This window comes from Streptomyces sp. NPDC006544 (assembly GCF_040611715.1).
Classification (GTDB): domain Bacteria; phylum Actinomycetota; class Actinomycetes; order Streptomycetales; family Streptomycetaceae; genus Streptomyces.
The window spans coordinates 1-55,735 of record NZ_JBEXOV010000020.1 but is presented as its reverse complement, the minus strand read 5'-3'; the positions used below and the strand labels follow the sequence as shown (position 1 = coordinate 55,735).

Sequence of the window (55,735 nt, the reverse complement as noted above, 5' to 3'; positions counted from 1 at the left end):
GACGGACGCCTCGCTCCTCAAGCTGTCCGACCTGATCCACGAGCGCAGCCAGAGCAATCTGGAGCTCGAGAAGTCCACCGGAACGGTCCGTGACCGGGTCGACGCCCTCGCCGAGCGCGACAACGGCAGCAGCAAGGCCGAGGACGCCAAGCTGGCGGCCCTGCGCGCCGCCTCGGGCACCGAGGACCTCACCGGCAAGGCGGTGAGCGTCACCCTGAACGACGCGCCGCCAAACGCCACGGCCCGCATCCCCAACGTGCCCGAGCCGCAGCCCAACGACCTCGTGATCCACCAGCAGGACCTCCAGGCCGTCGTGAACGCCCTCTGGCAGGGCGGAGCCCAGGGCATCCAGGTCATGGACCAGCGGCTGATCTCCACCAGCGCCGTGCGCTGCGTGGGCAACACCCTCATCCTCCAGGGCCGGGTCTACTCGCCCCCGTACAAGGTGACGGCCGTCGGCGACCCGGCCGCGCTCAAGAGGTCCCTCGCGGCCTCCCCGTCGCTGCAGAACTACCAGATGTACGTCAACGCCTACGGGCTCGGCTGGAAAGTGGACGAGCACAAGGCGCTGACACTGCCCGGCTACTCCGGCACAGTGGACCTCCACTATGCGAAGCCGCTGGAGTCCGCCACCCCGTGACGTCGTACTGCGCCTGCTGGTACGGACGTTCAGCGAGGTGTGCCTGACCGCCGGGTCGCTGATCCTGCTCTTCGTGGCCTACGCGCTGCTGTGGACCGGGGTCAAGGCCGATCTGGCCATGGACGGCGAGATGGACCGGATGCGCGACCGCTGGGCGGCGGTGCCCGCGCCCGCCCCGCAGCCTCCGGCGCCTTCCGCGGCCGGGGCGGATCCCGCGGCGCCGACGGCCCCCGCGCCACCCCCGCAGACCGCCGGCTACCCCCCGGACCAGGCCTTCGCCGAGATGTACGTCCCGCGCTTCGGACCGGACTGGAACAAGCCCGTCCTGGAGGGCACCGGACCGGAGCTGCTGAAGAAGGGCCTGGGCCACTACGCCGGCACGGCCCGGCTCGGCGGCAGCGGCAACTTCGCGGTCGCCGGCCACCGCCGTACGTACGGAGACCCCTTCAAGGACGTCCCGCAGCTGCGCGTCGGGGACGCCGTCATCCTCAAGGACGCGAGCACCTGGTACACGTACACGGTCCGCGCCGAGCCGCTGCGCACGCTTCCGACGGAGGTCGGCGTGGTCGACCCGGTGCCGCGCCGCTCGCCCTTCACCGCACCCGGCAGCTATCTCACGCTGACCACCTGCGACCCGGAATGGGGCCACAGCCACCGCCTCGTGGTCTGGGCCGAGCTGACCCAGACGCGGACCGTCGCCCAGGGCAGGCCGGAGGGTTTGGCAAGGTGACCCTCCGCGCCGGGCGGGTGGCTTTAGGCTGTGGACGTACCGCCCCCGCGGTGCGTTGAACGATCGTGGACGAAAAGGACGCAGGCGGCATGTACGGCTGGATCTGGCGGCATTTGCCGGGCAACGCGTGGGTGCGCGTGGTGATCTCCCTCGTGCTGGTGCTCGCGGTGGTGTTCGTGCTGTTCCAGTACGTCTTCCCGTGGGCCGAGCCGCTGCTCCCGTTCAACGATGTGACGGTGGACGAAGGATCGGGAGCCACTCCGTGAGCGCGCGCATTCTGGTTGTCGACAACTACGACAGCTTTGTCTTCAACCTGGTCCAGTACCTCTACCAGCTCGGTGCCGAGTGCGAGGTGCTGCGCAACGACGAGGTCGCGCTCGCCCACGCCCAGGACGGCTTCGACGGCGTCCTGCTGTCGCCGGGACCGGGCACCCCGGAGGAGGCCGGCATCTGCGTGGACATGGTCCGCCACTGCGCGGACACCGGCGTCCCCGTCTTCGGCGTCTGCCTCGGCATGCAGTCGATGGCCGTCGCCTACGGGGGCGTCGTGGACCGGGCTCCGGAACTGCTGCACGGCAAGACCTCGCCGGTGGTCCACGAGGGCCTCGGCGTCTTCGAAGGACTGCCGTCGCCCTTCACCGCGACGCGCTACCACTCCCTCGCCGCCGAGCCGCGGACCCTCCCGGACAGCCTGGAGGTCACGGCGCGGACCGAGGACGGGATCATCATGGGACTGCGCCACCGGGAGCACGACGTCGAGGGCGTGCAGTTCCACCCCGAGTCGGTGCTGACCGAGTGGGGCCACCGGATGCTCGCGAACTGGCTGGTGCGCTGCGGTGACGCGGACGCCGTGGAGCGGTCGGTGGGGCTGGCCCCGGTGGTGGGCAAGGCCGTCGCGTGACGACGTTCGCGCCGCCCGCGCCCACGGAGGGCCGGGCCGCGCGGCGCAGGGCGGCTCAGGCGGCCGCGAAACAAGCGCGGGGCCGGGGCCGGCGGCGCAAACGGCCGGCCTCGGGCGGCCCCGTCGTGGTGCTCAGCCGGCTCGCCGGGGAGCTGTTCATCACGCTGGGGACCGTGATGCTGCTCTTCGTCGGCTACCAGCTCTGGTACACGAACCTCCTGGCGGACCGGACGGTCAAGGACACCGCCGGTTCGCTGCTGCAGAACTGGGACCGGAGTCCGGCCGCGGCCGACGCCCCGAAGGTGGCCGCCTTCGAGCCGGGACAGGGCTTCGCGATCCTGTACATCCCGAAGCTGGACGTGAAGGTGCCCGTCGCCGAGGGGACCAACAAGGCGAAGGTGCTGGACAAGGGCCTGGTCGGCCACTACGGCGAGGAGCCGTTCAAGACCGGCATGCCGGCCGACCAGCAGGGGAACTTCGCGCTGGCGGGCCACCGCAACACCCACGGCGAGCCGTTCCGCTACATCAACCGGCTGGTGCCGGGGGACAAGATCGTGGTCGAGACGAGGGACGCGTACTACACGTACGAGATGACCTCGCAGCTGGCGCAGACCCCGCCGGCGAACGTCTCGGTGATCCGGCCGGTACCGGTGGGATCGGGCTTCACATCCCCGGGCCGGTACATCACCCTGACCACCTGCACCCCCGAGTTCACCAGCACCTACCGGATGATCGTATGGGGCAGGATGACCGGTGAACGCCCCCGCAGCCAGGGTGCTCCGCCCGAGCTGAACAGCCCGTAGAGGAATCCGCAGTGTCACGTGCCGCACCGCCCCCGCGCCGCAGTGCCCTCGCGGGGTTCCTGAGCCTGCTCGGCGAGCTCCTGATCACGGTGGGCCTGGTGCTCGGCCTGTTCGTGGCGTACTCGCTGTGGTGGACGAACGTCCTCGCGGACCGGGACGCCGCGGCGCGCGGCGACGCGGTCCGCCAGCAGTGGGAGCAGCCGGGTCCCGCGCCCTCGGCGCCCGCCGGGCCGGGAGCGCTGGACACCCGGGGCGGCATCGGCTTCCTGCACGTGCCGGCGATGAAGAACGGCGAGGTGCTGGTCAAGAAGGGCACCGCTGCGGACGTCCTGAACGACGGGGTGGCGGGGTACTACACGGAGCCGGTCGCCTCGGCCCTGCCGTGGGACCCGTCGGGCAACTTCGCGCTGGCGGCGCACCGGGACGGGCACGGAGCCAAGTTCCACAACATCGACAAGCTGAAGAACGGCGACGCGGTCGTCTTCGAGACGCGGGACACCTGGTACGTGTACAAGGTCTTCGCCGAGCTGACCCAGACGACGAAGTACGACGTGGACGCGATCAGCCCCGTTCCGAAGGAGTCGGGCCGGACGGCGCCGGGGCGGTACATCACGCTGACGACCTGCACGCCCGTGTACACCTCGAAGTACCGCTACATCGTGTGGGGCGAGCTGGTCCGCACGGAGAAGGTGGACGACAAGCGCACCCTCCCGGTCGAGCTGAGGTAGCGGCCCCTCGCGGCGACGGGCCCACGGGGTCCCGCGAGGACCCCTCGAGGGTCCCGCAAGCCCTCTGGCGGGGCCTGTGGCGGCGCCGGACGCCGAGGACGGCACAAGGGTCCGGCCCCTCTCGACGAGAGGGGCCGGACCCTTGTGTGCCGGTGGGCCGGAGCGGCCCGGCGGCTAACCGCCGAGGCCTCCGAAGAAGCCGCCGCCGCCGTTGCCGTTGCCGCCGTTCTGCTGGCCGCCGAAGGTGGTCACGTTGATCCTCGTGCCCGGCGGGACCGGTGTGTTGGCTGCCGGGTCCGAGGTCAGGACGAGCGACTTGCCCTCGTTCGGTCCCGAGAGGACGTCACCGAAGGTCAGTCCCTTGGAGGCCAGTTCGGCCTTGGCCTGGTTGACGGTCTTGCCGGCCAGGTTCGGCACCGGGACCGTCGTGGCGGCGGCCTTGGCGATGGACACGTTGACGGTGGTGCCGAGGTCGACGGAGTCGCCCGCGGCGCGGTCCTGCTGGACCACCGTCTTCGGGGCCGTGCCCGGGGGCGCGTCCACCTCCGTGACGCTGCCGAGCTTCAGCTTGGCGTCCTGGAGCGCCTTGGAGGCCTGCTCCTTGGTCTTGCCCATCAGGTCCGGCACGGGCGCCTTGGACTTCTCCTTGGCCACGTCGAGCGTGACGGACGAGCCCTTCTCGGCCTCGCCGCCGCTCTTCGGGTTCTGGTCGAGGACGGTGCCGGGGGACCGCTCGGACTCGACGAGCTTCTTCTCGACCTGGAAGCCCTTGTCCTTGAGGGCCTTCTCCGCGTTGTCGAACGTCATGTTGATGACGTCCGGCACGGCGACCTTGGCCGCGCCCGTGGAGATCTTCACCTTGACGATGAACTTCTTGTCGACCTTGGTGCCCTCGGCCGGGTTCTGCTCGCAGACGCTGCCCTTCGGCTGGGCGTCGCAGGCGATGTCCCCGTCCTTCTGGACCACGAGGCCGACGTTGTCGCCGTTCTTCACGGCCTGCTCGAAGGTCTCGCCGACGAGCTTGGGCACGATGGGCCGGTTGTCGGCGCCGCCGCTGAAGAGGGAGCGGCCGATGAGGATCGCGCCGACCAGCACGAGGACGCCGGCCGCCACCAGCAGGATCGTGGAGGCCTTGCTCTTCTTCTGCGGGCGCCGGCCGTGGCCGCCCTGGTCGTAGCCGCCCTGGTCCCCGTACCCGTAGCCGCCGTCGCCCGGGGGCATCGGCGGGAGCATGGAGGTCTGGCCCGGCTCCGTGGTGCGCAGCGCGGTGGTGGGCTGGTCGTAGCCCTGGTGTCCGTAGCCGTGCCCCTGGTCGGGGTAGCCGTAACCGGCCGCGCCCATGGCGGCGGTGGCGGCGACGGGCTGGCCGTCGAGGCAGGCCTCGATGTCGGCGCGCATCTCGTCGGCGGACTGGTAGCGGTAGTCGGCGTCCTTGACCAGCGCCTTCAACACGATCGCGTCCATCTCGGGCGTGATCTCGGAGTCGAAGTTCGACGGGGGCTGGGGCTCTTCCCGTACGTGCTGGTAGGCGACCGCGACGGGAGAGTCGCCGATGAACGGCGGCCGGACGGCGAGGAGCTCGTAGAGCAGGCAGCCGGCCGAGTAGAGGTCGGACCGCGCGTCGACCTGCTCGCCCCTGGCCTGCTCCGGGGAGAGGTACTGTGCGGTGCCGATGACGGCGGCGGTCTGCGTCATCGTCATGCCGGAGTCGCCCATGGCACGGGCGATGCCGAAGTCCATGACCTTGACCTGGCCGGTGCGGGTGAGCATGACGTTGGCGGGCTTGATGTCGCGGTGCACGATGCCGGCGCGGTGCGAGTACTCGAGGGCCTGGAGGATGCCGATGCACATCTCCAGGGTGCGCTCGGGCAGCAGCTTGCGGCCGGAGTGCAGGAGCTCGCGCAGGGTCGAGCCGTCGACGTACTCCATCACGATGTACGGGATGGAGATGTTGTCGACGTAGTCCTCGCCGGTGTCGTACACGGCGACGATCGCCGGGTGGTTGAGCGATGCGGCCGACTGGGCCTCGCGCCGGAACCGGGCCTGGAAGGACGGGTCGCGGGCGAGGTCGGCGCGCAGGGTCTTGACGGCGACGGTACGGCCGAGCCGGGTGTCGTGGGCGAGGTAGACCTCGGCCATGCCACCGCGGCCGAGCACGTGGCTCAGCTCGTACCGGCCGCCGAGGCGACGCGGCTCTTCCATAACGTTGCAGCCCTCTCCGTCAGTCCCGACCGCACCGGTGTGTGGTCCGGCGGTGTGCTGTTCGCGCAAAGGCTACCGGCCGATCGTCGGTGATCGGTTCGTGACCACAGGCTGATACCGGACCGGTACCGTACGCTCGGATCCGGACGGTTCTGAGTGATCCGGATCACGCCTGTATGCCCCTTGCGGCTCTCGCGTGGTGCAGGGTCCCGCCCGTCACCCCTTGTTGCTCTGCAGGACGGCTTCCATGACGGCCTTGGCGACGGGGGCGGCGAGACCGCCGCCGGTGATGTCGTCGCGGCTCGCTTCGCTGTCCTCGATGACGACGGCGACGGCGACGGGCGAGGTGCCGTCGGGGTTCTCGGCGTAGGAGATGAACCAGGCGTACGGGCGCTTCTTGTTGCCCTCACCGTGCTGGGCGGTGCCGGTCTTGCCGCCGACGACGGAGCCCTTGATCCGGGCGTTGCCGCCGGTGCCCTTCTCGACGACGTCGACCATCATTTCCTGGATCTTCTTCGCGTTCTCCCCGGAGACCGGCCGGCTCATCTCCGTCGGCTCGTGCTTCTCGATGACGTCGAGGTTCGGCGCGGTCAGCTGGTCGACCATGTACGGCTTCATCAGCTTGCCGTCGTTGGCGATGGCGGCCGTGACCATGGCCATCTGCAGCGGGGTGGCCGCGGTGTTGAACTGGCCGATGGCGCTCTGGGCGTTGCCGTCCTTGCTCATCTTCTTGTCGTAGACGCTGGCGAAGGCGCGGACCGGGATGTCGATCTTGTCGTTGTTGAAGCCGAACTTCTCGGCGGTCTTCACCATGTTGTCCCGCCCCACCTTGTCGCCCACGTTGGCGAAGACGGAGTTGCAGGAGACCTCGAGGGCCCGCATGAGGCTGGCCTTCTCGCACCCGGAGGCGTGATTGACCATCGGGGTCTTGGTGCCCGGCAGGATGTAGGGCTCGGGGGTGTCCGTCGGGGCGTTGATGTCCTGGACGACCCCGTTCTCCAGGGCCGCGGCGGCGGTGACGACCTTGAAGGTGGAGCCGGGCGGATAGGTCTCGCGCAGGGCGCGGTTGACCAGCTTCTTGTCCTCGCTGTCCTTGAGCTCCACCCAGTTCTTCTCGTCGGCCTTCGAGTTGCCGGCGAACGAGGAGGGGTCGTACGAGGGGGTGCTGACGAGGGCGAGGATCGCGCCGGTGCGCGGGTCGATCGCCGCGACGGCGCCCTTCTTGTCACCGAGCTTCTCGAACGCGGCCTTCTGCGCGGCGGCGTTGAGCGTCGTGACGACGTTGCCGCCCTGCTTCTTCTCGCCGGTGAACATCCCGATGGTGCGGTCGAAGAACAGCCGGTCGTCGTTGCCGGTCAGGATCTGGTCCTCGAGGGACTCGAGCTGCGTGGAGCCGTAGGCCTGCGAGGCGTAGCCGGTCACCGGGGACCAGAGGGGGCCGTCGAGGTAGGTGCGCTTGTACTTGTAGTCGCTGCCGTCGGTGACGGCGGAGCCGGTGATCGGGTTGCCCTCGACGATGATGTTGCCGCGCTCGGTGGCGTACTGGGCGATCTGGACCCGGCGGTTCTCCTTGCGGGTGCTCAGCTCCCCGGCCTGGACGTACTGCAGCCAGTTGGTCCGCACGAGCAGTGCCAGGACGAGCAGCCCGCAGAAGATCGAGATGCGGCGCAGGGGCTTGTTCATGACGGGCGGACCACCTGGGTCATCTCGGAGTCGGGGGACGGTGCCGGGGCCGGGGCGGGGCGTCGTGCGGTGTCGCTGATCCGGATGAGGATGGCGATGAGGATCCAGTTCGCGAGGACGGACGAGCCGCCGGAGGCGAGGAAGGGCATCGTCATACCGGTGAGGGGGATGAGTCCCATGACTCCGCCGGCGACGACGAAGACCTGGAGTGCGAAGGCGCCGGAGAGGCCGATGGCGAAGAGCTTGCCGAAGGGGTCGCGGGCGGCGAGGGCGGTACGCACGCCCCGCTCGATGATCAGGCCGTAGAGCAGGAGGAAGGCCATGACCCCGGCGAGCCCGAGCTCCTCGCCGACGGTGGAGAAGATGAAGTCGGAGTTGGCGGCGAATCCGATGAGGTCGGAGTTGCCCTGTCCCCAGCCGGTGCCCAGGACCCCGCCCGAACCGAAGCTCATGATCGACTGGCCGACCTGCTCGCAGGCTCCGGACTTCTGGTAGCAGGCGAACGGGTCGAGCCAGGCGGTCACGCGGACCTTGACGTGGCTGGCGGTGGCGCCGACCACGGCCGCGCCGCCCACGCTCATGAGCAGGCCGATCACGATCCAGCTGGTGCGCTCGGTGGCCACGTACAGCATGATCACGAACATGCCGAAGAAGAGCAGCGAGGTGCCGAGGTCGTTCTCGAAGACCAGGACCAGCAGGCTCACGGCCCAGATCATCAGGATCGGCCCGAGGTCGCGGCCGCGCGGCAGGTAGAGCCCCATGAAGCGACGGCTGGCCAGGGCCAGGGCGTCGCGCTTCACCATGAGGTATCCGGCGAAGAAGACCGCGATGACGATCTTCGCGAACTCGCCGGGCTGGATGGAGAACCCGCCCACGCTGATCCAGATCTTGGCGCCGAAGACATCGGCGCCCAGGCCCGGGATGACCGGCAGGATCAGCAGGACGAGCGCGGCGGCCATCGAGATGTACGTGAACCGCTGGAGCACGCGGTGGTCCTTGAGGACCAGCAGCACGCCGGCGAACAGGGCGATCGCGAGCGCCGTGTACATCATCTGCCGGGGCGCGGACTCGGAGAACGTCCCGTAGATGCGCTTGGCCGTGTTCTGCAGTCGCGTGGACTGGTCGAGACGCCAGATCAGCACCAGGCCGAGCCCGTTGAGGAGCGTGGCGATCGGCAGCAGCAGCGGGTCGGCGTACTTCGCGTAGCGGCGTACGACGAAGTGCGCGATGCCGGCGAGCACGCCGAGGCCGAGCCCGTAGGTGAGCATGCCCGGGGGCAGCTTCCCGTGGATCGACAGCCCCGCGTTGGCGTAGGCGAAGATCGGGATGACCACGGCGAAGGCGAGCAGCAGGAGCTCGGTGTTCCGCCGGCTCGGCAGCTCGATGGCGCCGATGGTGGTCGTGTTGGTGACAACGCTCATGGTGTGACGGGCCCCCTGTGCCCGCGTATGTCTACTGCTTCTCGCACACGCTGACCAACTGCTGCTCGGCGGCGGTCAGGGCGGGGCCCGGTGTCTGGTTTCCCTGTCCCTCGGCGGTGCGGCGCTCCTCGTCCTTCTTGCAGGCGGAGGCCTGGGTGCCGAGCTGGTCGATCTTCTCGCGGGCGCCGTCCAGGCTGCTCTCGCTGATGGTGGCCTGGACCTGCTTGCGCTTGTAGGTCGGCAGGTACTTCAGTTCGATGTCGGGGCGGTCGGTCTCCACCTTGGAGAGCTCCAGCGGGCCGAGCTTCTGGCTGATGCCGCGGAAGAGCGCCACGTGCTCGCCCTTGACACCGACGTAGAACTGGGTCTGCGTCCAGCGGTAGCCCGCGTAGAGACCTCCGCCGAGCAGACCGAGGACGACGAGCAGCGTCAGCGTGCGCGTGGTCCACTTGCGGCCCTTGCCGCGCCGCCTGCGGGGGTGGTCGTACGTGTCCTCGTAGCCGGAATCCCCGGCGTACGGGTCCGCTTCGCCGAAGCTGCCGTACCCGCCGGCTCCGCCGCCCTGTCCCTGGGCGCCGTAGCCGCCGTGTCCGGGGGCCTCCCCGCTGCCGGGGGGGCCGAAGGATCCGGCGGGCGGGGGGTTCTGGCGGCCGAGGCCGGAGGCCCGGCCGGCCGGGGTCTGCATGGCGTTGCCGCCGTCGAAGAGCTGGTGGTGCTGGTTCTCGGCGACCGCGCCGACGACGACGGGGGTGTCGTTGACCTGCGCGGCCAGGGTGTCGCCGCTGTCGGTGTCGAGGACGTCGGCCACGATGCAGGTGATGTTGTCGGGGCCGCCGCCGCGCAGGGCGAGCTGGATCAGCGACTGCACGGTCTCGCGGGGACCGTGGTAGTCGGCGAGGGTCTCTTCCAGGGTCTGGTGGGAGACGACGCCGGAGAGCCCGTCGGAGCAGATGAGGTAGCGGTCGCCGGCCCTGACCTCGCGGATGGAGAGGTCGGGTTCGACGATGTCGCCGCTGCCGAGCGCTCGCATGAGGAGGGAGCGCTGCGGGTGGGTGGTGGCTTCCTCCTCGGTGATCCGGCCCTCGTCCACGAGGCGCTGCACCCAGGTGTGGTCCTGGGTGATCTGCGTGAGGATGCCGTCGCGGAGCAGGTAGGCGCGGGAGTCCCCGACGTGGACCAGGCCGAGGCGCTGGCCCGTCCACAGGAGGGCGGTGAGCGTGGTGCCCATGCCCTCGAGCTGGGGGTCCTCCTCGACCATGGCGCGCAGCTGGTCGTTTGCGCGCTGCACGGCCGTGCTGAGCGCGGTCAGCATGTCGGAGCCCGGGACGTCGTCGTCGAGCTGGACGAGGGCGGAGATCACCTCGGAGCTGGCGACTTCACCGGCGGCCTGGCCGCCCATGCCGTCGGCGATCGCGAGGAGACGCGGCCCGGCGTAGCCGGAGTCCTCGTTCCCCTCCCGGATCATGCCCTTGTGCGATCCGGCGGCGAACCGCAGGGACAGACTCATGCGCACCTGCCCTGTCGACGACGCTGCCTCCGGGTACAACCGGTCTCGAGCCACACTGCCCACCCTCCGGTCGGGAGCGCGCTCAGGTCCGTGTCCCCGGTGGGACGGACCGCTGCGGCTCGCTCGCTCCGCTCGCTCATTCTCGTACTACTTCCGCAGCTCGATGACGGTCTTGCCGATGCGGATCGGTGCGCCCGGCGGAATGGGCGTCGGGGTGGTCAGCCGGGTCCGGTCGAGATACGTGCCGTTGGTGGACCCGAGATCCTCGACGATCCACTGGCCGTCACGGTCGGGATAGATCCTGGCATGCCTGCTGGAGGCGTAGTCGTCGTCCAGCACGATCGTGGAGTCGTGGGCGCGGCCCAAGGTGATCGTCTGGCCCGCGAGGGCCACCGTGGTACCCGTGAGGGTGCCCTCGGACACGACGAGCTTGGTGGGCGCACCGCGGCGCTGGCGCTGCTGCGGTGGCGCGGCCGCGGCCTGGCGGCCCTGCTGCTGCGGTGCGCCGGTGGCGCCTCCGCCGCGCCGGGAACCGCGCTGCGTGACTCTCGTACCGAAGAGGTCGCTGCGAATGACCTGGACGGCCACGATGACGAACAGCCACAGAACGGCCAGGAAACCCAACCGCATGACCGTCAGGGTCAGCTCTGACATTGCCCCCGCTTCACCCTTCGGCTTGCCGGTAAATGATGGTGGTGCTGCCCACGACGATCCGTGAACCGTCGCGGAGCGTAGCGCGGGTGGTGTGCTGCCCGTCCACCACGATGCCGTTGGTGGACCCCAGATCCTGGATCGTCGAGGGCATTCCGGTCCGGATCTCACAGTGCCGGCGCGATACGCCGGGGTCGTCGATCCGCACATCGGCTTCGGTGCTCCGGCCGAGTACGAGCGTCGGGCGCGAGATCTGGTGGCGGGTGCCGTTGATCTCGATCCAGTGGCGCCGGACGGCGCCGCCGGGGGACACGGGCGGTGCGGGAGCCCCTGCCGGTGCGGTCTGGCCCGCGGGTCCGCCGGGACCCGGCCTGCGCGCTCCGGGGCCGCCGGGGGGCGGTCCGGCGGGCATGGGCGGTGCGGAGACCGGGGGGTAGCCGTATCCGCCGGGCCGGCCCGGGGCGGCCTGCTGGCCCTGCCCCTGGCCCTGCGCCGGCTGGCCCGGGGCCTGGGAGGTGCTGGAGGCGAGCGTGCGGCTGCGGACCCGGTAGAGCCCGGTGTCCAGGTCGTCCGCCTTCTCCAGGTGCACCTTGATGGTGCCCATGAAGCTGTAGCGCTGCTGCTTGGCGTAGTCGCGGACGAGGCCCGCGAGTTCGTCGCCGAGCTGGCCCGAGTAAGGGCTCAGGCGCTCGAAGTCGCCCGTGCTGAGCTCCACGATGAAGTCGTTGGGGACGACGGTCCGCTCCCGGTTCCAGATCGTGGCGTTGTTGTCGCACTCGCGCTGGAGGGCGCCGGCGATCTCCACGGGCTGGACCTCGGACTTGAACACCTTGGCGAAGGTGCCGTTCACCAGACCTTCGAGTCGCTGCTCGAACCGCTTCAGGACTCCCATGGGGCACCTCCTCCGTCGTTGTCGCCCTGTACTGCTTACTGATCGTATCCACGCATGGCGGATTCGGGTGGTTCCCCATCGGTCGCGAGGTGAGGAGTGTTGGTCCTCACAAGCGATCGTAGGGGCGCCCCAGGGACAGTGTCCCGCACCGGGAGCCGAGTACGGGAGTGACCGTCCTCGCAGGGGCCGGGCAGAGCACGGAAAGCGATGTGAATCCACCCCGTCCCACGTGCTAATGTTCCGATGTCGCCAGGGGAACGGCCCGCAAGGGAAGAACCGCTGGTAGCTACTTGCGCGAGTGGCGGAACGGCAGACGCGCTGGCTTCAGGTGCCAGTGCCCTTCGGGGCGTGGGGGTTCAAATCCCCCCTCGCGCACTTAACGACACGGTCGTCATCGTTGAAACGATGGCGGCCGTTTCGCGTTGTCCGTCTATGACAGATGACACTGCCGGGCGCCGGGCGCCGGGCGCCCGGACGCCGGGCGAGGACGTGGCCGAGGACGTGGCCGTGGCCGTGGCCTGCTCGGGCTCGCCGCCCGCGAAGCGGCGTAGGGATGCGCCGGGAGACTTTCGTCGGGCGGGGCGCGACGAAAGAGAACAGCACGGGGCGGGCGGCGGTGTCTAGGGTCGGCCGGGTGGATGTGACGGCGAGGACGCGCGCGGGATGGGACTGGCTCAGGGGACCCGAGCCCTGGACCCGCCGCACGCTGGCCGGGGACCTGGCGCTGGCCGCGGTGCTCGCGCTGCTGGGGCTCGGTGTCGAGGAGCTCGACAACGGCTCCGGCCTGCGGATGGCGGCCAGTGCCGGGGCGGTGGTGGTACTGGTCCTGCTGCGGCGGAGGCTGCCCGTGCTCACGCTGGTGGTGGGCTCGGCGGTGGGCGTCTACCTGCCCGGCGCGTTCCTCGTGGCGATCCCGCTCGGCTGGTCGGCGGGGCGGCGCATCGTCGGCGTCGGACGGGCGCTGGGCGCCTTCACCGCGGCCTTCGCGGCGGCCGTCGTGCTCAGCGTGGTCAAGGAGTGGTCGCAGGGCCGGCCGCTGCTGATCATCGTCTTCAGCACGCTGATGTTCCTGGCCACGGTGGTCATGCCGGGCCTGGCCAGTCGTTACTGGTCCCAGCGCAACACGCTGCTGCGCGCCCTCCAGGAGCGCAACGGCCAGCTGCTGCGCGAGCGGGCGATGATCGCGGGGCAGGCGCGGCTGCGCGAACGCCAGCGCATCGCCCAGGACATGCACGACAGCCTCGGCCACCAACTCGCACTGATCTCGGTGCACACCGGTGCGCTGGAGGTCGACCCCGTGCTGACCGACCGGCAGCGCGATGCGGTGGGCGTGCTGCGCCAGGCGTCGGTCGCCGCCATGCACGAGCTGCGGGAGGTCGTCGGCATCCTGCGGGACGGGGTGGAGGCGCCGGAACCGGTGGAGGAGGCACAGCCGGCCGCGCGCGGGGTGGCGGGCATCGCCGGGCTCGTGGAGGCGGCACGGAGCGCGGGCACCGACGTACGGCTCACGACGGCGGGGCGGCCCCGGGCGCTGGTCGCCGCCTGCGACCACGCGGCGTACCGGATCGCCCAGGAAGCGCTGACCAACGCCTACAAGCACGCTCCGGGCGCACCGATCACGGTGGAACTGCGCTACGAGGACGACTCGCTGGTGGTGGAGATCGCCAACGGTCCGGCGGCCGGTCCCGGCGCCGGCGAGGTGGTGTCCGGGGGCCAGGGGCTGACGGGGCTGCGCGAGCGGGCCCGGCTGGTCGGCGGCATGGTCTACGCGGGGGCCGCCGAGGGCGGCGGCTTCCGGGTGGCGGGGGTGCTTCCGTACGGGACCGAGCCGGCCGTGGCGCAGGCGAGCGGGACGGAGGCGGGCGGACTGGGCGGGTTCGCCGACGACTTCGGGCAGCAGGTGCCGGGCACGGGCACGGCGCCGGTGGACTGGGCCGCGGTCGACCGGAAGCTGCTGGGCGGGAGCGGCCGGTCCGGGGGCGTGGCGCTGGGCTGCGGGATCGCGGTCGCGGCCGTGGTGGTGCTGCTGATCGTGATCGGGGCGGCGGTGGCGCTGCTCGTGGGCTCGTTGAGCGACGCGACGATCAGCCGGGCCGACTACGACGGCATCCGGATCGGTGAGCCGGAGGACGCGGTGCGTTCACGGCTGCCCAGCGGGGACAGCGTCCTGACCGAGGGGCTCGACCGGAAGGGGCCTCCGCGCCCGCAGGGCGCCACGTGCGTGGCGCTGCTGGCGGAGGATGATTCCGACATCGGCACCAGCAGTGCTTTCCGGTTCTGCTTCAAGGACGGCAAGCTCGTCGACAAGCAGGCGTACCAGGCCGAGTGACAGGCGTACCAGGCCGAGCAAGGGGAGCACGGGTGACAGCCAAGGTGATCCGCGTGGTGATCGCTGACGACGAGCCGCTGATCCGGGCCGGAATCAGGATGATCCTGACCTCGGCGGCGGACATCGAGGTCGTCGCGGAGGCGGCGAACGGCCGGGAGGCGGTCGAACTCGCCCGCGCGCACGGGCCGGACGTGGTGCTCCTGGACCTCCAGATGCCCGTCATGGACGGCCTGACGGCGCTGGGGGAACTCGGGCGTTCGGCGCCGGAGGTGCGGACGCTGATCCTGACGACCTTCGGGGAGAGGGAGAACGTGCTGCGCGCGCTGAGCGGGGGCGGCGCGGGGTTCCTGCTGAAGGACTCGGCGCCCGGCGAACTGATCGGCGCCGTCCGGGCGGCCGCGGCCGGGGACGCGTACCTGTCCCCGGCGGCGACCCGGCACGTGGTGGACCTGCTGGCGTCCGGGCAGTCCGCGGGACGGGCCGAGGCGGCCCGGAGCCGGGTGGCGGAGCTGAGCGAACGCGAGCGCGGGGTACTGGCGCTGCTGGGCGAGGGGCTGTCGAACGCGGACGCGGGCCGGCGGCTGCACATGAGCGAGGCGACGGTGAAGACGTACGTGAGCCGGATCCTGGCGAAGCTGGAGTGCGAGAACCGGGTCCAGGCGGCCCTGCTGGCCAGGGACGCAGGGCTCTAGGTACGGTCGGGCCCGAACCGACGGTGATCAGGGGGCGGGACGCATGACGGTGGTACCGGAGCAGCGCGTGGTGGAACCGGATGCGAAGGAACGGATCCCGGAGGTCGCCGGGTTCGCGAGGCGGTTCACCGAGGGGCGTGCGGGGAGCCCGGAGGATTCGCCGAGGGCGGCCGGCAAGGCGCTGCGCGTCCGCGTCCCACGGGCGGCCCAGGCGCACTTCCGGGCCCCGGCCGACCGCCCGGACGCGGTGCGGGCGGTGGAGGAGTCCAACGTCGGCCGGGTCGACGAGCTGACGCCGATACGGGTCGGCCGGATGGCCGCCAACCCCTTCGCCTTCCTGCGCGGTTCGGCCGGGCTGATGGCTCACGACCTCTCCGGCGGTCCGGTGACCGGGATCGGCGCGCAGATCTGCGGAGACGCCCACGCGGCCAACTTCGGCCTGTACGGGGACGCGCGCGGCCGGCTCGTCATCGACCTCAACGACTTCGACGAGACGGTCTTCGGTCCGTGGGAGTGGGACCTCAAGCGGCTGGCCACGTCGCTGGTCCTGGCCGGCCGGGTGGCCGGCGCCGACAAGGACACCTGCCGGGCGGCGGCGCTCGATTCCGTGGGCGCCTACCGCCGCACGATGCGGCTCCTCGCCAAACTGCCGTCGCTGGACGCGTGGAACGCCATCGCGGACGAGGAGCTGGTCTCGCACACCGATGCCCGGGACCTGCTGGGCACGCTGGAGCGGGTCTCCGAGAAGGCCCGCAACAACACCTCGGCCCGGTTCGCCGCGAAGTCCACCGAGGCCGCGCCCGACGGTGGCCGGGCCTTCGTGGACGCGCTGCCGGTGCTGCGCCGGGTCGGGGACGGGGAGGCGGCGGCCGTGGCGGCCGCGCTGGGCCCGTACCTCGAGACGCTGCCGGGCGACCGGCAGCCGCTGCTGGCCCGGTACGCGATCCACGACGTGGCCTTCCGGGTGGTGGGGACCGGCAGCGTGGGGACCCGCTCCTACGTGGTGCTGCTGCTCGACCACCGGGGCGAGGCACTGGTCCTCCAGGTGAAGGAGGCCCGGCCGTCCGTGCTGCTGCCCTACCTGCCCGCCCTCGGCTTCGTCTCGCCGCCGGAGGAGCACGAGGGCCGCCGGGTGGTGGCCGGGCAGAAGCAGATGCAGGTGGTCTCCGACATCCTGCTGGGCTGGACGACGGTGGAGGGGCGGCCCTTCCAGGTCCGTCAGTTCCGCAACCGCAAGGGCAGCGTGGACCCGGCGGCGCTGGCCGTGGAGCAGATCGACGACTACGGGCGGATGACCGGCGCCCTGCTGGCGCGGGCGCACGCGCACAGTGCGGATCCGCGGCTGCTGGCGGGGTACTGCGGGAAGAACGAGGAGCTGGACGAGGCGATGGCCACGTTCGCGGTGGCGTACGCCGACCGGAGCGAGGCCGACCACGCGGTCCTGGTGGCGGCGGTGCGGTCCGGGCGGATCGCGGCGGAGTCGGGGGTCTAGGAAGACGCCGGAGCCGCTGGGCGGCGATGTTTCACGTGAAACACGCGCAGGGGCCGCCGGGCCGGGAACCTGGTGATGTTTCACGTGAAACACCCGGCCGGTCGGGCCGTAGGCTGGCCGGGTGAGCGAGCAGACAGTTCCCGAAGCGCCCGAGCCCGGCTCCGCCCCCTCCGCCGACGAGCGGCCCGAGGCGCGCCTGGAGCGCGCCGTACGGGCCGCCGAGCAGGCGTTGATCGAGTTCGAGATCGCCGTGGAGACCTTCCGGGTGGAAGTGGAGAACTTCTCCCGCCTCCACCACCAGAAACTCGGCCCGATGTACTCCCGGCTCGACGAGCTGGACGCGCTCATCGCCGAGGCGAAGGCGGCCAGCAGTGGGGACCCGGAGGACCTGCGCCGTGCGCGCGAGGCCCGTTCCCTGGTGATGCCCATGCCCGGGGTGGACGAGCTGTTCCACGACTGGCTGGACTCGGACGGGATGTCCGACGACGCGTCCGCGATGCTCACCGACCGCGCGGTGCGGCCTCCGCAGCGGGTGCGCCCGACGGAGGAGGTACGCCGCCTGTACCGCGAGCTGGTCCGCCGGGCGCACCCGGACCTGGCCCAGGACGAGGCCGAGCGGGAGCGGCGCGAGGAGTTCATCGTGCGGGTCAACGCCGCGTACGGGCGGGGCGAGGAGCAGCTGCTCCGCGAGCTGGCGCAGGAGTGGGCGGCGGGTCCGGCACCCGCCGCCGCGCGGCTGAGCGAGAGCGAGGAGCTCTACGAGCGGCTGGAGTGGCTCTCGCGGCGCAAGGAGCTCCTGTCGGTCGTGGCCCGGGAGCTGGAGGACAGCGCGATCGGATCGATGCTGCGGATGGCCCCCGAGGACCCGGACCGCCTGCTGGAGGAGATCGCCGAGCAGCTGCTCGGCGATGTCGCGAAGCGCGAGGCGGAACTGGCAGAGCTGCGCACCGCCTGAGGACGGCCGGGGAACGACGCCCGGGGAAAGCCCGTCGGATAGGTTGGCTCATCTATCCGTGACGAGAGAAGGCGACAGCTAATGAACTCCGGACCGCTTCCCTCGGTGGCCGCCTCCGCGCTTCCCTCCGAGGCCTTCGTCCTCGACGTTCGCGAGAACGACGAATGGGCGGCCGGCCACGCCGAGGGTGCGCTGCACATCCCGATGAGCGAGTTCGTGGCGCGCATCGGCGAGCTGACCGAGAAGATCGAGGACGACCGTCCGGTCTACGTGATGTGCCGGGTCGGCGGCCGCTCGGCCCAGGTCGCCCAGTACCTGCGGGGCCAGGACATCGACGCCGTGAACGTGGACGGCGGCATGCAGGACTGGGAGGCCGCCGGGCGCCCGGTCGTCACCGACGCGGGCGCCCCGGGCTTCGTGGTCTGACGGGCGGCGTCCGGGCCGTTCCGACGGCCTCCCGGCTAGGTGAGGGGGTGGGCGGCCAGCAGGTCGCCCAGGGCCTCCTCGTGCAGGGCGGCCGGGCCGAGCTGGAGCTCCAGCTGCTTGGCCCAGGCGTGATAGCGGTGCAGCGGGTAGTCGGTGTCGGCGCCGAAGCCGCCGTGCAGGTGCTGTGCGGTCTGCACGACGCGCCGTACGCCCTCGGAGGCCCAGATCTTGGCCACGGCCACGTCGCCCGCGCTGGGCAGCGGCCCCCCGGCTCCGCCCGTCGAGGCGTCGAGCCGCCAGGCTGCCTGCCAGAGGGTGACCTCCATGGCGCGCAGGTCGATGTAGCGGTCGGCGGCCTGGACGGCGACGGCCTGGAAGCTGGCCACGGGGAAGCCGAACTGCTCCCGCTTGCTCGTGTACCGGCTGGTCATGGTGAGCACGTTCTCGCCGAGGCCGAGTGCGAGCGCGCAGGTCCCGGTGGCGAGGAGCCGGCGCAAGTGGTCCCAGGCTCCGGGTGCCTCGATGAGGTGCGCGGCCGGGATCCGCACGCCGTCCAGGGTGACCTCGCCGAGCCGCTCCCCGGTGGTGGAGTACTGCGCCGCGAGGGACAGACCCTCGGCTCCGCGCGGGACGAGGGCCAGGACCGCCTCGCCCTCGCCGGTGTGGGCCGGGACGGCGATCCAGTCGGCGTTGTGCGCCCATGCGACGGCCGTCTGGAGACCCTCCAGGACCCAGGCGTCGCCGTCGCGGCGGGCGGTGACGGCCAGCTCTGCCGGGTCGTGGCCGCTGCGGCCGTGCGCGGCGACGGTGAGGACGAGGCTGCCACGTCCGGCGTCGCGCAGCAGGGCCCCGGCCAGCTCGGGGCTGCCGTGGGCCTGGACGGTCATGGCGGTGGCGCAGTGCTCGAGCAGCGGCACCCGGGCCAGGACCTTCGCGGCTTCCCGCAGGACGAGGCACAGGGCGATGGCGTCGAGTCCGGCGCCGTCGTGCTCCTCGGCGAGGACGAGGCTCAGCAGGTCGGAGTCGGCGAGCTTGGCCCACAGCCCGCGGTCGAACTCCTCGGCCACGGCCCGCGGGGTGAGCGCAGGGCTGGGCACGCTGTCGGGGGCCACGCCCGCGAACACGGCCTTGGCCGCCTCGACGGCGGCCTGCTGCTCCTCGGTGAAGGTGAAGTCCACTGCCTGTCCTCCCGCGTGCCCGGATCGCGCTCTGCCTGACGGTGCGTCAAGATAGAACACGTTCTGGAAATTTGACAGGGGGCCGTGGCCACGGCCGCTCAGCGGTCGAAGTCGATCTCCACTTCCTCCGACACCGGGTGCGACTGGCAGGCCAGCACGAAGCCGGCGTCCGTCTCCGCCTCCTCCAGCGCGAAGTTCCGCTCCATCCGCACCTCGCCGGTCACCAGGAACGCCCGGCAGGTGCCGCACACCCCGCCCTTGCAGGCATACGGGGCGTCTGCGCGGGCCCGCAGCACCGCGTCGAGCAGGGACTCGCCCTCCCGCACGGGCCAGGTGCCCGAGCGGCCGTCGAGCCGCGCCGTGACCCGGGCGTGGGTGGCGGCGGCCGAGGGGGCGGGCGCCGGCGGGGCGGTGTCCTCGACGTGGAAGACCTCCTCGTGGACCCGGGTCCGCAGCACCCCGAGCGCGGCCAGCGCCTGCTCGGCGCCCGTGACCAGTCCGTACGGCCCGCACAGGAACCAGCCCGTCACCTCGGTGACCGGCAGCAGAGCGGGCAGCAGCGCCGTCAGCCGCTCCTCGCCGAGCCGTCCCGAGGGCAGCCCGGCCTCCTGCTCCTCGCGGGACAGGACGGTGACCAGCTGGAACCGGTCGGGATAGCGGTCCTTGAGGTCGGCGACCTCCTCCAGGAACATCGTCGAGGCCGCGCTCCGGTCGCTGCGCACCAGGCAGAACCGGGCGTCGGGCCGCGCCGCGAGCAGCGTGGCCGCGATGGACAGCACCGGGGTGATGCCGCTGCCTCCGACGATCGCGGCGTAGTGCGCGTCGGCCGGCGCCGCGGCCGGGTCCAGGACGAACCGCCCGGCCGGGACCATCACGTCCAGGACGTCACCGGCGGCGATCTCCTTGTGCGCGAACGAGGAGAACTCCCCGCCCTCCACCAGCCGCACCCCGACCCGCAGGGTCGAGGGGCCGGGCCCGCCGGGTGCCGGGGCGGGGGAGCAGATCGAGTACGTACGCCGGACCTCGGTGCCCTCGGGGGTGCTCCGCCGCAGGGTGAGGTGCTGGCCGGGGGCGTGCGCGTACGCGGCGCGGAGCTCCGGCGGGACGGCCAGGGTCAGCGCCACGGAGTCCTCGGTGAGGCGGTCGACCGCCGCCACCGCAAGGGTGTGGAAGGCGCCGTGGCGCGCGGGGCGCGTCGGGCTCGCGGACCCCGGGGCGGTCGCCGACGGGAACACGGCCATCTACAGCTCCTTGAAGTGGTCGAACGGTTCACGACAGGCGGTGCAGCGGCGCAGCGCCTTGCAGGCCGTCGAGGAGAACCGGCTGAGCAGTTCGGTGTCGGTCGATCCGCAGTGAGGGCAGCGGACCGACAGGGTCAGCGGAACCGGCCCGCCGGCGGCGTGCGGCCGCGGCGGGGCTATGCCGAACTCGGCCAGCTTGCGGCGGCCTTCGGCGCTGATGTCGTCGGTGGACCAGGCGGGGGCCAGCACGGTCCGCACCCTGACATCGGGTATGCCGTGACCGGTCAGGACGCGCTCGATGTCGGCGGACATGGCCTCGATGGCCGGGCACCCCGTGTACGTGGGGGTGAGGGTGACCTCGACGTGGCCGTCCTCGTGCATCCGCACTCCGCGCATGACACCGAGCTCCGTGAGGGTGAGCACGGGCAGCTCGGGGTCGGGGACGGAGCCCGCCAGCTCGGCCAGCTCCACCTCCAGCCGGGTCTGCTCGGCCCCCGTCACCATGACGCCCCCGGGTGGCTGCGGTGCAGGTGCTGCATCTCGGCGAGCATCCGGCCGAACGACTCGGTGTGCAGCCCCTGGCGTCCGGCCCCGGCGGCCCAGGCGCCGCTGCGCGGCCCCTGCGGCATCGCCAGGCCCGCCCGCCCCAGGACGTCCTCGAGCGCGGCCAGCCAGCGGCCTTCCAGGGCGGCCCAGTCGACGTCCTCGAGCCCGTCCAGCGGCTGGAACATCTCCCCGGTGTACTTCCACAGCCCGTCCAGGGCGCCCCGCATCCGGGCGCGGCTCTCCTGCGTACCGTCGCCGAGGCGCAGGGTCCACTGCTCGGCGTGGTCGCGGTGGTAGGCGGTCTCCTTGACGGCCTTGGCCGCGAGGGGCCCGAACGGACCGTCCCCGAGCGCGAGGCCTGCGTACAGCTCGTGCTGGTAGAAGGAGAAGTAGAGCTGGCGCGCGATGGTGTGGGCGAAGTCGCCGTTCGGCTGCTCGACCAGCTGGAGGTTGCGGAAGGACCGCTCCTCGCGCAGGTAGGCCAGCTCGTCCTCGTCGCCGGCCATCGACAGCAGGACACGGGCCTGGCCGAGCAGGTCGAGCGCGATGTTGGCGAGGGCGACCTCCTCCTCCAGGACGGGGGCGTGCCCGGCCCATTCGCCGAGGCGGTGGGAGAGGATCAGCGCGTCGTCGCCGAGCGGGAGGGTGGCCGCGTTGACCACGTCGGTGCTGGTCACAGGTGGTTCACCCCCTCGGGGATCTCGTAGAAGGTGGGGTGGCGGTACGGCTTGTCGGCAGAGGGCGCGAAGAACGGGTCCCGCTCGTCCGGGGAGGAGGCGGTGATCGCGGTGGAGGGCACGACCCAGATCGAGATGCCTTCGCCGCGACGGGTGTAGAGATCGCGGGCGTTGCGCAGGGCCATCTCCGCGTCGGGGGCGTGCAGGCTGCCCGCGTGCGTGTGCGAGAGGCCGCGCCGCGAGCGGACGAACACCTCCCACAGGGGCCAGTTCTGCGTCATACCCGTGCCTCGCTTTCCGTTGCCGCCTCTTGCTGTTCCTTGCGTGCGGCAGATTTCTCCGCATACGCCGCGGCCGCTTCGCGGACCCAGGCGCCTTCCTCGTGCGCCGCGCGGCGCTGTCCGATCCGCTCCTCGTTGCACGGGCCGTTGCCCTTGAGTACGTCCCAGAACTCGGCCCAGTCGATCGCGCCGAAGTCGTGGTGCCCGCGCTCCTCGTTCCACTTCAGGTCCGGGTCGGGCAGGGTCAGACCCAGCGACTCGGCCTGCGGTACGGCGATGTCCACGAAGCGCTGGCGCAGCTCGTCGTTGGAATGACGCTTGATCCGCCAGGCCATCGACTGCGCCGAGTGCCCCGACTCCGCGTCCGGCGGGCCGAACATCATCAGCGAGGGCCACCACCACCGGTCGACCGCGTCCTGCGCCATCGCGTGCTGTGCCTCGGAGCCCTGCGAGAGTGCGAGGAGCAGCTCGTACCCCTGGCGCTGGTGGAAGGACTCCTCCTTGCAGATCCGGACCATGGCGCGCGCGTACGGCCCGTAGGAGCAGCGGCAGATCGGGACCTGGTTGGTGATCGCCGCGCCGTCCACGAGCCAGCCGATCGCGCCGACGTCCGCCCAGGTCAGCGTGGGGTAGTTGAAGATCGAGGAGTACTTCTGCTTCCCCGCGTGGAGCTTGTCGAGCAGCTCGTCGCGGCTGGTGCCCAGGGTCTCGGCGGCGCTGTACAGGTACAGGCCGTGGCCGGCCTCGTCCTGCACCTTCGCCATCAGGATCGCCTTGCGGCGCAAGGAGGGCGCGCGGGTGATCCAGTTCGCCTCGGGCTGCATGCCGATGATCTCGGAGTGGGCGTGCTGTGCCATCTGGCGGACCAGGGAAGCGCGGTACTCGTCCGGCATCCAGTCGCGCGGCTCCACGCGCTCGTCGGCCGCGACGGCCGCGTCGAAGGCCGCCGCCAGCTGTGCGCTGAGATCGTCCGTCACGCCGATGCCCGCTTCCTGCCCCGTCGCCGGGGTCACTGCCACCATCACGGCCTCCTGCCGGAGAGTCGTTGCCGCTCCGTCCCGCCCGACCGACCGATCGTTCGGTTCATACTCTTCAATGGTGGGACGACGGCCCGTAGGGTGTCAACCTCTGTGGTCAACCCTGTGGACGCCGGATGATCGGGGCGGGATGGATTCGAACGCGCACGAGCCCCCCGCAGGGGACGCTCCGCCCCCGCCGCGGGCACTCGGAATCGCGGGTCTCTCCACCCCCTACCGGGTCGTGACGGTCCTCGCCCTGGGCGCGGTCGCCCTCGGAGCCTGCTGGCACCTCGCGCTCGTCTTCCTGCACGTGGCCCCCTCCAACACGCTGAGCAAGCAGCACGCACGGACGATCGACAACTGGGTCTATCCGGAGTTCGAACAGAACTGGAAGCTCTTCGCGCCCAACCCGCTGCAGCAGAACATCGCGATCGAGGTGCGGGTGGAGGCGCGCACGGCCGACGGCGTGCTGGTGACCGGCAACTGGCGCGGACTGTCCGCCGAGGACGGCGCGGCCATCAGGCACAGCCTGCTGCCGAGCCACACCGAGCAGAACGAGCTCCGGCGGGCCTGGGACTTCTTCACCGGTTCCCACGACGAGGACAACAAGGCGACCGGCGAACGCGGCGAGCTCGCGGAGCAGTACCTGCGGCGGATCGCACTGGACCGGCTGAAGGTCCGGACCGACGCGGACACGGCCGTGGGCAAGGGCGCACACCTCGCCGACGGCCGGATCGTACGGATCCAGCTGCGCGCGGCGACGACCGCTGTGGCCGCCCCGAAGTGGTCCGACGAGAAGACCGACACCCGGACCTACTACCGGGAGCTGCCGTGGTGGACGGTGTGAGGCCGCCCGCGGACGGGGCGGCGGCGACCGAGGGGACCCGGGCCACGGCGACACGGGCCGCCGGCGCCCCGGCCAGGGGCGGCCGGGCCGCACGGCTCCGGTCCGCTGCCGCACGGCTCCGGGCCGCTTCCGCGCCGGCGCTGGCCGCGGTCAGCGGGCGGGCGCTGGGCCCTTACCAGAGCGCCGTGGTCCGCATCGGCTTCGCCGGTACCTGGCTGTTCTTCCTGCTGCGCGAGTTCCCCCACCGGCACGAGCTGTACGGCCCGCAAGGGCCCTGGAGCTGGGACCTGGCGAAGCGGCTGATCGCCTCGAACCACGCCTTCACGGTGCTGATGTGGTCCGACTCGGCGCTCTGGTTCGAGATCGTCTACGTGCTCGGCGTGCTGTCGAGCGCGCTGCTGCTGCTCGGCTGGCGCACCCGGGCCACGGCCGTGGTGTTCATGGTCGGCGTGCTCTCGCTGCAGAACCGAAGCGTGTTCATGGGCGACGGCGGGGACAACGTCATCCACCTGATGGCGATCTACCTCGTGCTGACCCGCTGCGCGCAGGTGTGGTCGCTCGACGCCCGCCGCGCCCGCCGCCTCGGCAGGGCGTCGGCCGGGCGGGCCGGGCCGGTGCTGTGGGCCGTGCTCGGCGGCGCGGGCGCGTACGGGGCGCTGACCGGGGGGTTCGGTACCGGCTGGCTGGTGGCCTTCGGCGCGCTGTGGGTGGTCGCCGCGCTGTGGTGGACGGTCGAACGGTACGAGCCGGAGGGGGAGGGGCGGGCGGTCCTCGACGTCCTGGCGAACCTGCTGCACAACGCCGGAATGCTGGTGATCACGGCGGAGGTCTGCCTGATCTACGCGACGGCGGGCTGGTACAAGATCCAGGGCTCGCGCTGGCAGGACGGGACCGCGCTGTACTACCCGCTGGGCCTGGACTACTTCACCCCCTGGCCCGGGGTGTCGGCCCTCCTCGCCGGCAGCGGCACGCTGGTGATGCTGCTGTCGTACGGGACGGTCGCGGTCCAGGTGGCGTTCCCGTTCACCCTGTTCAACCGGCGGATCAAGAACGTGCTGCTGGCGCTGATGATGCTGGAGCACGCGGGGATCGCCGTACTGCTGGGTCTGCCGTTCTTCTCGCTGGCGATGATCGCCGCCGACGCGGTGTTCCTGCCGACGGTGTTCCTCGTCTGGCTCGGTGCGCGGGCCTCGGCGCTGCGGCCGGGCGGTCGCGGCGCCGCCCTCCCCGGGCCGGACCGCGCGCCGGAGCCGGATCCGGAGCCGGAGCAGGGGACCGTAGGCTCGGCGGTATGAGCGAGCAGCACGAGAGCCCCGACAGCGTCACCGAACGGCAGTGGCGGGAGGCCGCGGCGCGGGAGGACCTCGTGCTCCTGGACGGATTCCACGCGCTGAAGCACGCCCTGCGCTTCGGGGCGGACGTGCGGGTCGCCGTCGCCGACGATCCCGAGGCCGTACGGCGCCTCGCGGGCGAGCTGGCCGCGGACGTCGAGGACGAGGTGGCCCGGCTGGTACGCAGGGCTCCGCTCAAGGGGCTGCTGGGACCGGGGCGGGTGCATCCCACCGGGGTCGCGGCGCTCGCGGTCCGGCCCGACCCGGCCGAGGGGCGGGCACGGCTCGACGCGATGCCCAGGCCGGCCCCGGTCGTGGTGCTCGACAACCCGCGCAACCTCGGCAACGTCGGAGCCGTGGTCCGCCTCGCCGCCGGCTTCGGCGCCACCGGCGTGGTCACCCGCGGCGACCTGGACCCCTGGCACCCGAACGTGGTCCGCGCCGGAGCGGGGCTGCACTACGCCACCACCGTCGCCCAGGTGGATCTCGCCGCGCTGCCGCCCGGCCCGCTGTACGCGCTCGACCCGGAGGGCGAGGACATCCGCGCCCTCACCCTCCCGGACGACGCCGTGCTCGCCTTCGGCTCCGAACGGCACGGGATCTCTCCCGAACTGCGGGACCGGGCCGACCATCTGGTGTCCCTGCCGATGCGGCCGCAGGTGTCCAGCTACAACCTGGCGACCAGCGTGGCCATGACGCTCTTCCACTGGGGCGGCCCCCGGCCGGCGGACGGGCCGACGGCCGGGGAGACGGCCGGGGAGAGCGCCTAGCGGCTCAGCCCTGGCGCCGGACCTCCACCACGCGGAAGCGGTTGGACACGAAGGCCCCGTCGCACAGCGCCGCGTTCGCCGCCGGGTTGCCGCCCGAGCCGTGGAAGTCGGAGAAGGCCGCGGTCTGGTTGACGTAGACCCCGCCCGTGAGGTTCAGCGAGAGCTGCGCCGACTCCTCGAGGCAGACTTCCTCGATGGCCCGCTCGGTGTCCGCGGACGTCGTGTACGCCCCGACCGTCATCGCGCCCTTCTCGCGGACGGTGCGCCGCAGCAGCTCGAGCGCGCCCGCCGTGGAGTCGACCGCCACCGCGAAGGAGACCGGGCCGAAGCACTCCGAGAGGTACGGGGCGGCGTCGTCGGCCTTGGAGGCGTCCAGCTTCACCATCACCGGCGTGCGGACCACCGCGTCGGGAAAGTCGGGGTTCGGCACCTCCCGCGAAGCCAGCGCGACCTCGCCGAGACCGGCCGCGGCCTCGAGACGGGTCTTGACGTCGGGGTTGACCAGCGCGCCGAGCAGGGCGTTGGCCCGTGCGTCGTCGCCGAGCAGCCCGCCGACCGCGCCCGCGAGGTCGCCGACGACCTCGTCGTACGACTTGTGGCCCGCGTCCGTCTCGATGCCGTCGCGGGGGATGAGCAGGTTCTGCGGGGTGGTGCACATCTGGCCGCTGTACAGGGACAGCGAGAACGCCAGGTTGGACAGCATGCCCTTGTAGTTGTCGGTGGAGTCGAGGACGACGGTGTTGACGCCCGCCTTCTCCGTGTAGACCTGCGCCTGGCGGGCGTGGGTCTCCAGCCACTCGCCGAACTCCGTGGACCCGGTGTAGTCGATCACCTTGATCTCGGGGCGGACGGCGAGCTCCTTGGCGATGCCCTCGCCCGGCCGCTCGACGGCCAGCGCCACCAGGTTGGGGTCGAAGCCGTACTGCGCCAGGACCTCGCGGGCCACCTGGACGGTCAGCGCCAGCGGCAGCACGGCGCGCGGGTGCGGCTTGACCAGGACCGGGTTGCCGGTGGCGAGGGACGCGAAGATCCCCGGGTACCCGTTCCAGGTGGGGAAGGTGTTGCAGCCGATCATCAGGGAGATGCCCCGGGGGACGGCGGTGAAGGTCTTGCCGAGCTCCAGGGGGTCCTTCTTGCCCTGGGGCTTCGACCAGTCGGCCTGCCCCGGGACGCGGGTCTGCTCCTCGTACGCGTAGGCCACCGCCTCCAGGCCGCGGTCCTGCGCGTGCGGGCCGCCCGCCTGGAACGCCATCATGAAGGCCTGGCCGCTGGTGTGCATCACCGCGTGCGCGAACTCGTGCGTCCGCGCCGAGATCCGGGACAGGATCTCGATGCAGACCACGGCGCGGGCCTCGGGCCCGGCGTCGCGCCAGGCGCCCATGCCGGCCCGCATCGCGGGCAGCAGCACGTCCGGGTCCACATGCGGGTACTCGACGCCGAGCTGTACGCCGTACGGGGAGGTCTCGGCGCCCGTCCAGCCGTCGGTGCCGGGCTGCCCGAGGTCGAGCCGGGTGCCGCGCAGCGCCTCGAAGGCGGCGAGGCCGTCGGCCGGCGCGGTCTCGCCGTACGCCTTGGGGTGCTCGGGGTGCGGGGACCAGTAGGCACGCGTGCGGATCGTGGCCAGGGCCTGGTCCAGGGTGGGCCGGTGCTTGGCGGACAGCTGGGGGACGGTGGGCTCGGCGGCCATCAGGGACCAACTCCTCGTTGAGCCGGGCGGGATCAGGCGATCGGGTCGGGCAAGAAGGGATGAAGAAGAGCAGACTCGAGTTAGAGTAACCGAACGATCGGTCGGTACAAGAGGGCCCGGCGGACCTGTGGAAAAGTCGGTGCGGGAGGATCGGGTCATGACAGCAATCGAGCGGTCCCGCACAGTGGCGGTCGTCGGCGCCGGCACCATGGGACAGGGCATCGCCCAGGTCGCCCTTCTCGCAGGTCACCGCGTGCTGATCTACGACATCGCCGCCGCGCTCGCCGCCGACGCGGTCGGGTTCGTGCAGGACCGCGTCGAGCGGATGGCCGCCAAGGGAAGGCTGGATCGCGCCGAGGCCGAGGACGCGATCGGCCGGATCGACGCGGCGGGCGGACTCGCGGACCTGGCCGGCGCGGCCCTCGTCGTCGAGGCGGTCGTCGAGGACGTCGCCGCCAAGCGCGCGCTGTTCGCGGCGCTCGAGGAGGTGGTCTCGCCGGACACCCTCCTGGCCACCAACACCTCCTCCCTCTCCGTCACCGAGCTCGCGGCCGGTCTCGCGCACCCCGGACGCTTCCTCGGCCTGCACTTCTTCAATCCGGCCCCCCTGCTCCCGCTGGTCGAGGTGGTCTCCGGGTCCGCGACCGATCCGGCCGCCGCCGACCGCGCGTACCGCACGGTCCTCGGCTGGGGGAAGACGCCGGTGCGCTGCGCCGACACCCCCGGCTTCATCGTCAACCGGATCGCCCGCCCCTTCTACGCCGAGGCCTTCGCGGTGTACGAGGAGCAGGGCGCCGACCCGGCCACCATCGACGCCGTGCTCCGCGAGAGCGGCGGCTTCAAGATGGGCCCCTTCGCGCTGACCGACCTGATCGGCCAGGACGTCAACGAGGCCGTCACCCGCTCCGTGTGGGAGTCCTTCTTCCGCAGCCCCAAGTTCACCCCCTCGCTCGCGCAGCGCCGACTGGTCCAGTCGGGCCGCCTCGGCCGCAAGAGCGGGCACGGCTGGTACCCGTACGGCCCGGACCACACGGCCCCGGCGCCGCACACCGCCGGGCCCGAGGAGGCGCCCGCGAAGGTGGGCGTCGTGGGGGACCTGGGGCCCGCCGCCGCGCTCGTCGACCTCCTGGAGGAGGCGGGGATCGCGGTCACGGCCACCGAGCACGGGGGCCCGTACATCCAGCTCCCGGGCGAGGGGCAGCTCGTGCTCGCCGACGGCAAGACCTCGATCGAGTTCGCCGACGTCGTCTACTTCGACCTCGCCTTCGACTACCGCGACGCCACCCGGATCGCGCTCTCCGCCAGCGAGGACACCAGCGAGCGGACCCTCTCCGAGGCGATCGGGCTGTTCCAGAAGCTGGGCAAGCAGGTCTCCGTCATCGGCGACGTCCCCGGCATGATCGTCGCCCGGACCGTCGCGATGCTGATCGACCTCACCGCCGACGCGGTCGCGCGCGGGGTGGCCGGCGCCGAGGACATCGACACGGCGATGCGGCTCGGCGTCAACTACCCCGTCGGCCCCGCCGAATGGCACGACCGGCTCGGCCGCGACTGGGCGTACGACCTGCTGCACCACCTCGACGAGCGCTGCCCGGGCGGCCGGTACGCGCCCTCGCTGGCCCTGTACAAGCTGGGCTACGCGGCGGGGGACGAAGCGGCGGACGAGGACGCGGACGACGCCGCGGCCGGGTACGACGGGGCGGGGGAGACACGATGACGACGGCCAAGCGGGACACGTACACGCCCGAGACGCTCCTCTCCGTCGCCGTACAGGTCTTCAACGAGCGTGGCTACGACGGCACCTCGATGGAGCACCTCTCCAAGGCCGCGGGCATCTCGAAGTCCTCGATCTACCACCACGTCGCGGGCAAGGAGGAGCTCCTCCACCGTGCCGTCAGCCGGGCGCTGGACGGGCTCTTCGCGGTGCTGGAGGAGTCCGGGGCCGTACGGGGGCGCGCGGTCGAGCGGGTCGAGTACGTCACGCGCCGCACGGTCGAGGTCCTCGTCGTGGAACTCCCCTACGTGACGCTGCTGCTGCGCGTGCGGGGCAACACCCGCACCGAGCGGTGGGCCCTGGAGCGGCGGCGCGAGTTCGACCACCAGGTCGCCGACCTGCTGAAGGCCGCGGCCGCCGAGGGAGACCTGCGGGCGGACGTGGACATCCGCCTCGCCACCCGGCTCCTCTTCGGCATGGTCAACTCGCTGGTGGAGTGGTACCGACCGCACCCGGGCACGACCTCCGACCAGCTGGCGGACGCCGTGGTCAGCATGGCCCTGGACGGGCTGCGCACGCAGCGGTAGGACCGCCTCAGTCCTCGGAGATCGTCGGGCCGGCGGACGGGTCGCGGGCCAGGAGATCCGTTTCCTCGAAGACCAGCAGCGTGCGGGTGGAGAGGACCTCCGGGATGGACTGGAGGCGGGTGAGGACCAGCTCCCGCAGGGTGCGGTTGTCCGGTGTGTGGACCAGCAGCAGGACGTCGAAGTCGCCGCTGACCAGGGCGATGTGGGCGGCTCCCGGGAGCTCGCGGAGCTGTTCGCGGACCGTGCGCCAGGAGTTCTGGACGATCTTCAGGGTGATGTAGGCCGAGGCGCCCTGGCCGGCGCGCTCGTGGTTGACGCGGGCGGTGAAGCCCCGGATCACCCCGTCGTCGATGAGCCGGTTGATGCGGGCGTAGGCATTGGCCCGGGAGACGTGGACCTGCTCGGCGACGGAGCGTATCGAGGCGCGGCCGTCCGCCTGGAGCAGGCGCACGATCGACCGGTCGATGGAGTCGAGGGGCCGCGGAGGACTGGGCGGGGCGGACGGCCCCGCGGCGCCGCCCGGGCCCCCGGGACCCGCTGGCGCGCCCCCGGACGCGCCCCCCGGGCCGGGAGCCGCTCCGGAACCCGCTCCGGCCATTTGTTCATCCGCCATCGCCCGCTGCCTGCCTCTCCTGGACGTCCTGCACCCATCCCAGGGCCCCGCCGCCACTTTGTCCACAGCCTGGGCCTGCCTGTAGCCAAATTGCCCGGGCAACCGAACAATCGGTAGGTGAGGGGCCTCACACCCGGGGTCCTCGTTGCCCGCTTCCCACGAGGAGGTGTACGCCGCCATGACGGTCCAAGAGCTGCCCGGTGCCGGTGCGTCCCACCGCTCCACCCCGCCGCCCGCCTGGAGGCCCCGCACGGATGCCGCCCCGCTGCTCCCGGACCCCGAGCCGTACCGGGTGCTGGGCACGCCGGCCGCCGACCGGCTCGACCCCGAGCTGATGCGCCGCTGCTACGCCGAGCTGGTGCGCGGCCGCCGCTACAACGCCCAGGCCACCGCCCTCACCCGGCAGGGCCGACTGGCCGTATATCCGTCCACCGTCGGCCAGGAAGCCTGCGAGATCGCGGCGGCGCTGGTGCTGGAGGAGCAGGACTGGCTCTTCCCGAGCTACCGCGACACCCTGGCGGCCGTGGCCCGCGGGCTGGATCCCGTACAGGCCCTGACCCTCCTGCGGGGCGACTGGCACACGGGGTACGACCCGCGCGAGCACCGGATAGCCCCCCTGTGCACCCCGCTCGCCACCCAGCTGCCGCACGCGGTCGGCCTGGCGCACGCCGCCCGCCTGCGCGGCGACGACGTGGTCGCCCTGGCCATGGTCGGCGACGGCGGCACGAGCGAGGGCGATTTCCACGAGGCCATGAACTTCGCGGCCGTCTGGCAGGCGCCGGTGGTCTTCCTCGTCCAGAACAACGGGTTCGCGATATCCGTCCCGCTCGCCAAGCAGACCGCCGCCCCCACCCTGGCCCACAAGGCCGTGGGGTACGGGATGCCGGGCCGCCTCGTCGACGGCAACGACATCGCCGCCATGCACGAGGTGCTGTCCGAGGCCGTCCGACGGGCCCGCTCCGGCGGTGGACCGACCCTGATCGAGGCCGTCACGTACCGGATCGAGGCCCACACCAACGCCGACGACGCGACCCGCTACCGCGGCGACGCCGAGGTCGAGGCCTGGAAGGCCCACGACCCGGTCCTGCTGCTCGAGCGCGAGCTGACCGCGCGCGGGCTGCTCGACGAGGCCGGCATCCAGGCCGCCAAGGACGCGGCCGAGACGATGGCGGCCCGGCTGCGGGACGGGATGAACGCGGAGCCCGTGCTCGACCCGATGGACCTCTTCGAGAACGTCTACGCGGAGCAGACCGGCCTGCTCCGCGAACAGGCGGCCATGCTGCGCGCCGAACTGGAAGCTGCGGAACCGGAAGCGGAGGACGGGTCATGACCACGGTGGCGGTGAAGCCGGCGACCATGGCGCAGGCCCTGAACAGGGCGATGCGCGACGCGATGGCCGAGGACCCGACGGTCCACGTCATGGGCGAGGACGTGGGCGCGCTCGGCGGGGTCTTCCGCATCACGGACGGGCTGGCCAAGGAGTTCGGCGAGGACCGGTGCGCGGACACCCCGCTCGCCGAGGCGGGAATCCTCGGCGCGGCGGTGGGCATGGCCATGTACGGGCTGCGGCCGGTCGTGGAGATGCAGTTCGACGCGTTCGCGTACCCGGCCTTCGAGCAGCTGATCTCGCACGTGGCGAAGATGCGCAACCGCACCCGCGGGGCGATGCCGCTGCCGATCACCGTCCGGGTGCCGTACGGCGGCGGCATCGGAGGGGTGGAGCACCACAGCGACTCCTCCGAGGCGTACTACGTCGCGACCCCCGGACTCACCGTGGTGACGCCGGCGACGGTCGAGGACGCGTACGGGCTGCTGCGCGAGTCGATTGCCAGTGACGACCCGGTGATCTTCCTGGAGCCCAAGCGGCTGTACTGGTCGAAGGCCGAATGGTCCGCGGACGCACCCTCCGCGGTGCCCGGGATCGGCAAGGCGGTCGTCCGGCGGACCGGCACGAGCGCGACGCTGATCACGTACGGGCCCTCGCTGCCCGTGTGCCTGGAGGCGGCCGAGGCGGCGCGCGAGGAGGGCTGGGACCTGGAGGTCGTGGACCTGCGCTCGCTGGTCCCGTTCGACGAGGAGACGGTTGTGGCCTCCGTACGCAGGACCGGGCGCGCCGTGGTGGTCCACGAGTCCGGCGGCTTCGGCGGACCGGGCGCGGAGATCGCCGCTCGCGTCACGGAGCGGTGCTTCCACCACCTGGAGGCGCCGGTGCTGCGTGTGACCGGCCTCGACATCCCGTATCCGCCGCCGATGCTGGAGAAGCACCACCTGCCCGGCGTCGACCGGATCCTGGACACCGTGGCCCGCCTGCAGTGGGAGAACTGATGCCGCAGGTGATGGAGTTCAAGCTGCCGGACCTCGGAGAGGGCCTCACCGAGGCGGAGATCGTCCGCTGGCTGGTGGCGGTCGGCGACGTCGTCGCCATCGACCAGCCGGTCGTCGAGGTCGAGACGGCCAAGGCGATGGTGGAGGTGCCCTGCCCGTACGGGGGCGTCGTCACCGCCCGCTTCGGCGAGGAAGGGACCGAACTGCCGGTCGGCGCCCCGCTGATCACGGTGGCGGTGGGCGCGGCGGCCACGGCGCCGGACGAGGCCGCGGAGGCTCCGTCCGGCTCGGGCAACGTCCTGGTCGGCTACGGCACGGACCATTCGCGTCCGGCGCGCCGGAGGCGGGTGCGACCCGTCTCCGACGCGCCGGGGCTCGTCCCCGCCGGTCAGACGCCCGGCCCGGCCGTCACGGCCCCGGCCCCGGTGGCCGCCGCCGCCCCGCCCCGCGAGGCGGCTCCGGCTCCGGCCGTGGCTGCGGCGCCGACGGTCTTCGCGGGCCCCGTGCCGGTCATCTCGCCGCTGGTGCGGAAGCTGGCCCGGGACCACGGAGTGGACCTGCGCGCGCTGCGCGGCTCCGGCCCGCAGGGCCTGATCCTGCGCTCCGACGTGGAGGTGGCGCTGCGCGCCGCCGAGCGGCCGGCCGGACCCGAAGCCGGGGCCGGGGTCACCGCCGCGAACGCGGACGCGGCCGTTGCCGTCACCGCCGTCCCGTCCGCCTCTGCGGCCTCGGCCGAAGGCGCGACGCGGATCCCGCTCAAGGGGGTCCGGGGCGCGGTCGCCGAGAAGCTGTCGCGCAGCCGGCGCGAGATCCCGGACGCCACGTGCTGGGTGGACGCCGATGCCACCGAGCTGATGGCCGCGCGGGCGGCGATGAACGCCGTGGGAGGCCCCAAGGTCTCGGTGCTGGCCCTGCTGGCCAGGATCTGCACGGCGGCGCTGGCCCGGTACCCGGAGCTCAATTCCACCGTCGACCTGGCGGCGAACGAGATCGTCCGGCTGCCGGCCGTGCACCTCGGCTTCGCCGCGCAGACGGAGCGGGGCCTGATGGTCCCGGTGGTCCGCAACGCGCAGGCGAGGGGCGCGGAGTCGCTGTCGGCGGAGTTCGGCCGGCTGACGGAGCTGGCCCGGACGGGGAAGCTGGCCCCGGCGGACCTCACCGGAGGCACCTTCACCCTGAACAACTACGGGGTGTTCGGGGTCGACGGCTCCACGCCGATCATCAACCACCCGGAGGCGGCGATGCTCGGCGTCGGCCGGATCATCCCGAAGCCGTGGGTGCACGAGGGCGAGCTGGCGGTCCGCAAGGTCGTGCAGCTGTCCCTGAGCTTCGACCACCGTGTCTGTGACGGCGGCACGGCGGGCGGCTTCCTGCGGTACGTCGCCGACTGCGTCGAATCCCCGGCGGTGCTGCTGCGCACCCTGTAGCCGGGCGCCGGCGGGACCGACACCGGTCCCGCCGGCGGTCCGGGGATCAGACGGTCAGCAGCAGCTTGCCCACGTGCGTGCTCGACTCCAGCACCTGATGGGCCCGCGCCGCCTCCCGCAGGGGGTAGGTCGCGTGCACCACCGGGCGGACCCGGCCCGTCTCGACCAAGGGCCACACGTGCTCCCGTACGGCCGCGACGATCGCCGCCTTCTCCTCCAGGGGCCGCGACCGCAGCGTGGTGGCGGTGATCGCGGCCCGCTTCGCCAGCAGGGCGCCCAGGTTGAGCTCCGCCGTGACACCGCCCTGCAGGCCGATGATCGCGAGGCGGCCGTTGACGGCCAGCGCGGCCACGTTCCGCTCCAGGTACTTCGCTCCCATGATGTCCAGGATCACGTCCGCCCCGGCGCCGTCCGTCGCCGCCTTGAGCTCCTCCACGAAGTCCTGCTCGCGGTAGTCGATCAGGATGTCCGCGCCCAGCTCCGCGCAGCGGTCCAGCTTCTCCTTGCCGCCCGCCGTGACCGCGACCCGCGCGCCGACCGCCTTCGCCAGCTGGATCGCCATGGTCCCGATGCCACTCGACCCGCCGTGCACCAGGAGGGTCTCCCCGGGGCGCAGTCCCGCCACCATGAACACGTTCGACCACACCGTCGAGACGACCTCCGGTAGGGCCGCGGCCGTCACCAGGTCCAGGCCCGCCGGCACCGGCAGCAGCTGGCCCGCCGGGACGGCGACCTTCTGCGCGTACCCGCCGCCCGCGAGCAGCGCGCACACCTCGTCGCCGACCGACCAGCCGGACACTCCCGGCCCGATCGAGGCGATCCGCCCGGAGCATTCGAGGCCGGGGAAGCGCGAGGCGCCCGGCGGGGGATGGTAGACGCCCTGCCGCTGCAGGACATCGGCGCGGTTCACGGCGCTGGCCGCGACCTCGACGACGACTTCGCCGTCTCCTGCCACCGGGTCGGGCACCTCGGCCCACACGAGGGCGTCGGGACCGCCGGGCTGTTCGATGGTGATCGCATGCATGGCCGGAGGCTACCGCTCGCGCGCGCCGCGCGGAGGGTTACTTGACCGGACCCTGCATCACCGGCGGTGAGTGCGGGGGTGAGTTCGGCGGGGCGGCGCGGACGATGGTGATGAGACGGTCCGTCAGCTGGAGGGGACTCGCGTGCGGGTCGTCGTACGGGAGCAGCCGGTGGCCGCGCAGGACGCTGACGACGAGGTCGTCGGTGTCCCGGACGGACTTGCCGACCTCCGCCCGGTTGACGGGGCGTTCGATCAGGTCGAGGCCGCTGCCCTGCTGGATCAGGTCCTCCATCACGGTGCCCGCGCTCGGGCTCAGCACCGAGAGTCCGAGCAGCCGGCCGGCCGCGCTCGCGCTCGTGATGACGGCGTCCGCACCCGACTGGCGCAGCAGCGGCGCGTTCTCCTCTTCCCGGACGGCCGCGACGATCTTCGCGCCACGGTTGAGCTGGCGGGCGGTCAGGGTGACCAGCACCGCCGTGTCGTCCCGCTGGGTGGCGATGACGATCTGACGGGCCTTCTGCAGCTCGGCGCGCAGCAGGACGTCGGAGCGCGTGGCGTCGCCGACGACCCCCGTGAATCCTTCCGCGTTGGCGATGTCGATCACCTTGGCGCTGGGGTCCACGATGACGACCTGCTCCTTGTGGAGGCCGGTGGCCAGCAGGGTCTGAAGGGCCGAGCGGCCCTTCGTGCCGAAGCCGACGACGACCGTGTGGTCACGCAAGTTCTTCCTCCAGCGGTTGAGCCGCCACTCTTCACGGGTCCGCGTCGTGAGGACTTCCAAGGTGGTTCCGACCAGGATGATCAGGAACAGCACGCGCAGCGGCGTGATCAACAGGACGTTGATCAGCCGCGCGCTGGGGCTGTACGGGACGATGTCGCCGTAGCCCGTCGTCGACAGGGTGACGGTCGCGTAGTAGACGCAGTCGAGGAAGTCGACCGTTTCGTTGGCGTTGTCGTGGTAGCCGTCGCGGTCGAGCCACACGATCAGGACCGTCAGGCACATCACGAGCAGGGCCATCAACAGCCGCCGCGTCACCTGCCGCAGCGGTCGCTCGACTTCCCGCCGGGGCAGTTTGACGCGGCGCGAGACGAGCTTCTCGTCGGCGCCGCGGGCCATCGCGTCGGAGCCGTGAAGTTTCACGTGAAACATCCCCCCGAAGCCCACGGCAGGTCGAGGATCTCCACCTCTTGGCCCGAGCGGGCCCCGTGCGGCGGTACGACGGCCAGCGCGTCCGCGGCGGCCACGCCGCGCAGCATCGCCGGGCCGTTGTAGCGCAGTGGTACGACGTGCTCGTCCGTCAGCTGGACCGGTACGAGCCGGGTGTCGTGCGGGTGGCCCGGTACGTCGCCCTCCACGGGCACCGCGTACCGGGGGCGGGTGCTGCGCCCGGCGAGGGCCCGCAGGAGCGGTTCGGCGAGGGTCAGCAGCCCGGACACGGCGGCCAGCGGGTTGCCCGGCAGGCCCACCAGGTGGCGGACCGGGTCCTGGCCGGGGCCGCCGTTGCCGAGGCGGGCCAGGAGCATCGGGTGACCGGGGCGTACGGCGACGCCGTCGACGAGCAGTTCCGCGCCGGCCCGGGCGAGTACGGGGTGGACGTGGTCGACGGGGCCGGAGGCGGTGCCGCCGGTGGTGATGACCACGTCGGCGGGGGAGGTGGTGACGGCCTCGAACAGGGCTTCGGCGCCCGCCGGGTCGTCGCCGAGCCGCCGGACGGCGACGACCTCGGCCCCGAGCCGGGTCAGCCAGGGGCCCAGCATGGGGCTCAGAGCGTCACGGATGAGGCCGTCGTGCGGGCGTCCCTCGGTCAGCAGTTCGTCGCCGAGGACGAGGATCTCCACGCGCGGCCGCGGCCGGGTGGTGAGCTCGTCGTACCCGGCGGCCGCGGCCAGCCCGAGCACGGCCGGGGTGACGAGGGACCCGGCGGGCAGCAGCAGGTCGCCGGAGCGGCACTCCTGGCCGCGCGGGCGGATGTCCTGGCCGGTGGCCACGGGCCGCCGGGCGTGGAGCAGGCTGCCGGCCTCGCGGGAGTGCTCGCTGCGGATCACGGCCGTGGTGTCGGCGGGGATCCGGGCTCCGGTGGCGATCCGGACGGCCTCGCCGTCCGCGAGGGGCGCGGGACGGTCGGACCCGGCGAGCGCGTCGTCGCCGGAGCGGACGGACCAGGGGCCGGGGCCGGCGACGGCCCAGCCGTCCATGGCGGAGGTGTCGAAGGACGGCAGGTCGCTCAGGGCGTCGAGGGGCTTGGCCAGCACCTCGCCGAGCCCGTCCGCCAGCAGGACCTGGTGGACGCGGCCCCGGACGGAGGCTCCGGCACGGGTGGCGCTCTCCCGGGCCCGGTTCCAGGGCGCGGGCCGGTGGCCGCCGGCGGCGTCGGGACGGGGGCCGGGGCTGACCAGGGCGAGGGCCTGGTCGAGGGCACGGTCGGCGTCGGTACCGGAGCCGGTGGGCGCGGTCATCCGGAACCGGTCGGTTCTGCCGGGCCCGCGGCCTCGGCCTCGGCGGCCCAGCGCAGGGCCAGGCCGGAGGCCTTGCGGCAGGCTTCGGCGACCGCCTCGGCGGGGTCGGCGCCGGTGGCTTCGGCCCGGGCCGCCGCGTAGCCGACGAGGAAGGTCGTCAGCGGGGCGGCGGGCCGGGCGACGCCGTGGGCGGCGTCACGGGCGAGGTCGAGCAGGGTCTTGGTGTCGACGGCCAGGTCGATTCCCAGCTCGGTCTTGGCGGCGGTGATCCATTGCTCCAGCACGGTTCCATGCTCTCTGATCCGGGCGCGGGCGGCGGCGAGATCGTCCCAGGTGTCGCAGTCGAACGAGGCGAGTGGCGCAGCCGCGGTGACGCGGGTGAGTTGGAGTTCGGCGGTGATCGCGCGCAGCGGGAGGCCGGCCAGGGCGCCGTGTTCGGCGGCCAGCAGGGCGATTTCCCTGCGCAGGGGCTCGGCCCGGTACGCGGCGACCAGGGGCTGGTCGCGGCCGTCCGGATCCCGGAGCACGGCTCCGTCGCCGCCCGGCGCGTCGAGGAGGGCCCGGACCGTGTCGCGGTCCAGGAAGGGCAGGTCGGCCGAGAGGACGAGGACCCGCGCGGCCCTCGTGTCGACGGCACCTGCACGGGCATCCGAGCCGGGGGCCGGCCCCGGATGCCCGTGCAGGTGCCGCAGACCGGCGTCGAGGGCGGCGAGGGGGCCTCCGCCGGGGGGCGACTCGCGGGCCCACCGCACGGGCCGGGCGGTCGGCCGGCGGCCGCCGACGACGACGGTGGTCCGGGCGTCGGCGCAGGCGTCGAGGACGCGGTCGAGGAGGGGGCGGCCGCCGACGAGGAGGCCGGGCTTGTCGGCCCCGCCCAGTCGCCGTGCGGCGCCGCCGGCCAGCACGATGGCGTCGTAGGTCATGTCCCGAGTATGCGGGGGCCACGTTGCGTACGGGTTCCGCGGTTTACCGGATCCTTACGCCGGCGCTGTGAGGCCTGCGCCCCGCCGGTGCCCGATGTCCGCCCCGACGACTTCGGGGCCGCTCCGACCGTGAGGCGGGGGCGGCCCCGAAGGGGGCTGGGGGAGCGGCTCAGAGGTAGGGGCCCGAACGGATCGCGCCGTGGGGGCCGTCCTCGTCGTCCTCGTGGGAGGAACCCGGCGGGAGGGCGCGGCGCATCTGCTCCAACTGGGCCCGCGCCGCCATCTGCTGCGCGAACAGGGCCGTCTGGATGCCGTGGAACAGGCCTTCCAGCCAGCCGACCAACTGGGCCTGGGCGATCCGCAGTTCGGCCTCGGAGGGGATGGCCTCCTCGGTGAACGGGAGGGAGAGCCGCTCCAGTTCCTCCACCAGCTCGGGAGCCAGACCGTCTTCCAGCTCCTTCACCGACGCGGCGTGGATGTCCTTGAGACGGACCCGACTGGCCTCGTCCAGAGGTGCGGCGCGTACCTCTTCCAGGAGTTGCTTGATCATGCTGCCGATCCGCATGACCTTGGCGGGCTGTTCGACCATCTCCGTCACCGGGACCTCGCGCGACTCGTCATCGGCGCCGCCGACCGCCGTCCCGTCCTGTCCCACGATCATGACGTGCGGGGACGGGGGGCTTTCCTGCGACCGTTCACTCCTCGGCATCTCCATGCCGTCATTCTCTCGCACACCTTCGCTTGCACACGGTGTGCCCCCGCACAGGCGTGATCCACCCTGTGCGGAGGCACCAACATCCGTCGAAAGCGCCCGTCAGACCTCGCGGCGGGCCAGTGCCCCGCTCGAACGCGTGACCAGGGCCGCCAGCAGGGCCGCGCCCACCGGGACCGCGACCAGCAGACCGGCCAGCGTCATCCAGGGCACCCCGATCGGCATGTACGGCACGGTCTCCGAGGCCGCCGCGTGGCCGTTCTCGATGCCGCGGCGGATCAGGTCGGCCGCCGCCCGCCGTTCGGTGAGCCGCAGTCCGACCGCCGGCAGGATTCCGGCCGCCGAGCCGAGGACCACGCCCATCAGGGCGACCACCCCGCACTGGAATCCGCTGAGCGTGCGCCGTACCCGGGGCGCCGCGCCGACCGCGGCCAGGGTCTTCAGGTCGGCTTCGGCGTCCGCCTGGGCCAGACCGGTGGCGATGCCGGCCGCGCCGATGGTGACCAGGCCCGCGAAGATGGTCAGGGCGAGCATGATCACGCTGTCGTCGCCCTCGTAGCCCTTCTCGATGCGCACCGAGGCGTCGACGCCCAGTTGGTCCAGGGCTCCGTCCAGCCGCTGGCGCTGCTTCGAGCTCGCCTCACCGTCGAGGGTGAAATAGGACCCGACCGGAGTGGTGAGCAGACCCGCGCTCTTCGCGGCCGAAGGCGGGAGGACCAGCGTCAGGCCGTACCCGTTCGCCGAGTCGGGCATCTGGTAGGCGGGGAACACCTTGTCGTCGCCCGGCGGCGCCTCGCCGGGGGCCAGGCCCCCCACGTGCTCGTCCGTGTCGGCGATGAGCCGGACCGTGACCTTGTCGTTCTGCACGTTCGGCTTGGAGAAGGACAGCGCCTTGCCGGCCTTCAGTGCGGACACCGCACCGGGATCGGTCACGGCCAGGACGGACAGCAGCTTCTCGTCGGCGACGACCATGGAGTTCTGGACGCCGAACCGCTGGTCCTGGCACCTCCAGTCGTTGCGCAGCTCCTTGCGCTGTTCCAGGGTGAAGGACGCGGGGCCGTTCGGGGCCGTGTAGAGGGGGCAGCGCTGGTCCTTCGGAATGATGATCTCGGCCCGCCCGCAGCCGGGGGCGGAGTACGGGGCGCAGCCCTGCTTGCCGACGCTGACCCGGTCCACGTCGGCCCGCACGGCCAGCGGGAGCTCCTTGGCCAGGGCGGTGCGCATGGCGGACACCTCGCGGTAGGCGGAGCTGTCGTTGGCCTCCATGAGCCCTGCGCCGTAGGGCAGTTTGGCCTCGTACTCGTACCGTGCCTGGACTTCGTGGCTGTGCTGGTACGTCGCCACCGCGACGGTGCCGGCAACGGCGGCCAGGACGGCGGCCACGGCCGGAGCCGTGCGCCCCCGGTTGCGCACGGCGTCGCGCAGTGCGAGCCGGGGCGACAGCGGCAGCCACCGTCCGACCCGCCCGAACAGGCCGACCAGGACGGGGGTGAGGGCGACGATGCCGAGTTCGGCGATGGCGCTGCCACCCGCGACGACGGTGGCGCCCATCTTGGAGACCGTGCCGTACAGGGCGATGACGGCGCCGCCCGCGACGGCGAGCACGCCGAGGACGGGCAGCACCCGGTTGGCCCGGCGGACGCCCCGGCGGCCGGTGAGCGAGGCGAGCACGGTCTGCCGGGAGGCGGTGACGGCCGGAGCGATGGCGGCCAGCAGGCCGGTCAGGACGGCGAGCAGGCCGATGCCGAGCAGTTCCAGCGGGCGGACCTCGAAGCCGCCGAAACGCTTGCCGATGGTCTCTTCGAGCACCGGGCGGAGGCCGAGGGTGAGGCCCACGCCGATGACGGTGCCGACGACGGCGGCCGCGGCGCCGATGACGAGGCCGCCGGAGAGCACGATGGCCCGGATGTGCCGCCGGTCACCGCCGTTGGCACCGACGAGACCGAGCTGGCGGCGCGAACGCCGGGCACCGACCGCGAAGGCGGGGCCGGCCAGCAGGCAGATCTCCAGCATGGCGAGGCCGACGACGGTGGAGAGGACGGCGATCTCGGTGCTCCCGAGGGGCGGGCCGCCGCCCCAGGAGTCCTTGCGCTCCTGCTGGTAGAGCGGGACCTCCGAGTCCGCCGGCGGGTCCAGCAGGACGGTGCGCGACTCGACGACGAGCCCCTTGGTGTTGGCCTCCTTGACCATGTTCCACGTGAAACCTTCGCCGCCGACCTTCACCAGGTAGGAGGGCCGGGGGTGGACCCCGGGGCTGCCGGCGTTCTGCAGGGCACGGTCGAGCGGGGCGATCAGACTCCCGGGCGGGGCGAGCAACTGGCTCACGTTGAGCCCGTCGGGGATCTCGTAGGCGCCGACGATCTTGTACGAGACGGTCGACTCGCGCGGGGTCACCGTGGAGCCGACGAAGTAACCGGACTCCTCCAGGAAGGCGTTGGTCGCGATGACCTCGCCCGCCGCCCCCGGCAGCCTGCCGCGGTCCAGCGTCAGCAGCCCCTTCGTGAGCGGGCTGGCCGTGTCGATTTCGCGCAGTTCGGTCTCGAGGATGCCGAACCGGGTGCGGACCTTGGCGTAGGCCTGGGTGTCCGTCACGGCCTGGGCGCCGGGCGGCAGCGCCGGCGGCGCGGTCTCCTCGTCGCGCCCTCCTCGGGCGGACCCGTCGTACTTGTCGTAGCCGCCGACGGGGGCGTAGCTCTTCGCGTCCGGCCGCTGGTAGATGGCCACGCCCATGTGGGAGAAGGTGATCTTCGCGTCCGTGGCGCCGAGCAGGCGGTCCATGCGCTGCTCACCGGTGAGCTGGGAGCTGCGCACGGTGAGGTCGGCGGCGCTCACGCCGACGATCGGCAGGGCGATCATGGCGAGGACGAGGACGCTGCGGCCCTTGGAGCGCCAGGCGTCGCGGCGGGCTATGCGGATCGCCGCGATCCACGAGTGGTACCAAGAGATCACTGGTGGGCCGCCTGCCCGGTGAGCAGGGAGTCGGCGTGGCTGCGCAGGGTCTCGTCGACGACGCTGCCGTCGCGCAGGAACACCACGCGGTCGGCCCAGGCCGCGAAGCGCGGTTCGTGCGTCACCAGGATCCCGGCCGCGCCCGCCTCGCAGCGCGAGCGCAGCAGGGCCAGTACGGATTCCCCGGTCTCGGAGTCGAGGGCGCCGGTCGGCTCGTCGGCGAGGACGAGGCGGCGGTCCCCGACGAGTGCGCGGGCGATGGCCACGCGTTGCTGCTGGCCGCCTGACATCTCGTCGGGGAAGCGGTCGGCGAGCTGGGACAGGCCCATCTCCTTCAGGGCGGCCAGCGCGGAGCGCCGGGCCTTGCGGGCGGAGATCCCGTCGAGCTCGCGCGGCAGCGCCACGTTCTCGGCGGCGGTGAGGGCCGGGATCAGGTTGTAGTCCTGGAAGACGTACCCGATGCTGCGGCGGCGCAGCGCCGCCAGCTGCCGCCGGTTGGCGGTGGTGATGTCGGTTCCTTCGACGACCACCCGGCCGCTGGTGGGCTGGTCGAGGCCGCCGGCGAGGGTGAGCAGCGTGGACTTGCCGGAGCCGGAGGGGCCCATGACGGCGACGAGTTCGCCGGGGTACACGGAGAGGTTGATCCCGCGCAGGGCGTGCACCTCGGTGGCGCCGCTGCCGTGTGTGCGGACGAGCTGGTCCAACTGCAATACGGGCTGGTCAGGCATGGTGAGTCCCCCCTGGGACATGGAGCGGTGTTCAGCCCCGCCGCGTGCGGGCGGTACGGGGCAGCCGGTCGGTGGTCGGGGTGGTCGGAGTGGTCGGAGTGGTCGCCGTGGTCGCCGTGGTGGCGCCGGCCGCGGCGGTCGCGGCCGCGCGCGCCGGGGGACGGCCCTCGGTCCGGCCGTCGGCGCGGGCGGCCGGGGTGTCGCCTTCGGGCGGCTCGGCCTCGGCCGGCGCGAGCCGGCCGCTCGCGGAGAGCCGTACGAGCCTGGTCTCGCAGTGGTCGAGCCAGCGGGCCTCGGCCTCGGTCTGGAAGATCAGCTGCTCGAGGACCAGAAGCCAGGCGATGTCGTCGCGTTCGCTCTCGCGCCCGCTGTCGATGGCCGCGAGGGCCTGGGCCTTGAGCCGGGTGTAGTCCTGCATGGCCTGGACGGTGGCGTGCCGCTGGGACTGGATGACGGCGCGGATGTCCACGTTGGACGCGCCGACGGCCATGGCCAGCTTGATGGCGAGCTCGTCCCGCGGCGGGTTGGCCCGGTCGACGGGGCGCTCGTACCAGGCGCGCAGTTCGGAGCGTCCCGAGTCGGTGATGGCGTAGAGCGTGTGCCCGGCCGGGTCCTCGCCGCCGGGTGCGACGAGACCGTCGCGCTCCAGGCGCGCGAGGGTGGTGTACACCTGCCCGACGTTGAGGGGCCAGGTGGACCCGGTGCGGGATTCGAATTCGGTGCGCAGCTGGGAGCCGTAACGGGGACCCCGTTCCAGCAGGGCGAGAAGGCCGTGGCGGATGGACATACTCAGTATCTATACCGAGTATGTACCCCTCCGCAACCACCCTGAGGTCTACGTCGGAAGGGGGAGGGACGCGTTCCGTCCGTCTCGGGAGGGAGCTACCGGCCCCGGCGCAGCCGCATTGCCATGAAGCCGAAACCCAGTCCCATCAGGGCGAGTCCCGTTCCGAGCGGCAGTATGTGCGCGGCCAGATCGGCGGCCCGCTCGTTCGGCGCCGTACCGAGCGCGCTGACCGGGGCGGGCGGGGTGGGCGTCGCGGGTGTCGCGGGTGTCGCGCGCGTCGCGGGGGGCGGCGGCAGGGCCGGCTCGACGCGCGGGCGGACCGGGTAGGGCCGCGCGGCGGCGACGGCCTCGGCGTTGGGGGTCTCGGTCGCCGGGCGCCCGGGGCGCTCGCGCCCGACGCCGGCGGCGCTTCCGGCCAGCTGCTCGAACACCTGGTCCGCGCGGTCCGTCGGGTCCGCCCGGAGGCCCGTCGCGGGCGGGGGGTACGCGGGGGAGGAGGTCCCGGCGTTCGCGGGCGCCGTGCCCAGCAGCGCGGCGGTCGCCATCGCTGCCCCGGCGGTCCATCGCAGCGCGCGGGCGTATGTCACGGACTCAGATTTGCATAACCGGACAAAAGCGGCATCCCGTACGGGCCGTACGAGGGCTGCGGGATGGTGCGCCGACGCCCGCCGGTCCGTCCGCGGCGGGCGTTGCGGACGGCTAGCGCGTCACTCCGGGTCGCCGGTCGAGATCCACAGGGTGAAGGTGACGTTCTTCGGGTCGATCTTCGAGTCGCCGGCGGGCTGCTGCTCGATGACGGTCCCCTCGCCGTAGACCGCCTCGTCGCGCGGCTTCTCCTCGTACTTCCAGCCGGCGGCCCTGATGCAGGCCTTCACCGAGACCATGTTGATGTACCGGAAGTCCGGGGCCCGCACCTTGGTCGCGTCGCTGAAGTCCTTCGAGGGCTCCGTGCACTTGGCCGGGTCGATCGTGCGCGAGGCGTCCGGCCCCTTGTGTCCGGCCTTCGCCGAGCCCGACGCCGAGGTCGAGGAGCCCGGCGTCGGCCCGGCCCCGTCCTTCTTGTCGCCGCCCATGTTCAGCCAGGCGACCAGGCCGCCGACGGCCAGCAGGGCCACCGCGGCGGCGCCCACCACGAGCGGGGTGTTCCGCTTCCGCGCGCCACCGCCCGCGGACCCCTGGCCGCCCTGCGGCGAGACCGGGTACGGCGCCGGGGCCGCCGGTCCGAAGGGCTGCGTGGTCTGGTGCTGCTGCGGGTACCCGTACGAGCCGGGCGCCGGAGTGTGCGGACCCGGCACGGGGGCCGGCGTCGGCGCGTACGCATACGGCGCCGGGGTCTGCGGCGCGTGGTAGGGCTGCTGCAGCGACTGCGGCGGCGCCTGGAGGCCCGAGTCCACCGGCGGGAACACGGCCGAGCCGACCCCGGCCCCGCTGTTGGCCGGGTGCGAGCCGGGGACGATCACGGGGGCCCCGGCGTGGCCGGCGCCTGCCACCCGCACGACCTCGTCGAGCATGGCCGCGGCGGTGGGGAAGCGCTCGTTCGGGTTCTTCTTCAGGGCCCGCGCCACCAGCGCGTCCATCGCCGGGGTGACCGAGCGGTTGATGGAGGAGGGCGCGACCGGCTCCTCCTGTACGTGCGCGTACGCCATGCCCAGCGCCGAGTCCGCGACGAACGGGACCCGCCCGGTCAGCAGCTCGAAGAGCATGATGCCGACCGAGTACAGGTCGGAGCGGGCGTCCACGGCCCGCCCGAGCGCCTGCTCGGGGGAGAGGTACTGCGGGGTGCCGACGACCATGCCGGTCTGCGTCATCGAGGTGACCCCCGACTGCATGGCCCGGGCGATGCCGAAGTCCATCACCTTCACGATGCCGCGCCGCGTCATCATGACGTTGCCCGGCTTGATGTCGCGGTGGACCAGGCCCAGCTCGTGGCTGCTGTCCAGAGCCGCCAGCACGTCGGCCGTCACCTTCAGGGCCTTGTCGGCCGGCATGGCCCCGTACTGCCGGACGTCGCCGTCCAGGACCGAGCCCAGGGGCTGCCCCTCGACGTACTCCATGACGATGTACGGCATGACCGACCCGTCGGCCACCGACGGATCGGAGAAGGAGACGACCCCTTCCCCGGTGTCGAAGACGGAGACGATATTGGTGTGCGACAGTTTCGCTACAGCCTGGGCCTCGCGGCGGAAACGCTCGCGGAAGGACTGCTCACGGCCGAGCTCGCTGTGCAGCGTCTTGATCGCGACCTGACGGTCGAGGGCGGAGTCGTAGGCGAGATAGACGGACGCCATCCCGCCCTCGCCGAGCAAATCCCTTAGCTGGTAACGGCCACCGGCAAGCGAGCCGCCCGCGTACTGGCCCTGAGTGCCGTCCTGGCTCATGAGTGTTGCTTCCCCTCGGGATGTGTCGCTACGCGTCTGGCTGAGCGCATGTCGCGCTCAGTCTGCCGGAGGGCAAGCAGACGTCAAGCCGGGTTCCCGTTCCGTGACCACATGGCCACGGGAGTCTTCGTCCGAACGGCGACCGGTTCCGAGGCTGTAGCGTTCATCGGAGCACACGATGAGGACCTACCGCTGAGCGGCGGCCGAGACAGACGACGGCGAGGACTGATGGCACCCGAACCCGAGGGAAGCGGCGCCGGGATGGCCGATGGTCCTGAACACTGGGGCGCGGGCGGCCTGGTGGGAGACGGCCGCTACCGGCTGACCCACCGTCTGGGTCGCGGCGGCATGGCCGAGGTGTTCGCGGCCGAGGACGTGCGCCTGGGCCGGACCGTGGCCGTCAAGCTGCTGCGCCCGGACCTCGCCGAGGACCCGGTGTCCAAGGCCCGCTTCACGCGCGAGGCGCAGTCGGTCGCCGGCCTCAACCACCACGCCGTCGTCGCCGTGTACGACTCGGGCGAGGACCGGGTCGGCCCGAACGTCGTCCCCTACATCGTCATGGAACTGGTCGAGGGCCGCACCATCCGCGACCTGCTGATCAGCGCCGAGGCCCCGGGCCCCGAGCAGGCTCTCATCATCACCTCGGGCGTGCTCGAAGCCCTCGCCTACTCGCACCAGCACGGCATCGTGCACCGTGACATCAAGCCCGCCAACGTGATCATCACGGAGACCGGCGCGGTCAAGGTGATGGACTTCGGCATCGCGCGCGCCCTGCACGGCGCGCAGTCGACGATGACCCAGACCGGCATGGTCATGGGCACCCCGCAGTACCTCTCGCCGGAACAGGCCCTCGGCAAGGCCGTGGACCACCGCTCCGACCTGTACGCGACGGGCTGTCTGCTCTACGAACTCCTCGCGCTGCGGCCGCCGTTCACCGGGGAGACCCCGCTGTCGGTGGTCTACCAGCACGTGCAGGACGCCCCGGTCCCGCCGTCGCAGCTGCCGGAGGGCCACCAGATCCCGCAGGAGCTCGACGGCCTCGTCATGCGCTCCCTGGCCAAGGATCCGGACGACCGGTTCCAGAGCGCCGAGGAGATGCGCGGGCTGGTCCAGTACGCCCTGCAGATGCTGCACGACCAGGGGCCGAACACCGGAACCTGGAACACCGGCCCGGTCACCATGGCGCTGCCGCACGGTCGCGGCCCCGCGCAGACCACGGCGATGCCGATGCCCGGCCAGGGCCAGCCGCGGTACGGCTCGCACTCCACGACCTCGCAGTTCCAGCAGCCGATGGTGCCGCCCCTCAATCCGGACGACGGTTCGGCCTTCCCCGGCGGCGGCGGTCCGGGTGGCCCGGGGGGCCCCGGCGGGTCCGGGGGCGGTTACGACGGCTACGACGACCGCGCCGCCGGCGGCGGCCGCTGGAAGCTGTGGCTGTTCGCGGTCCTCGCCGTGGTCGCGGTCGCGGCCGGCGTGGCGTACGCGGTCAACAGCGGCACGGGCAAGGGCGGCGGTCCGCAGAACCCCGCGCCGGAGACCTCCGTCTCGTCCTCCGCGTCGACCAGCCCCTCGACCACCCCGTCGGCGGACACCGCGCCGTCCAAGCCGGCGCCGGAGAGCTCGTACTCGTCCGAGAACTCGCCGCTGCCGAGCCGCAGCAAGTACTCCCCGAGCTACACGCCGTCGGGCTCGCCGTCGGAGTCGCGTTCGCCCACGCGCTCGGTCTCCCCGAGCAATACCAAGTCGCCCTCGCCGACCGCGACGAAGTCGTCGACGGTGAGCCCCGAACCGGGCGGGCGTAACCCTGAGTAATGCGAACGGCCCGGCGGAATTCCGCCGGGCCGTTCGTGCAGGGGCCTCGGTTCCTCCGGAACTCCCTCAGAGCGCGTGCTGGTATTGACGGTCCAGATTGCCCGCGAGCGTGTGCACGGTGACGAGTTGCGGCTCGATTCGCATGTAGACGGGGTCGAAGACCGCGCCGTCCACGAAGTGCGGACCGGGGCCGAAGAGTTCCAGTTCGGCGGTGGTGGGTTCGATGATGTTCGCGGTACCCGTGAACTGGACCGACCACAACCGCGGCTCGCCGGAATTGAAGTTGTCGGCTCCGTACGAGACCACACTGCCGTTGCACGCGTGGTGATAGCCGAAACCGGCGTGCATGCGCAGGATGACCTTGCCGTTCACCACGATGTGGCGCGCGGCGGCGAGGAAGGGCAGCGCGCGCATGCTGGTGGCCGCCCGGCCGTACGGCACCCGGCGCAGCAGTTCGATGGCGTGGAGTTCCTCTGGGGACATGCCTCCACTCTCCGGCACCGGCGCGGCGGCGGAAAAGAGGAGCCCGCCCCCCGCATCGGGGACGTTGGTCCCGAATGGAACCCCGCGTCCCGTGGAATCGGGCGACCACCGGACGTCACGCTCCGTCATCGCCGGGGAGGGTGTGGATCCGGACGGCCGGTCCCGTCAGCGCCGCTTCTCGGCCTGCAGCCGGGCCACGTACGCGGCGGCCTGGGACCGGCGCTCCATGCCCAGCTTGGAGAGCAGGCTGGAGACGTAGTTCTTGATCGTCTTCTCGGCCAGGTGCAGGCGCTCGCCGATCACGCGGTTCGTCAGGCCCTCGCCGATCAGATCGAGGATCTTGCGCTCCTGCTCGGTCAGGTGGGAGAGGCGGTCGTCGCCCTTGCCGTTCTTGCCGTCGCGCAGCCGCTCCAGCACCCGGGCCGTGGCGACGGGGTCCAGCAGCGACTTGCCGGCCGCCACGTCCCGTACGGCGTTGAGCAGTTCATTGCCGCGGATCGCCTTGAGGACGTAGCCCGAGGCGCCGGCCATGATGGCGTCGAACAGCGCCTCGTCGTCGGCGAACGAGGTGAGCATCAGGCACTTGATGTCCTCGTTCTGGGAACGCACCTCGCGGCAGACCTCCACGCCGCTGCCGTCGGGCAGCCGGACGTCGAGCACGGCCACGTCGGGCCGGGTGGCGGGAATGCGGTTCAGGGCGTCGGCGGCGGTGCCGGCCTCGCCGACCACCTCGATGTCGGATTCCATCGACAGCAGCTCGTGCACACCCCGGCGGACCACTTCGTGGTCGTCGAGAAGGAACACCTTGATTGTGGCCTGATCGCTGTCTCGTGTGCTCATCGACTACCCGTCCGAGTGGTTTGCGTTCCCGGATGACCATCCTAGCGTCGAAGTACGCTAAGGGTCTTAAGAGACGCTTTTCTGTGCGGAGCGGGGCGCAATCGGAGCAAGGGGACATCTCGGTGGGCTCGAGGGTGCCCGCATATGCCCGGCGCTCGGGGGGCCGTTCCCCGGGGGTGTGAAAGTCACCCCTTCCCAGAGGGTGACGACCGGGATAACGTGCCGTTGTTCCGGCCCCCTGCAAGGCTGTGACCAGTGCTTGTTCCCGGTTCCGCCGATTTACTTGGAAATCCAAGCAAAATCGCAGGTCAAACGGGGTTTCGCGGTTATGCGACGCACTGGGTAACGTGCATTGCGCAGGGCACTCGCCGGGGCACCTGTCACGCCTGAATCCCCCACCCGAAGCGCACCCACCCCGTGCGCGGGTAGAGATACAGGTGAGCCGCACTGGTCCCCGGAGAACCCGGGTGCCGGACCGACGGAGGAGCAATCGTGACCGTGGAGAGCACTGCCGCGCGCAAGCCGCGACGCAGCAGCGGCGCCAAGCGGCCGGCAGGCGCGGCAAGCGCCAAGACCGCCGCTGCCACCGCGAAGACGCATGACGCCGAGCCCCAGCTCGTACAGCTGCTGACGCCCGAGGGAGAGCGGGTCGAGGTCGCGGACCATCCCGACGTCGCGGAGTTCGCCGCCTTCGTCGCCGACATCACCACCGACGACCTGCGCGGTCTCTACCGCGACATGGTCATGACCCGTCGTTTCGACGGCGAGGCGACCGCCCTGCAGCGCCAGGGCGAGCTGGGCCTGTGGGCCTCGCTCCTCGGTCAGGAGGCCGCGCAGATCGGCTCCGGCCGGGCGCTGCGCGACGACGACTACGTCTTCCCCACCTACCGCGAGCACGGCGTGGCCTGGTGCCGCGGGGTCGACCCGACCAACCTCCTCGGCATGTTCCGCGGCGTGAACCACGGCGGCTGGGACCCGACCACCAACAACTTCCACCTCTACACGATCGTCATCGGCTCGCAGACGCTGCACGCGACCGGGTACGCGATGGGCGTGGCCAAGGACGGGGCCGACTCGGCCGTCATCGCCTACTTCGGCGACGGCGCGTCCAGCCAGGGCGACGTCGCGGAGGCCTTCACCTTCTCCGCGGTCTACAACTCCCCCGTCGTGTTCTTCTGCCAGAACAACCAGTGGGCGATCTCCGAGCCCACCGAGCGCCAGATGCGCGTGCCCCTCTACCAGCGCGCCCAGGGCTTCGGCTTCCCGGGCGTCCGGGTGGACGGCAACGACGTGCTGGCCTGCCTCGCCGTGACGCGCTGGGCGCTGGACCGCGCCCGCCGGGGCGAGGGACCCACGCTGGTCGAGGCGTTCACGTACCGCATGGGCGCGCACACCACCTCCGACGACCCGACGAAGTACCGGCGGGACGAGGAGACGGCTGCCTGGGAGGCGAAGGACCCGATCCTGCGCCTGAAGGCCCACCTGCTGGCGACCGGAGGCGCCGACGAGGCGTACTTCGAGGAGCTGGAGGCGGAGAGCGAGACCATGGGCAAGCGGGTGCGCGAGGTCGTGCGCTCGATGCCCGACCCGGACACCATGGCGATCTTCGAGAACGTCTACGCGGACGGGCACGCGCTCGTCGACGAGGAGCGCGCGCAGTTCGCGGCGTACCTCGCGTCCTTCGAAGGCGGGGAGTGAGCGTCATGGCCGTACAGAAACTGACCATCGCGAAGGCGCTGAACGACTCGCTCCGCAAGGCCCTGGAGACGGACCCGAAGGTCCTGATCATGGGCGAGGACGTCGGCAAGCTGGGCGGCGTCTTCCGCATCACCGACGGCCTGCAGAAGGACTTCGGCGAGGAGCGGGTCATCGACACCCCCCTCGCCGAGTCGGGCATCGTCGGCACCGCGATCGGCCTGGCCCTGCGCGGGTACCGGCCGGTCGTGGAGATCCAGTTCGACGGCTTCGTCTTCCCGGCGTACGACCAGATCGTCACGCAGCTCGCGAAGATGCACGCCCGCTCGCTCGGCACGATCAAGATGCCGGTCGTCATCCGCATCCCCTACGCGGGCGGCATCGGCGCGGTCGAGCACCACTCGGAGTCCCCGGAGACGCTGTTCGCGCACGTCGCGGGCCTGAAGGTGGTCTCTCCGTCGAACGCGAGCGACGCGTACTGGATGCTCCAGCAGGCGATCCTCAGCGACGACCCGGTGATCTTCTTCGAGCCGAAGCGCCGCTACTGGGACAAGGGCGAGGTCGACGTCGAGGCCATCCCGGACGCGCTGCACGGCGCGCGCGTGGCCCGCACGGGCACGGACATCACCCTGGCGGCCTACGGTCCGATGGTGAAGGTCTGCCTGGAGGCGGCCGCGGCCGCCGCCGAGGAGGGCAAGTCGGTGGAGGTCGTGGACCTGCGCTCGATGTCCCCGATCGACTTCGACACGCTGCAGGCCTCGGTGGAGCGCACGCGCCGGCTGGTGGTCGTGCACGAGGCTCCGGTGTTCCTCGGCGTGGGCTCCGAGATCGCCGCTCGCATCACGGAGCGGTGCTTCTACCACCTGGAAGCGCCCGTGCTCCGCGTGGGCGGCTACCACGCCCCGTATCCGCCGGCCCGCCTGGAGGACGAATACCTGCCCGGCCTGGACAGGGTGCTCGACGCAGTCGACCGCTCGCTGGCGTACTGAGGAGAGCCGTGACCATCCGCGAATTCAAGATGCCCGACGTGGGCGAGGGCCTCACCGAGGCCGAGATCCTCAAGTGGTACGTCCAGCCGGGTGACACGGTCACCGACGGCCAGGTCGTCTGCGAGGTCGAAACCGCCAAGGCGGCCGTCGAGCTCCCCATTCCCTTCGACGGCGTCGTGCACGCGCTCCTCTTCGAGGAGGGCGTGACGGTCGACGTCGGCCAGGTCATCATCTCGGTCCGCACGGGCCCGGCGGACGAGACCCCGGCCGAAGCCCCGGCGGAGGCGGTCGCCACCGTCGCGGCCCCGGTCGCCGCCGGGGCCGAGCCGGAGGCCCCCGCGGCCCGCCAGCCCGTCCTGGTCGGCTACGGAGTCTCCACGGCCTCCACGAAGCGTCGCCCGCGCAAGGCGCCGCAGCCGGCGGTGGCCGCGCAGAACGGCACGGGTGTCGCCCAGCCGGCGGCCGCGTCCGCCCCGGCGCCCGCGGCTCCTGCGGCTCCTGTGGTCCCGGCCGTCGTGGTCCCGGCGCAGAACGGCACGGCGGCCACCGCCACCGGCGCCTCCGGCGCCAAGGCACTGGCCAAGCCCCCGGTGCGCAAGCTCGCCAAGGACCTCGGCATCGATCTGGCGGCCGTCGTACCCACCGGCGCCGGCGGAATCGTGACCCGCGAGGACGTGCACGCGGCGGCCGCCGCGGCGCTCGCCCCGCAGGCGGCTCCGGCCCCGGCCGCCCCGGTCCAGGCCCCGGCTCCGGCCGAGGCACCCGCCTCGGCCCAGGACCGCCGGTCCCAGGCCGAGGCCCCGGCCCGGGAGACCCGGATCCCGGTGAAGGGCGTCCGCAAGGTCACCGCGCAGGCGATGGTCGGCTCCGCCTTCACCGCGCCGCACGTCACCGAGTTCATCACCTTCGACGTGACGCGCACCATGAAGCTGGTCCAGGAGCTCAAGGCGGACCCGGACCTCGCCGGTCTGCGGATCAACCCGCTGCTCCTGATCGCCAAGGCCGTCCTCGTGGCGGTCCGCCGCAACCCCGAGGTCAACGCCTCGTGGGACGAGGCGGCCCAGGAGATCGTGCTCAAGCACTACGTCAACCTCGGCATCGCCGCCGCCACCCCGCGGGGCCTGATCGTCCCGAACATCAAGGACGCCGACGCCAAGACGCTCCCCGAGCTGTCCGAGGCCCTGTCCGCGCTGGTCACCACGGCCCGCGAGGGCAAGACGTCACCGGCGGACATGCAGAACGGCACCCTCACCCTCACCAACGTCGGCGTCTTCGGCGTCGACACCGGCACGCCCATCCTGAACCCCGGCGAGTCCGCGATCCTCGCGATCGGCGCGATCAAGCTCCAGCCGTGGGTACACAAGGGCAAGGTCAAGGCCCGCCACGTCACCACCCTGGCGCTGTCCTTCGACCACCGCCTCATCGACGGCGAACTCGGCTCCCGCTTCCTCGCGGACATCGCCGCCGTCCTGGAGCACCCCCGCCGTCTGATCACCTGGTCCTGACGGCCGGCGGAGGACCGGTCCGCGGGTACCCACCCGAGGGCCGGTCCTCCGCCCACGACCTGCGCGTACCTTGATGACGTGCGGAAATGCCTTGGGGAACACCCCCGGGCGGTGTGATCATCGGCCCATGCGCTTCCGCTCTGCCACCGCAGACCCCACCGACCTCGACCGCGCCCTCGCCTACCCGGCCGACGGCCCCGTCCCCGCCCTCACCCCGGAGAGGATCCGCGAGGAACTCGCCGCGCACCAGATGCGCCCCGAGTGGACCTGGATCGCCGAGGACGAGGACGGCGAGATCCTGGCCCGCGCCCTGTGGTGGGGCCGCGACGACAGCGACCGGCCCGCCGCGCTGGACTGCCTCCAGGTACGGGACCGCGTGGCCGACCCGGCGGCCGTCGCCGCCGGGCTGCTCCGTGCCGGGCACGCCGCCTTCGGCAAGCTCCCGGACTACAACATCTCCCTGCCGCGCGACTGGCGCACCGGTCCCGACGGCCTGGCCGGGGCGGTCGCCTGGCGCCAGGAGGCCGCGGCCGAGGCCGGCCTGACCCGCGTGATCGAGCGGCTGCGCTTCGAGTGGACCCCGGACGCCGGGACCGCCGGCCCCTCCGGCCGGCTGGTCTTCCGCGAGGGCACGGACGAGGAGTTCCTCGACGCCTTCGTCCGCCTCTCCAGCGGAAGCCTGGACCTGCACACGCAGAACGAGCTCCGTACGATCGACGCCGAGGAACTGGCGCGCGACGACATCGAGTTCTACACCGACTGCCCCGGCGAGCGCTCCTGGTGGCGCCTCGCGCACCTCCCCGACGGCACCCTCGCGGGCATGGCGATCCCGTCCGCGACCCCGTACCACCGCAACGTCGGCTACCTCGGCGTCGTCCCCGAACAGCGCGGCCAGGGCCTGATCGACGAGATCCTCGCCGAGATCACCCGCTTCCACGCCTCCGAAGGCGCCCGCCGCATCACCGCCACCACGGACACCGTGAACGTACCGATGGCCGCCGCCTTCGCCCGCGCCGGCTACGAGGTGACCGAGATCCGCCTGGTGATGGAGGCCTCGCAGGGGGCCTGAAGGGAACCGTCCCGGTCCCCGATAGCGTGCTTCCAGAGGACGTCGACCGGCGCTGGAGGGGATGCGGACCATGGAACTGACCGGAGAAATCGCCGCAATACGGGAGGGGCAGGGTGATCCGGCGCGCCTGATCGGAGAGTTCCGGCGTGCCGCCCTCCTCGTTCCGCTCGAGAACGGGGCCGACGGCGGGCTGATGTCGGCGGTCTCGGGCGGGATCCGCTGGATCTACGCCTTCACCGACGAGGAGGCGCTGGCGCGTTTCGCGCGGAAGCGCGGGGAGTCCGGCCGGGAGTGGGAGTACCTCTCGGTACTGGGCGCGCGGCTCGTGGACGCGGTGGTGCCGATGGCGGAGCGCCCGGCGGGTGTGGCCGTGAACGTGGCGGACGAGGACGGGTCGATGTTCTTCCCGCCGGTGGCGGGGATCGTTCCCGACGGCTGTGCCGTGGATCTCGCCGACGGCGGGGTGGCGGCCTGATGGCGGGTGACGGGGACCTCGAGGTCTCGCCGGCGGCGGTCAAGAACATCCGGGACGGCCTGCGGGCGGCGATCGGGGAGTTGCGGGAGTCGGGGGACGCGGCGGGCGCCTCGATGGGTGCGGGGTTCGAGAACCTGTCGATGACGGGGATGGAGGCCGGGCACGCGGGCGTGGCCACGGACTTCGAGGACTTCTGCGAGAGCTGGGAGTGGGGGGTGCGCAGCCTCGTCCAGAACGCCAGCACGCTGGCGCGGTCGCTGGGGATCGCGGCGGGCACGGTGTGGGAGGAGGAGCAGTACCTCCAGGGCTCGTTCAAGGTGGTGGCGAACGCCGCGTACGGCAATCCCCACGCCAGTGAGGACGAGATCGAGCAGAAGAAGTGGGGGGACATCTTCTCCGCGGACGTCTACAAGCCCGACTACAGCCAGGAGTCGTTCCAGAAGAGCGCTGAGGACATCAAGCAGACCTGGTCGGACACGGGGGAGAAGCTGAAGTCCAGCGGGAAGATCGGTTCGCTCAACGACCTGCTGGAGCAGGCCGAGCGTGATGCGGGCGGTCGCTGATGGGGTGGCGGGATTTCGTTCCGGACGTCGTCGAGGACGTCGTCGAGGACG

At 72.2% G+C, this 55,735-nt stretch carries 50 protein-coding genes, 1 tRNA gene and 2 pseudogenes (1 of these 53 cut by a window edge); 27 read left to right on the top strand and 26 right to left on the bottom strand.

Going from position 1 to position 55,735, the window contains the following annotated elements; all coding sequences use genetic code 11:
• The 6 genes and pseudogenes from ABZY44_RS12550 to ABZY44_RS12525 all read left to right on the top strand — a co-directional run.
• On the top strand, positions 1-640 hold the 3' portion of the coding sequence (locus ABZY44_RS12550) for a DUF881 domain-containing protein (protein ID WP_356652780.1). The gene continues 137 nt to the left of window position 1, outside the view; only the last 640 of its 777 coding nucleotides appear in the window; the start codon falls outside the window, past its left edge; it ends in the stop codon at positions 638-640.
• On the top strand, positions 609-1,370 hold the full coding sequence (locus tag ABZY44_RS12545) for a class E sortase (protein WP_356652778.1): 762 nt from the start codon (positions 609-611) through the stop codon (positions 1,368-1,370). The genes ABZY44_RS12550 and ABZY44_RS12545 overlap by 32 nt, the downstream gene beginning before the upstream one ends.
• 65 nt (positions 1,371-1,435) lie before the next feature.
• Entirely contained in the window at positions 1,436-1,636 is a 201-nt protein-coding gene (locus tag ABZY44_RS12540; protein WP_356652850.1) for a hypothetical protein, read from the top strand.
• Positions 1,633-2,271 carry an aminodeoxychorismate/anthranilate synthase component II gene (locus tag ABZY44_RS12535; protein WP_356652776.1) on the top strand — a complete coding sequence of 213 codons (639 nt, stop codon included), beginning with the start codon at positions 1,633-1,635 and terminating at the stop codon, positions 2,269-2,271. The genes ABZY44_RS12540 and ABZY44_RS12535 overlap by 4 nt, the downstream gene beginning before the upstream one ends.
• A 119-nt stretch (positions 2,272-2,390) precedes the next feature.
• Positions 2,391-3,074 (top strand): annotated as a pseudogene (locus ABZY44_RS12530) (class E sortase); the annotation flags it as partial.
• A gap of 11 nt (positions 3,075-3,085) precedes the next feature.
• A complete protein-coding gene (locus ABZY44_RS12525; protein WP_356652774.1) occupies positions 3,086-3,802 on the top strand; it encodes a class E sortase in 717 nt (238 codons plus the stop codon).
• Positions 3,803-3,976: 174 nt separating this feature from the next.
• Here the strand turns inward: ABZY44_RS12525 and pknB are convergent, their stop codons facing one another.
• The 6 genes from pknB to ABZY44_RS12495 all read right to left on the bottom strand — a co-directional run bounded on the left by pknB (position 3,977) and on the right by ABZY44_RS12495 (position 12,158).
• On the bottom strand, positions 3,977-6,004 hold the full coding sequence (pknB, locus tag ABZY44_RS12520; protein WP_356652772.1) for a Stk1 family PASTA domain-containing Ser/Thr kinase: 2,028 nt from the start codon (positions 6,002-6,004) through the stop codon (positions 3,977-3,979).
• A 216-nt stretch (positions 6,005-6,220) separates the two neighbouring features.
• Positions 6,221-7,687, bottom strand: a complete 1,467-nt coding sequence (locus ABZY44_RS12515) for a penicillin-binding transpeptidase domain-containing protein (protein ID WP_356652770.1) — start codon at positions 7,685-7,687, stop codon at positions 6,221-6,223.
• Complete coding sequence (locus tag ABZY44_RS12510) at positions 7,684-9,108, bottom strand: FtsW/RodA/SpoVE family cell cycle protein (protein ID WP_356652768.1); 1,425 nt, start codon at positions 9,106-9,108, stop codon at positions 7,684-7,686. The genes ABZY44_RS12515 and ABZY44_RS12510 overlap by 4 nt, the downstream gene beginning before the upstream one ends.
• Positions 9,109-9,139: 31 nt before the next feature.
• Positions 9,140-10,615, bottom strand: coding sequence for a PP2C family serine/threonine-protein phosphatase (locus ABZY44_RS12505; RefSeq protein ID WP_356652766.1), 1,476 nt, complete (start codon positions 10,613-10,615; stop codon positions 9,140-9,142).
• Positions 10,616-10,762: 147 nt separating this feature from the next.
• Positions 10,763-11,269, bottom strand: coding sequence for an FHA domain-containing protein (locus ABZY44_RS12500; RefSeq protein ID WP_356652764.1), 507 nt, complete (start codon positions 11,267-11,269; stop codon positions 10,763-10,765).
• A 10-nt stretch (positions 11,270-11,279) separates the two neighbouring features.
• Positions 11,280-12,158: a DUF3662 and FHA domain-containing protein gene (locus tag ABZY44_RS12495; RefSeq protein ID WP_356652762.1), complete on the bottom strand. Its 879-nt coding sequence runs from the start codon at positions 12,156-12,158 to the stop codon at positions 11,280-11,282.
• A 292-nt stretch (positions 12,159-12,450) separates the two neighbouring features.
• Here ABZY44_RS12495 and ABZY44_RS12490 point away from each other — a divergent pair.
• The 6 genes from ABZY44_RS12490 to ABZY44_RS12465 all read left to right on the top strand — a co-directional run bounded on the left by ABZY44_RS12490 (position 12,451) and on the right by ABZY44_RS12465 (position 18,052).
• A tRNA-Leu gene (locus tag ABZY44_RS12490) sits at positions 12,451-12,533 on the top strand.
• Positions 12,534-12,792: 259 nt separating this feature from the next.
• Positions 12,793-14,487 (top strand): histidine kinase, encoded by a 1,695-nt coding sequence (locus ABZY44_RS12485; protein ID WP_356652760.1) that lies wholly within the window; start codon positions 12,793-12,795, stop codon positions 14,485-14,487.
• A gap of 32 nt (positions 14,488-14,519) precedes the next feature.
• Positions 14,520-15,179, top strand: a complete 660-nt coding sequence (locus ABZY44_RS12480; RefSeq protein ID WP_356652758.1) for a response regulator transcription factor — start codon at positions 14,520-14,522, stop codon at positions 15,177-15,179.
• A gap of 43 nt (positions 15,180-15,222) precedes the next feature.
• Positions 15,223-16,671 (top strand): DUF2252 domain-containing protein, encoded by a 1,449-nt coding sequence (locus tag ABZY44_RS12475; protein ID WP_356652756.1) that lies wholly within the window; start codon positions 15,223-15,225, stop codon positions 16,669-16,671.
• Between the two features lie 121 nt (positions 16,672-16,792).
• On the top strand, positions 16,793-17,626 hold the full coding sequence (locus ABZY44_RS12470; RefSeq protein ID WP_356652754.1) for a hypothetical protein: 834 nt from the start codon (positions 16,793-16,795) through the stop codon (positions 17,624-17,626).
• A gap of 81 nt (positions 17,627-17,707) precedes the next feature.
• Entirely contained in the window at positions 17,708-18,052 is a 345-nt protein-coding gene (locus ABZY44_RS12465) for a rhodanese-like domain-containing protein (protein WP_356652752.1), read from the top strand.
• A 35-nt stretch (positions 18,053-18,087) separates the two neighbouring features.
• Here the strand turns inward: ABZY44_RS12465 and ABZY44_RS12460 are convergent, their stop codons facing one another.
• From ABZY44_RS12460 to paaA, 6 genes are all read right to left on the bottom strand, one after another.
• Positions 18,088-19,230, bottom strand: a complete 1,143-nt coding sequence (locus ABZY44_RS12460) for an acyl-CoA dehydrogenase family protein (protein ID WP_356652750.1) — start codon at positions 19,228-19,230, stop codon at positions 18,088-18,090.
• A gap of 98 nt (positions 19,231-19,328) precedes the next feature.
• Complete coding sequence (locus tag ABZY44_RS12455; protein WP_356652748.1) at positions 19,329-20,471, bottom strand: 2Fe-2S iron-sulfur cluster-binding protein; 1,143 nt, start codon at positions 20,469-20,471, stop codon at positions 19,329-19,331.
• Positions 20,472-20,975, bottom strand: a complete 504-nt coding sequence (gene paaD / locus ABZY44_RS12450) for a 1,2-phenylacetyl-CoA epoxidase subunit PaaD (protein WP_356652746.1) — start codon at positions 20,973-20,975, stop codon at positions 20,472-20,474. It lies immediately after the preceding gene.
• Positions 20,969-21,694 carry a 1,2-phenylacetyl-CoA epoxidase subunit PaaC gene (paaC, locus tag ABZY44_RS12445; RefSeq protein ID WP_356652744.1) on the bottom strand — a complete coding sequence of 242 codons (726 nt, stop codon included), beginning with the start codon at positions 21,692-21,694 and terminating at the stop codon, positions 20,969-20,971. The genes paaD and paaC overlap by 7 nt, the downstream gene beginning before the upstream one ends.
• Entirely contained in the window at positions 21,691-21,975 is a 285-nt protein-coding gene (gene paaB, locus ABZY44_RS12440; RefSeq protein WP_356652742.1) for a 1,2-phenylacetyl-CoA epoxidase subunit PaaB, read from the bottom strand. Before paaB ends, paaC begins: the two co-directional genes overlap by 4 nt.
• Positions 21,972-22,997: a 1,2-phenylacetyl-CoA epoxidase subunit PaaA gene (gene paaA / locus ABZY44_RS12435; RefSeq protein WP_356652740.1), complete on the bottom strand. Its 1,026-nt coding sequence runs from the start codon at positions 22,995-22,997 to the stop codon at positions 21,972-21,974. Before paaA ends, paaB begins: the two co-directional genes overlap by 4 nt.
• A 145-nt stretch (positions 22,998-23,142) precedes the next feature.
• On the opposite strand from paaA, the gene ABZY44_RS12430 reads away from it, so the two are divergent.
• The 3 genes from ABZY44_RS12430 (at position 23,143) to ABZY44_RS12420 (ending at position 25,942) form a co-directional block, all read left to right on the top strand.
• Positions 23,143-23,841 carry a DUF5819 family protein gene (locus tag ABZY44_RS12430; protein WP_356652738.1) on the top strand — a complete coding sequence of 233 codons (699 nt, stop codon included), beginning with the start codon at positions 23,143-23,145 and terminating at the stop codon, positions 23,839-23,841.
• Positions 23,842-23,981: 140 nt separating this feature from the next.
• Entirely contained in the window at positions 23,982-25,136 is a 1,155-nt protein-coding gene (locus ABZY44_RS12425; RefSeq protein ID WP_356652844.1) for an HTTM domain-containing protein, read from the top strand.
• Positions 25,133-25,942, top strand: a complete 810-nt coding sequence (locus ABZY44_RS12420; protein ID WP_356652736.1) for a TrmH family RNA methyltransferase — start codon at positions 25,133-25,135, stop codon at positions 25,940-25,942. The genes ABZY44_RS12425 and ABZY44_RS12420 overlap by 4 nt, the downstream gene beginning before the upstream one ends.
• 4 nt (positions 25,943-25,946) lie before the next feature.
• Here the strand turns inward: ABZY44_RS12420 and paaN are convergent, their stop codons facing one another.
• A complete protein-coding gene (gene paaN, locus ABZY44_RS12415; protein ID WP_356652734.1) occupies positions 25,947-27,629 on the bottom strand; it encodes a phenylacetic acid degradation protein PaaN in 1,683 nt (560 codons plus the stop codon).
• A gap of 157 nt (positions 27,630-27,786) precedes the next feature.
• Here paaN and ABZY44_RS12410 point away from each other — a divergent pair, with 157 nt between their 5' ends.
• Together ABZY44_RS12410 and ABZY44_RS12405 are read left to right on the top strand one after the other, a co-directional pair.
• Positions 27,787-29,346 carry a 3-hydroxyacyl-CoA dehydrogenase gene (locus ABZY44_RS12410; protein WP_356652732.1) on the top strand — a complete coding sequence of 520 codons (1,560 nt, stop codon included), beginning with the start codon at positions 27,787-27,789 and terminating at the stop codon, positions 29,344-29,346.
• Positions 29,343-29,930: a TetR/AcrR family transcriptional regulator gene (locus tag ABZY44_RS12405; protein WP_356652730.1), complete on the top strand. Its 588-nt coding sequence runs from the start codon at positions 29,343-29,345 to the stop codon at positions 29,928-29,930. The genes ABZY44_RS12410 and ABZY44_RS12405 overlap by 4 nt, the downstream gene beginning before the upstream one ends.
• Positions 29,931-29,947: 17 nt before the next feature.
• Here the strand turns inward: ABZY44_RS12405 and ABZY44_RS12400 are convergent.
• Positions 29,948-30,528, bottom strand: a pseudogene (locus ABZY44_RS12400) (Lrp/AsnC family transcriptional regulator); the annotation flags it as partial.
• Between the two features lie 193 nt (positions 30,529-30,721).
• Between ABZY44_RS12400 and pdhA (ABZY44_RS12395) the strand changes: the two are divergent.
• Genes pdhA (ABZY44_RS12395) through ABZY44_RS12385 form a run of 3 tightly spaced genes read left to right on the top strand, consistent with a single transcriptional unit; the run spans position 30,722 to position 34,295 of the window.
• On the top strand, positions 30,722-31,873 hold the full coding sequence (gene pdhA / locus ABZY44_RS12395; protein ID WP_356652728.1) for a pyruvate dehydrogenase (acetyl-transferring) E1 component subunit alpha: 1,152 nt from the start codon (positions 30,722-30,724) through the stop codon (positions 31,871-31,873).
• Entirely contained in the window at positions 31,870-32,868 is a 999-nt protein-coding gene (locus ABZY44_RS12390; RefSeq protein WP_356652726.1) for an alpha-ketoacid dehydrogenase subunit beta, read from the top strand. The genes pdhA (ABZY44_RS12395) and ABZY44_RS12390 overlap by 4 nt, the downstream gene beginning before the upstream one ends.
• Positions 32,868-34,295, top strand: a complete 1,428-nt coding sequence (locus tag ABZY44_RS12385) for a dihydrolipoamide acetyltransferase family protein (RefSeq protein ID WP_356652724.1) — start codon at positions 32,868-32,870, stop codon at positions 34,293-34,295. Before ABZY44_RS12390 ends, ABZY44_RS12385 begins: the two co-directional genes overlap by 1 nt.
• Before the next feature lie 46 nt (positions 34,296-34,341).
• Here ABZY44_RS12385 and ABZY44_RS12380 read toward each other — a convergent pair whose 3' ends face one another.
• The 10 genes from ABZY44_RS12380 to ABZY44_RS12335 form a co-directional block, all read right to left on the bottom strand.
• Positions 34,342-35,319 carry an NAD(P)H-quinone oxidoreductase gene (locus ABZY44_RS12380; protein WP_356652722.1) on the bottom strand — a complete coding sequence of 326 codons (978 nt, stop codon included), beginning with the start codon at positions 35,317-35,319 and terminating at the stop codon, positions 34,342-34,344.
• A 37-nt stretch (positions 35,320-35,356) separates the two neighbouring features.
• Positions 35,357-36,469, bottom strand: a complete 1,113-nt coding sequence (locus ABZY44_RS12375) for a potassium channel family protein (protein WP_356652720.1) — start codon at positions 36,467-36,469, stop codon at positions 35,357-35,359.
• Complete coding sequence (locus ABZY44_RS12370) at positions 36,457-37,776, bottom strand: molybdopterin molybdotransferase MoeA (protein WP_356652718.1); 1,320 nt, start codon at positions 37,774-37,776, stop codon at positions 36,457-36,459. Before ABZY44_RS12370 ends, ABZY44_RS12375 begins: the two co-directional genes overlap by 13 nt.
• Positions 37,773-38,699, bottom strand: a complete 927-nt coding sequence (locus ABZY44_RS12365; RefSeq protein ID WP_356652716.1) for an NTP transferase domain-containing protein — start codon at positions 38,697-38,699, stop codon at positions 37,773-37,775. The genes ABZY44_RS12370 and ABZY44_RS12365 overlap by 4 nt, the downstream gene beginning before the upstream one ends.
• Positions 38,700-38,868: 169 nt before the next feature.
• Complete coding sequence (locus tag ABZY44_RS12360; RefSeq protein WP_356652714.1) at positions 38,869-39,414, bottom strand: bacterial proteasome activator family protein; 546 nt, start codon at positions 39,412-39,414, stop codon at positions 38,869-38,871.
• 99 nt (positions 39,415-39,513) lie between these two features.
• Positions 39,514-42,360, bottom strand: coding sequence for an FtsX-like permease family protein (locus ABZY44_RS12355; RefSeq protein ID WP_356652712.1), 2,847 nt, complete (start codon positions 42,358-42,360; stop codon positions 39,514-39,516).
• A complete protein-coding gene (locus ABZY44_RS12350; RefSeq protein ID WP_356652710.1) occupies positions 42,357-43,088 on the bottom strand; it encodes an ABC transporter ATP-binding protein in 732 nt (243 codons plus the stop codon). The genes ABZY44_RS12355 and ABZY44_RS12350 overlap by 4 nt, the downstream gene beginning before the upstream one ends.
• A gap of 31 nt (positions 43,089-43,119) precedes the next feature.
• A complete protein-coding gene (locus ABZY44_RS12345) occupies positions 43,120-43,875 on the bottom strand; it encodes a PadR family transcriptional regulator (protein ID WP_356652708.1) in 756 nt (251 codons plus the stop codon).
• Between the two features lie 95 nt (positions 43,876-43,970).
• Entirely contained in the window at positions 43,971-44,462 is a 492-nt protein-coding gene (locus tag ABZY44_RS12340) for a hypothetical protein (protein ID WP_356652706.1), read from the bottom strand.
• 120 nt (positions 44,463-44,582) lie between these two features.
• Positions 44,583-46,253, bottom strand: coding sequence for a protein kinase (locus tag ABZY44_RS12335; RefSeq protein ID WP_356652704.1), 1,671 nt, complete (start codon positions 46,251-46,253; stop codon positions 44,583-44,585).
• A 261-nt stretch (positions 46,254-46,514) separates the two neighbouring features.
• Here ABZY44_RS12335 and ABZY44_RS12330 point away from each other — a divergent pair, with 261 nt between their 5' ends.
• Complete coding sequence (locus tag ABZY44_RS12330) at positions 46,515-48,065, top strand: protein kinase (protein ID WP_356652702.1); 1,551 nt, start codon at positions 46,515-46,517, stop codon at positions 48,063-48,065.
• A 66-nt stretch (positions 48,066-48,131) separates the two neighbouring features.
• Here ABZY44_RS12330 and ABZY44_RS12325 read toward each other — a convergent pair whose 3' ends face one another.
• Positions 48,132-48,548: a pyridoxamine 5'-phosphate oxidase family protein gene (locus ABZY44_RS12325; protein WP_356652700.1), complete on the bottom strand. Its 417-nt coding sequence runs from the start codon at positions 48,546-48,548 to the stop codon at positions 48,132-48,134.
• Positions 48,549-48,713: 165 nt separating this feature from the next.
• On the bottom strand, positions 48,714-49,388 hold the full coding sequence (locus tag ABZY44_RS12320; protein ID WP_356652698.1) for a response regulator transcription factor: 675 nt from the start codon (positions 49,386-49,388) through the stop codon (positions 48,714-48,716).
• Positions 49,389-49,880: 492 nt separating this feature from the next.
• Between ABZY44_RS12320 and pdhA (ABZY44_RS12315) the strand changes: the two genes are divergently transcribed.
• The 6 genes from pdhA (ABZY44_RS12315) (at position 49,881) to ABZY44_RS12290 (ending at position 55,684) form a co-directional block, all read left to right on the top strand.
• Positions 49,881-51,086 carry a pyruvate dehydrogenase (acetyl-transferring) E1 component subunit alpha gene (gene pdhA / locus ABZY44_RS12315; RefSeq protein WP_356652696.1) on the top strand — a complete coding sequence of 402 codons (1,206 nt, stop codon included), beginning with the start codon at positions 49,881-49,883 and terminating at the stop codon, positions 51,084-51,086.
• A gap of 5 nt (positions 51,087-51,091) precedes the next feature.
• A complete protein-coding gene (locus ABZY44_RS12310) occupies positions 51,092-52,072 on the top strand; it encodes an alpha-ketoacid dehydrogenase subunit beta (protein WP_356652694.1) in 981 nt (326 codons plus the stop codon).
• Positions 52,073-52,101: 29 nt separating this feature from the next.
• On the top strand, positions 52,102-53,577 hold the full coding sequence (locus tag ABZY44_RS12305) for a dihydrolipoamide acetyltransferase family protein (RefSeq protein WP_356652842.1): 1,476 nt from the start codon (positions 52,102-52,104) through the stop codon (positions 53,575-53,577).
• 127 nt (positions 53,578-53,704) lie between these two features.
• Complete coding sequence (locus ABZY44_RS12300) at positions 53,705-54,646, top strand: GNAT family N-acetyltransferase (RefSeq protein ID WP_356652692.1); 942 nt, start codon at positions 53,705-53,707, stop codon at positions 54,644-54,646.
• 70 nt (positions 54,647-54,716) lie between these two features.
• The gene (locus tag ABZY44_RS12295; RefSeq protein ID WP_356652690.1) at positions 54,717-55,121 is read left to right on the top strand and encodes an SseB family protein; all 405 of its coding nucleotides are present in this window, start codon (positions 54,717-54,719) and stop codon (positions 55,119-55,121) included.
• The gene (locus ABZY44_RS12290; RefSeq protein WP_356652688.1) at positions 55,121-55,684 is read left to right on the top strand and encodes a hypothetical protein; all 564 of its coding nucleotides are present in this window, start codon (positions 55,121-55,123) and stop codon (positions 55,682-55,684) included. The genes ABZY44_RS12295 and ABZY44_RS12290 overlap by 1 nt, the downstream gene beginning before the upstream one ends.
• The last annotated feature ends 51 nt before the right edge of the window (positions 55,685-55,735 follow it).

What these genes read in the sequence shown, in the direction of transcription:
- ABZY44_RS12495 (WP_356652762.1), bottom strand. Translation starts at nt 12,158, where the DNA reads ATGGGAGTCCTGAAGCGGTTCGAGCAGCGACTCGAAGGTCTGGTGAAC.
- ABZY44_RS12325 (WP_356652700.1), bottom strand. Translation starts at nt 48,548, where the DNA reads ATGTCCCCAGAGGAACTCCACGCCATCGAACTGCTGCGCCGGGTGCCG.
- ABZY44_RS12505 (WP_356652766.1), bottom strand. Translation starts at nt 10,615, where the DNA reads ATGAGTCTGTCCCTGCGGTTCGCCGCCGGATCGCACAAGGGCATGATC.
- pdhA (WP_356652728.1), top strand. Translation starts at nt 30,722, where the DNA reads ATGACGGTCCAAGAGCTGCCCGGTGCCGGTGCGTCCCACCGCTCCACC.
- ABZY44_RS12370 (WP_356652718.1), bottom strand. Translation starts at nt 37,776, where the DNA reads ATGACCGCGCCCACCGGCTCCGGTACCGACGCCGACCGTGCCCTCGAC.
- ABZY44_RS12455 (WP_356652748.1), bottom strand. Translation starts at nt 20,471, where the DNA reads ATGGCCGTGTTCCCGTCGGCGACCGCCCCGGGGTCCGCGAGCCCGACG.
- paaD (WP_356652746.1), bottom strand. Translation starts at nt 20,975, where the DNA reads ATGGTGACGGGGGCCGAGCAGACCCGGCTGGAGGTGGAGCTGGCCGAG.
- ABZY44_RS12360 (WP_356652714.1), bottom strand. Translation starts at nt 39,414, where the DNA reads ATGGAGATGCCGAGGAGTGAACGGTCGCAGGAAAGCCCCCCGTCCCCG.
- ABZY44_RS12335 (WP_356652704.1), bottom strand. Translation starts at nt 46,253, where the DNA reads ATGAGCCAGGACGGCACTCAGGGCCAGTACGCGGGCGGCTCGCTTGCC.
- ABZY44_RS12545 (WP_356652778.1), top strand. Translation starts at nt 609, where the DNA reads ATGCGAAGCCGCTGGAGTCCGCCACCCCGTGACGTCGTACTGCGCCTG.
- ABZY44_RS12375 (WP_356652720.1), bottom strand. Translation starts at nt 36,469, where the DNA reads ATGTTTCACGTGAAACTTCACGGCTCCGACGCGATGGCCCGCGGCGCC.
- ABZY44_RS12365 (WP_356652716.1), bottom strand. Translation starts at nt 38,699, where the DNA reads ATGACCTACGACGCCATCGTGCTGGCCGGCGGCGCCGCACGGCGACTG.
- ABZY44_RS12350 (WP_356652710.1), bottom strand. Translation starts at nt 43,088, where the DNA reads ATGCCTGACCAGCCCGTATTGCAGTTGGACCAGCTCGTCCGCACACAC.
- ABZY44_RS12385 (WP_356652724.1), top strand. Translation starts at nt 32,868, where the DNA reads ATGCCGCAGGTGATGGAGTTCAAGCTGCCGGACCTCGGAGAGGGCCTC.
- ABZY44_RS12305 (WP_356652842.1), top strand. Translation starts at nt 52,102, where the DNA reads ATGCCCGACGTGGGCGAGGGCCTCACCGAGGCCGAGATCCTCAAGTGG.
- ABZY44_RS12310 (WP_356652694.1), top strand. Translation starts at nt 51,092, where the DNA reads ATGGCCGTACAGAAACTGACCATCGCGAAGGCGCTGAACGACTCGCTC.
- ABZY44_RS12290 (WP_356652688.1), top strand. Translation starts at nt 55,121, where the DNA reads ATGGCGGGTGACGGGGACCTCGAGGTCTCGCCGGCGGCGGTCAAGAAC.
- paaN (WP_356652734.1), bottom strand. Translation starts at nt 27,629, where the DNA reads ATGGCCGCCGAGCCCACCGTCCCCCAGCTGTCCGCCAAGCACCGGCCC.
- paaA (WP_356652740.1), bottom strand. Translation starts at nt 22,997, where the DNA reads ATGGTGGCAGTGACCCCGGCGACGGGGCAGGAAGCGGGCATCGGCGTG.
- ABZY44_RS12380 (WP_356652722.1), bottom strand. Translation starts at nt 35,319, where the DNA reads ATGCATGCGATCACCATCGAACAGCCCGGCGGTCCCGACGCCCTCGTG.
- ABZY44_RS12300 (WP_356652692.1), top strand. Translation starts at nt 53,705, where the DNA reads ATGCGCTTCCGCTCTGCCACCGCAGACCCCACCGACCTCGACCGCGCC.
- ABZY44_RS12430 (WP_356652738.1), top strand. Translation starts at nt 23,143, where the DNA reads ATGGATTCGAACGCGCACGAGCCCCCCGCAGGGGACGCTCCGCCCCCG.
- ABZY44_RS12475 (WP_356652756.1), top strand. Translation starts at nt 15,223, where the DNA reads ATGACGGTGGTACCGGAGCAGCGCGTGGTGGAACCGGATGCGAAGGAA.
- ABZY44_RS12465 (WP_356652752.1), top strand. Translation starts at nt 17,708, where the DNA reads ATGAACTCCGGACCGCTTCCCTCGGTGGCCGCCTCCGCGCTTCCCTCC.
- pknB (WP_356652772.1), bottom strand. Translation starts at nt 6,004, where the DNA reads ATGGAAGAGCCGCGTCGCCTCGGCGGCCGGTACGAGCTGAGCCACGTG.
- ABZY44_RS12330 (WP_356652702.1), top strand. Translation starts at nt 46,515, where the DNA reads ATGGCCGATGGTCCTGAACACTGGGGCGCGGGCGGCCTGGTGGGAGAC.
- ABZY44_RS12345 (WP_356652708.1), bottom strand. Translation starts at nt 43,875, where the DNA reads ATGTCCATCCGCCACGGCCTTCTCGCCCTGCTGGAACGGGGTCCCCGT.
- ABZY44_RS12500 (WP_356652764.1), bottom strand. Translation starts at nt 11,269, where the DNA reads ATGTCAGAGCTGACCCTGACGGTCATGCGGTTGGGTTTCCTGGCCGTT.
- ABZY44_RS12405 (WP_356652730.1), top strand. Translation starts at nt 29,343, where the DNA reads ATGACGACGGCCAAGCGGGACACGTACACGCCCGAGACGCTCCTCTCC.
- ABZY44_RS12515 (WP_356652770.1), bottom strand. Translation starts at nt 7,687, where the DNA reads ATGAACAAGCCCCTGCGCCGCATCTCGATCTTCTGCGGGCTGCTCGTC.
- ABZY44_RS12510 (WP_356652768.1), bottom strand. Translation starts at nt 9,108, where the DNA reads ATGAGCGTTGTCACCAACACGACCACCATCGGCGCCATCGAGCTGCCG.
- paaB (WP_356652742.1), bottom strand. Translation starts at nt 21,975, where the DNA reads ATGACGCAGAACTGGCCCCTGTGGGAGGTGTTCGTCCGCTCGCGGCGC.
- ABZY44_RS12295 (WP_356652690.1), top strand. Translation starts at nt 54,717, where the DNA reads ATGGAACTGACCGGAGAAATCGCCGCAATACGGGAGGGGCAGGGTGAT.
- ABZY44_RS12390 (WP_356652726.1), top strand. Translation starts at nt 31,870, where the DNA reads ATGACCACGGTGGCGGTGAAGCCGGCGACCATGGCGCAGGCCCTGAAC.
- ABZY44_RS12320 (WP_356652698.1), bottom strand. Translation starts at nt 49,388, where the DNA reads ATGAGCACACGAGACAGCGATCAGGCCACAATCAAGGTGTTCCTTCTC.
- ABZY44_RS12420 (WP_356652736.1), top strand. Translation starts at nt 25,133, where the DNA reads ATGAGCGAGCAGCACGAGAGCCCCGACAGCGTCACCGAACGGCAGTGG.
- ABZY44_RS12410 (WP_356652732.1), top strand. Translation starts at nt 27,787, where the DNA reads ATGACAGCAATCGAGCGGTCCCGCACAGTGGCGGTCGTCGGCGCCGGC.